Raw genomic sequence first — 57,671 nt, forward strand, 5'->3', positions numbered from 1 at the left:
ATTACTATGAATATTGCCTGTAATATCAGCGCCTTGAATAATTGATAAATTACTAGAGGATAGAACATTACCTTCAATTGTACCGCTACCATTGAGCGTAATATCACCAGAGTCGTTAACTGTATTAACAAAAGATTCTTCTGATGTATTTTTGTTACCATCAGCTAGTGTGTCGTTATAATCCCCTAAAGACGAATCATAGCTATCAATTAAGCCACTTCCACTAATTGCAACACCAGAACACCCTGTAATTCCATTAGAAAAAACTGAGGCACTGCTGGTCGTTCCGCCCCCACCAGCTACATATTCGAATATAGCTTGCATTTGGTTCTCACCTTCAAAGCGAGTACCTTCGCTAGAAATTAAAATATCGCCATTACTGTCAATCTCAATGGTTGCATTGTATATACTAGATTCAAGCGAACTTGTACCAGAAACTTCACTATTATGGGCTATTAAATCGTTAATATTTATAGTCGGATCTGCAAGCATTGCTGTTTCTAGTTTTTCAATACTTGAAAATACCCCTTTCTCAGACATCAACCTTGCGTTCAATTTTTTCTGAAAATTACCACTCAAGCGCTCCTGGATCACACTATCTCTAAGAGTACTAAGTACAACAATTGAAGCCATAGATGTTAAAATAAGTACAGTAACAAGTGTAAAACCAGATGTATTTTTCATTTATTGAAATGCCTTATTCATTACCATTTGCGACAAAGATATATCAATCACTAAGCTGTTATTGAATTGGCTTGGTAAGTTTGTAGGTTCTACAAGGACACTCACTACGTTGTTATCAATTACGTAGCTAATTGCATTAACACCTTTTAATATTTTTACTTTTCCATTCCCTACATCACAAAATAATGAGTCATCTTCATGGCTATATTTTTCGATAAATGGCGCACTAATAGTTAAGCCAGTACAAGCAGATGACCCCATCTCTTGCTCAACACTTAGAATATTATTTGTGTAAGTAGGGACTGAATTGGTTTGTTTTAGACTTCGTGTAAATACTTTACTGCTAAATCGGATTACATCTAATGCATTTTCTAAATCTTTTGCTGTGCTGGTACTGCTATTAATTGAAGAATAAGCCAGACTCACACCGCCTAATAGAAACATACCTGCAGCAAGTGCAACCATAAGCTCTATTAAAGTAAAGCCTTTATGTTTATTTATTAGATGTTTCATGGCGTGCAACCATCAGGTAGTGTTGGGAAGCTTCCTGTAATTACAACGCGATTTTCTAAGTTGTCAGTCAAACGCTTATCTTGCCAGGTTACTTCAACCGATAAATCATTTGAAAAGTTAGCAGGTAGAGTGAGTGTATATGCATCAATTTGTGGGGATAAATAATTTCTAAAGTCAGTATCGTTGTACAAACTTGGATCTGTTTGTTGTAGCTCGCATAAATGAGGCCAAATACGCTCTAAAACATTATTAGCCTCAATTATTGACACCGTATAATTAAAGCTGTTTGTAATATATTGCAATGATTTTAGTTGACCTGAAGCAAGCCCTAACAATGCAACCGTCGCGACAATTAAAGCAACCATAACTTCTAAAAGAGAAAACCCTTTGCTGTAATTTATTAGCATGTCTCTGGGGCCTCAACTAACCAACTTTGTCCACTTTGTAAAATACATAAAGTAAAGTCGCCAGTTGTACTGTCCTTATCGCTCACCAAGATTTGATACATTTGGCCTAATTCACCCGTACTTGAAATATTAATATTCTTTAAATCTACAGAAATGCTGCTATGTGTAGTTTCAAAAATATTTAACGTGGTTTGCGTCGAATTAATAGCAGTTTTTACTAGCCATTGTTTATTCAACGTTTTGATAGAAACACTTTGATCTCTTTTAATGGCTTCACTACGCGCAAATTTAAAAACACTGTGCAGTTGATTCGAATTTGTAACTAATCTATCCCGCTTTATAAAAGTAATAAACGAAGGAGTCGCAACTGCAGTTAAAATACCAATAATGGTCATCGTGATTAAAACTTCGAGTAAAGTAAAACCAAGGCTTTTTTTTACCAGCATTTAGATTTATCTGCTGACTTAGTACCATTTTGATTTACAGACAACTTGCCACACTCATCACTTTTCTGAGCACCTTTAGGTGTAACTTGTATTGTAAATTCAGACCCATTTGAAGCGCCTGTAGTTGCATCGGTTGTATAGCTAAAGGAGTAATAATCTGAGGTAGGAAAAGTAAATGTATTTGGGTAACCACCAACACGAGTGTATTGCCTTTCTAAAACAGCTGTTTGCTGTAGTAAAACCTGTTGGATATCAGCTCTTCGACTTTGTTGTATGTAACTCGTATAACTTGGAAGTGCAATTGCATATAAAATCCCGATAATAGCAATTACTATCATTAATTCAATAAGGGTAAAACCGTAAGGTATCCTTAATTGCTCCGTTTTCACTTATTTAATTTCCATTATTTATATCAAACATGTTTTATTTTTACGTAAAATAAAAAGTAATTTGGAGTTTTTTGAAGAATGTATAATAGCGACAAGTTACATCTTGTCAACAATATAACGTTAGAATATACAGAAGCATTTATTTAACTCCAGTTACGCACCAGATTAAATAAAAAAACGTTTGAGTGCACTAAAACAGTGCAAATAACGAATGTTTTAAATAACATAGTATTATAATTACCTTAATAGCTCACTGTTAATATACTAAGTTATTTTATATAATTAATAACTTATTTATTGTATATGTTTCTAAAATGTAACTAGGCTTTTATTCATCAGCCGTAACCTTCTATTTTTCTATTCGCTAGAAACAAACTTTTTCTTATGATATTTTCACGTAGCTAGTAAATTAATTAATCAAAAAGGAGCTTTTTACTTGAAACTTACGCCGCCCTAGGCAACCACTCCCTTTTTCATCAGCACGTTGCGTGCACCCTTAATCGCCATCTGCGCGAGAATCATTGTTATTTAAATAAAATACTCCCCTATACTTTGGGAAACTAACTAATTAGGTTTATTACATGTTTGATCACGTAAAAAGAGATTGGCTCTCTAATGTTCGTGGTGATGTGCTTGCTGGTATTGTTGTGGCGCTTGCCCTAATACCGGAAGCTATTGCCTTTTCTATTATTGCGGGTGTTGATCCTAAAGTGGGTTTATACGCCTCATTTTGTATTGCGGTTATTATTGCCTTTGTAGGCGGACGCCCTGGCATGATATCGGCTGCTACCGGTGCAATGGCGCTGTTAATGGTGACGCTGGTTAAAGATCATGGTCTGGAATACTTACTGGTTGCTACCTTACTTACTGGTGTACTACAAATATTTGCAGGCTTTTTAAAGCTCGGTGAATTAATGCGGTTTGTATCGCGTTCTGTTGTAACAGGGTTTGTAAATGCGCTGGCGATTTTAATATTTATGGCACAGTTACCTGAGCTTACCAATGTTACTTGGCATGTTTACGCCATGACTGCTGCAGGCTTAGGTATTATTTACTTATTCCCATACATTCCAACTATTGGCAAAATACTTCCCTCTCCTTTAGTGTGTATTGTTGTTATTACACTGGTTTCACTGTTTTTGGGTCTTGATATAAGAACCGTTGGCGACATGGGCGAACTGCCAGACACCCTACCTATATTTTTATGGCCCGATGTACCACTAACACTCGAAACACTGCAAATTGTTTTACCGTATTCAATTGGTCTTGCGGTTGTGGGCTTACTTGAATCAATGATGACCGCCACCATTGTTGATGACTTAACTGATACAACGAGCGATCGTAATAAAGAATGTAAGGGCCAAGGTATTGCTAATATTGGCGCAGGTTTATTTGGTGGTATGGCGGGTTGCGCCATGATTGGACAATCAATTATTAACGTTAAATCGGGCGGTCGTGGACGACTTTCAACCTTTATTGCCGGTTTATTTTTAATCATTATGGTGGTGTTTTTAGATGAGTGGCTGCGTTTAATTCCTATGGCGGCATTAGTTGCAGTAATGATTATGGTATCGATTGGTACGTTTTCGTGGGCATCAGTTAAAGATTTAAAAAAGAACCCGCTTTCGTCAAACGTAGTGATGATTTCCACCGTTATTGTAGTAGTTGCCACGCATAATCTAGCCATTGGCGTTTTAGTTGGCGTGTTGTTAGCTACGTTGTTTTTTGCAAACAAAATTGGTCGCTTTATGGTTGTTACAACTAAGCACGATGAAACTAAAAACCTAGTAACTTATGAAGTTGTAGGTCAGGTATTTTTTGCCTCAGCAGAGCAATTTATTGCTTCGTTCGATTTTAAAAGTGCGGTAACAAATGTTGTTATAGATTTAACCCATGCCCACTTTTGGGATATAACCGGTGTATCGTCACTCGATAAGGTGGTTATTAAATTTAGACGCGAAGGTGCAACAGTTAATATTGTTGGTATGAATAGCGCAACCGAAACAGTTGTTGATAAGTTTGGCGTACATAACGACCCTAAAGAAGTCGATAAACTACTTGGCGGTCATTAAGGAGAATGTAATGAAAAAAATAGTTACTTATGTAGATGGCTCTGCCATTACTAAAAATGTAACCGAAGCCGCTATCTGGGCTTCAAAAAAGCTAAATAAACCAATTAGCTTTGTGCATACGCTTGAAAAAACGCAGCAAACTAATATCGGCGACTACTCAGGCAGTATTGGACTTGGTGCACAATCAGCACTACTTGATGAAATGACCAAGCTTGACGAACAATGCTGTAAAGTAAGTCTAAAAATGGCTGACGAATTATTAAACTCAGTAAGTGAGCATGCTAAATCGGCAGGTATTACTAATTTTGAGTTAATTAAACGCCACGGTGATTTGCTCGATACCGTTATAGACTTTAAAAACGACACACGCCTTATTGTTATTGGGCAAAATGGTGCGGGGCATAGTAATAGTTTTGCGGTGCTGGGCTCACATATAGAAACCTTAGTACGCAATGCAACACAACCTATTTTGCTTATTCCTGAAACATTTAAACAGCCTACCTCATTTATGATTGCGTACGACGGTCGCGAAACAGCCGACAAAGCGCTAGAACAAGTGATTGATGGCGGTTTATTACATGGCTTACATTGTCATTTAGTGAGCATTAAAAACAACGAAAAAGATCTTGAAGAAAAGTTTATTAACGCGCAATACACACTCACCAGTATGGGTTATAAAGTGTCGGCAAGCTTTTTAGAGGGCAATATTTTCGACTCCCTAATGAAATACAAAGAGCAAAATAATGTAGAGCTAATTGTAATGGGTGCGTTTGGGCACTCTAAATTAAGGCAGTTTTTTGTGGGCAGTAACACCATTAAAATACTCGAGAACAGCGATGTGCCAGTTATTATATTAAAGTAAGTGGTTGTTTTAAGTAAGCGCAACTTTTAAGTAAGCAACTGTTTTAAATTATATTTTAATGACCCATTTTAAAAAGCCTAAATACACTTAACTGATTTTAGGTCTTTTTTGTTTTTGGCTTAGCTTCAAACTTTTCAAATAAAAACTGAATAAACGACGTAACCTTTTGAGCCACAAACTTTCTATGCGGATAAATAGCAAATAAACCAAACTCAAAGGTTTTATAACCTTGCATAACCTGTACAAGCTTGCCCGATGCAATATCATCTCTCACCACTATTTCAGGAATTAAGCCAATACCACCACCTGCTACAACCACCTCTTTTACAGCTTGCGGATTATTAACCGAAACACGCGAGTTTACGCTTGCCGTTAATGACTCACCACTAGGTGAAACTAGAGGCCAATGGCGACCTATTTTAAAGTTGCTATCAATCACCGTAGCATGTTGCTCAAGCTCGTCAACACTCGCTGGTGCGCCAAAGCGCTGAATATATTCAGCTGATGCACATAAAATTAAAGGGTAACTAGTAATTTGCCTCGCGATTAAATTAGAGTCAGACACACTGCCAATTCTTATTGCTAAATCAACCCCCTCTTCTAGCAAATCGATTGTTTTGTCTGAAAGCACTAAATCAATACTTAAATCAGGATAACGGCTCAGTAATTCAGGCATTAACGGCGCAAGGTTTGATTCACCAAACGACACCGGCGCACTCACCCGAAGTTTGCCGCTAGCAAGCGCTGTTTGACCCGATAAGTTATCGAGCATTTCACTGTAGCTTTCAATTACAGGCACTACGCTTGCGTAATAACTTTGCCCCGCTTCGGTAATCGAAATTCTGCGCGTGGAGCGGTTAAATAATCTAACCCCTAAGTCTTGCTCTACAATGCCCACGTATTTACTAACCAGCGCCTTTGAAAGCCCTAGCCTGTCGCCTGCGGCTGTAAAAGAGCCTGTTTCAACAACCGCTATGATTGTTTTAATGCCAATAATAGTATCCATGATTGTCAATATAGCATTGACATTTATTCCTTACTAGCTCGGTTTTTAAAAACTGATAATAGTGAAAGAATAGCGTTATTAAAAATCACTATTCAAATTAAAAAAACAGGACAACCCATGAGCAATCTAACGCTATACCGTTTTACTTTATCTGGTCATTCACATCGTGCAGAGTTATTTACATCGCTTTTAAAGCTTGATGTAAATATGGTTGATGTTGCACTGCAAAACGGCGCACAAAAACAAGCTGACTTTCTAAATATGAATATTTTTGGACAAGTCCCCGTACTTAAACATAACGATGACGTAATTAACGATTCAAACGCTATTTTGCTGTACTTAGCACAAAAGTTTGATGCTAACAGAACCTGGTATCCAGAAGATATAACTGTTCAAGCGCACATTCAGCGCTGGTTGAGCGTTGCTGCAGGGCTTGTGGCGTCAGGTCCGTGTTCGGCGCGTTTAGTTACTGTATTTGGCGCAGAGCTTGATCATCAAAACGCGATAAACATTGCCCACACATTATTTAAAACAATGGATGCGTATTTACAAAATCGCGAATACTTAGTAGGCACTCAGCCAACTATTGCCGACATTGCCAACTTTTCGTACATAGCACACGCACCGGAGGGCGGCGTATCGCTTGAGCAATACCCAAATATTTTAAGATGGTTAAGTAACGTTCGTAAACTTGATGGCTATATAGCAATGCCTGAAACAGAAGCGGGTTTACTAGCTTAGTTTTAAGTTTTTAATACTGTTTTATAAGAGGCTATTAAGCCTCTTTTTTTGTATAGGTTAACTCTTTCTTTAATGATATTTATGATTGCCAATAACTTACATTAATAATGTGTAGAGCCAGCTGCAAATGTATTTTGGTACGCTATATTCAAAATAAGCCTAATAAAACTTAGGAAATACTTTTCAGGACAACCTTGGTTTAGTATTATTTTAGTAGGCAATGGAAGTATAATTCTTATATCAGCTTTAAGTGAATCGTGTAATTGTTAGTCGATTAAGTAAATACGAATATACGTACATCTACAAGGAGTTCAATCTATCAACTGGGTCAAAATAGAAAAAGTATTTCGGTTGTTTTTCCCCGAATTTTCCAACAAGGTTACTTGGGCTGTCATTATTGCAGGACTTGGTTTAACCTCATCTTCAATTCTACAAAATATTTTAAATGAAATTTTCACAAAAGAATTTGATATTAGAATTATTGGAAATTATGATTCTCTAGTAGGGTTAGCACTTATCACTTTGGGATTAATTCATAATATACTTTTACAAAGAGAAAAAACAAAAATAGAAGTAAATGGAATATTTGATAATGAAATAGAGAAGAAAACATTATCACGAGAACATGATGTTAAGCTTTATCAAAAAATAACTAAAGGCTTCGAAGAATTCTATCTAACAGAATATATATCCTCGCTAACGAGCGATCATTCATATAGCAGGAGTGATAAAGTAAGATTGCAAGACTTTATCTATTATTCACAAGAAACTGAGTACGATTTTCTCAATGCAGAATTAAATGTAAAATTTACTGAATTTGGTCAATCCTTATCAAAAATCATGAACTGGACGGCACTCCATTTTTTCCATCACCCCTCACATGTCGCTATGGAAAATCAAATATATTGCCTTTATCCCGAGCTTAATCCTGATCGTGGTGGGGAAGAGGATAATATTGGGAAGTATAATAAGCATGCACTTGAAATCATAAATTTAACTGATGACCTGTTAGAAAAATATAAACTATTTCGTAGCTGCGTTAAACGCGAACTATACATATAAAAGGGTAAAATGGAGGTCTCTAACCTCCAGCACCCACCATATGCTTTTAAAGTTCAAGCTCTATATTGATAACTATAGCTCTAAATCAAGCTCCTCAACGCCTTTAGCCGGTACGGCGCAGCAAATTAGCGCCTGCCCTGCCTCTACTGGGTAGCTTACGTTATTGCGATACACTACAGCGCCTGCGTTTATTTTTACGGCGCAACTGCCGCAGCTGCCATTTCGACAGCCAAATTCAGGTTCTAAACCATGGGATTCGGCTACATTAAGTATAGTGTTATCGCCTTTATTCCAGCGCTGCTCAAAGCCCGATTTACTGAATTTAATTACAGTGTTATCTGCTTCTTCTACGCTCATCTCTTTGTTTTTATTAGGCGCTTCGTTTGTGTTAAGTACATTACGCTTAATAATGGAGGGTCCAAATGCTTCCGCAAATATATTTTTATCCTGCACACCGAGCAATAACAGTTCGTTATATACGTGCTGCATAAACGCTTCAGGTCCGCATAAAAAGAACTCGTAATCATCAAGTGGTAAATAGTACCTAAACACATCCGCATTTATGCGCCCTTTTAAATTAAAGCCATTGTCTTGCTTTTCATCAAGCTCAGGCTGCGATAAAAGTGAGTAGTAATCAATTGCCCCGCCACTCGTATCTGCAAGCGTTTTTAGCTCGTTATAAAACGCACGCTGCTGTTTATTTTTAGCACTGTGAAAAATATGCAAAGGGCGTGTATAGCGGGTTCTTAACCCTTCACTGGTAATGTGTTTAGCCATTGAGATCATAGGTGTAATACCTATTCCGCCACCAATGAGTACCGCAGGTTTGGTACTGGTTGGGTCAATAAAAAACTGCCCTTGTGGGTATTTAGCTAAAATAACGTCGCCTACTTTTACGTTATTATGAAAGTAGTTAGACACCTCGCCACTGAGTTCTTTTTTAATAGATAACCGATAAAATAGTTCATGAGGGCTTGATGACACGGTGTAGGTTCTAATAACAGGTTTGCTATTACTGTTATTGCTACTATTTTTACATGGTATTTGTACAGTTAAATGCTGCCCAGCTTTAAACGGTAATAAGGTTGTATTGTTATGCCCTTCTAAATAAAAGGAGGTAATTACATTACTTTCTTTAATTATTTTGGTTACTTTTAAAGGCTGCCAAGTATGTTTTAGTTTTTCGGCTTGTTTGTTTTTATCAGCCTCAAGCCACGTGCCCGTCATTTTAGTGTTAGGGGAATAAGCATCAAATTTAGCACTAAACGGGAGTAAATTTTTAAGCCACATTCCTTTAGTGAGGGTAAATTTCCAGCCTCGGTCTGCGCCAATAAAGCCTTCAAGTTCTGGGTGCCCGTCCCATAAAATTTCAACGCTGCCGGTAAGCATTAATACATTGCCGGTGTCAAAATCAGGAAATAACAAACCTGCTTTTGGGTTTAATAAAAAGTTACCCAAGGTATTAAAAAAATTGTTACCTGCGTAATCAGGAATCGTTAATGTGTTGCCTTCTCGCTTTACAAAGCCCGGCAACCCACCACGGTGAGAAACATCAACCCCTTCAATTTTCGGATTGTTTTTAGCGGTTATAAAACTCGAAACAAAAAATGTATCGGTGGTGTCAATTAACGCACTGGCTGCGTTATCAAGTGTATTAAATTCAACTTTTTGTACCACATTACTTTTAAGTAAAGGATCTCTATTAAACGTTAAGTCGCGCGTTTGAATATACTGTGGGCAATTTCCAAAGGATTGATCAACATTAAAACTCACCTGATTATCGTCAATTGCCTCACCTACGCGCACATTTAAACGGTTACGCCTACGCGTGCCCAGCTCAATGCCTAATAAACCAATTGGCGAGCCGACAATATTTAACGTGTTATGTAAGGGGTCGTTTTTATCAACCGCGTGCTTCATTAATAACGACGTAGGAGTTGGGGCGCTTAAAAAGCCTGACTGTCCTGAAACAATAGATACCCACGGATTAGCATTTTCATCAACACTGCCTGCAACCACAAATGGTAACTGCTCAAAAAATGCTTGATGCTGCTTTGGCATAAATGAGCGCACGGCACGTTTACCAAATGTTTCCATTATTTCTCGTTTACCTAGTTTGTCTTGTATTGCCAGCTCGCCTTCGTGAAAAGGTGAAGCATCTATTGAGTTTGTATTTATCATTTTGCTCGTAATTCGTGTGCGTATTTCATGGGATAAATTTAACTCAATACACAATGAATGATAATGGGTGTTTTATTGACTGATAATGCACAAAACAATGACAATACTTGCACCCTCTTAGTGCCAGGCGCGCACCAACATATAACAAAACAGGTTTTATCCTCACTCTAAAAATACATTAAATACTATTTAAACAATAACTTAAAAAACTGGCTGTATTTTTGCAAACATTCTATTAACAAGCCCGTTTTACTTACGGCAAAAATTTAGGTTGTTAACACAATAGCTATTAGCAACCATCGGCAAAGAAGCCCGCACACAGTTATGCATAATGCGTATTTGTGGCGGGCTTTTTTGTTAATTGTATTTAAACCGTCACTTTAAGGAATGCCCTATGCAAACCTCGCAAAAAATACTCATTATTGGTAATGGTATGGTCGGACACCACTTTGTTGAGCAAATGCGCCAAAGCGATGCCAACGCAGACATTACTGTACTTTGCGGAGAAGCAAATCTTGCATACGATCGCGTGTACTTATCAAGTGTATTTGATGGCAAAACAGCCGCCGATTTAGCACTTACCACCCACGACAACTACAAACAGCTTAATATTAATGTGCATACCAGCCAGTGGGTTGAAGGCATTGATAGATCAGCAAAAATAGTGACCACATTAACCGGTGAGCAATACCCATACGACAAACTGATACTCGCGACAGGTTCATTTCCGTTTGTGCCGCCTATAAAAGGTAACGACCAACCCCATTGTTTGGTGTATCGCACATTAGAAGATTTAGAACAAATAAAAGCCAGTGCCGCTGTAAGTAAAAGCGGTGTTGTTATTGGTGGTGGTTTGTTGGGGCTTGAAGCCGCAAACGCCATTAAGCAACTAGGGCTTGATACCCACGTAGTTGAATTTGCACCACAACTTATGGCTGTTCAACTTGATGGACAAGGCGGTACGCTACTAAAAAATAAAATAGAAAAACTCGGCGTAACGGTACACACATCAAAAGCAACCAGAGAAATAGTAAAAGGCGAAACCAGTCGCTTTAGATTAAATTTTTCGGACGAGTCATTTTTAGAAACAGACCTAATTTTGTTCTCTGCAGGTATTCGCCCGTATGACCAACTCGGCAAAATTGCTGATTTAGAGCTCGGTGAACGCGGCGGTATTATCATTAATAATCAATGCCAAACGTCAGATCCTGATATTTTAGCCATTGGTGAATGTGCCCTGTGGGACAAAAAACTATTTGGCTTAGTAGCACCGGGTTACAACATGGCACGCGTTGCAGCGAGTCAATTAAGTGGTGGCGAACTTGAGTTTTTAGGTGCCGATATGAGCACCAAACTTAAGTTATTAGGCGTAGAAGTAGGCTCAATTGGCGACGCTCATGCAAAAACGCCAGACTGTAAAGAACTTATATACCAAGACGCTATTCGCGGCTGTTATAAAAAAATCATACTAAGTGAAAAAGGCGACAAATTACTGGGCGCTGTACTTGTTGGCGATACCAGCGACTACGATACTTTATTGCAGTACATGCTTAACGACATGGACTTACCAGAAAACCCTGAGTGTTTAATTTTACCAGACAGCGGCGGCGCGCCGTCGCTATCGGGCAGTGCCCTACCCGACACCGCCACTATTTGTTCGTGTCACAATGTGAGTAAAGGCGACATTGTAGGTGCAATTGATGGCGGCTCATGCGATTTAGCCTCGGTAAAATCATGCACTAAAGCAGCAAGCGGCTGTGGTGGTTGTGCTGCGTTACTAAAATCAGTTGTTGATAACGAATTAGCAAGTCGCGGTGTTGAAGTTAACAACCATGTATGTGAGCACTTTGCGTATTCACGCCAAGAACTACTGCACATGGTAAAAGTAGAAAGCATTAAAAGCTTTGATGACTTACTAACTAAACACGGCAGCGGTCATGGCTGTGAAATATGTAAACCTGCCATTGGCTCTATTTTAGCCTCAACATGGAACGACTTTATTTTAGAACCCGCTCATGTTGGCTTACAAGACACTAACGATACGTACCTAGCAAACATGCAAAAAGATGGTTCGTACTCTGTGGTACCGCGTATTGCTGGCGGCGAAATAACCCCCGACAAACTCATTGTAATTGGACAAGTAGCAAAAGACTTTAACCTGTACTGCAAAGTCACTGGCGGTCAGCGTATTGATTTATTTGGTGCACGCTTAGAAGAGCTTCCTGTTATTTGGGAGAGACTTATAGAAGCTGGATTTGAGACCGGTCATGCTTATGGTAAGTCTCTTAGAACCGTTAAATCATGCGTGGGTAGTACGTGGTGTCGTTATGGTGTGCAAGACAGCGTTGGACACGCAATAGAAATAGAAAACCGCTATAAAGGACTGCGTGCGCCGCATAAATTTAAAATGGCGGTATCGGGTTGTACCCGCGAATGCGCCGAAGCACAAAGTAAAGATATTGGCATTATAGCCACCGAAAACGGCTGGAACTTATACGTGTGTGGTAATGGCGGTATGCGCCCTCGCCATGCTGATTTATTTGCGACCGATTTAGACACGCCAACACTTATTAAATACATTGACCGCGTAATTATGTTTTACATTAAAACAGCTGACAAATTACAACGTACGTCGGTATGGATGGAAAATCTTGAAGGCGGTTTAGACTACCTTAAAAGCGTAGTAATTGACGACAGCTTAGGCATTTGCGACGAGCTAGAAGCGCAAATGGAGTTAATTACACAAACCTATGCGTGTGAGTGGAAAAAAGCGATTGAAAGCCCAGATGCTGCCAAACGATTCCGCCAGTTTGTTAATAGCCCCGAAACCGACGACAACATTTTGTTTGTGCAAGAGCGTAACCAAATTCGCCCTGCTACAGAAGCCGAAAAACGTGAGCAACGTAATACACAAAACCGTATTCCAGTAATGGAAGTTGAAGAGGATCAAGCTGATGTCTTGGCATAATATTGGAACAATCGACAACCTAGTAGCTAATAGCGGCGTATGCGCATTAGTTAATAATCAGCAAGTGGCTATTTTTTATATTCCGCAAAATCCAACGGCTGTGTTTGCTATTAGCAACTACGACCCTATTGGCAAAGCCAATGTATTATCGCGTGGCATTATTGGCTCAATCGACAATAAATTAGTTGTCGCATCGCCTTTATATAAGCAACACTTTTGCCTAGAAACAGGCGAATGTTTAGAAGCAGAAGCAATACACTTACCGGTTTTTAATGCAAAAATTGAAGACGGCAGTGTATTTATAAGCTCTGAACCAAAAGTTACAACAGCTGTGGCTTAGGGGAATATTATGAGTGTACTGTCTTATTTTTCGGGTATTGAAAACGTGTGGCTAAATAAGCTTGTTACTAAGCTAACAAGCTCAAATGATCGCAGTGCTAAAAGCGGCAACGTTTATATAATTGGTGCGGGCCCAGGAGACGCAGAGCTAATTACGGTAAAAGCACAACGTTTAATTAATGCAGCCGATGTTGTTTTATACGACTGGTTAGTAAGCGATGATTTATTAAAAACGCTTCCTAAAAAAGCACAGCGAGTATTTGTAGGTAAACGTGCTGGTAAGCATTCGATGACCCAAGCTAACATTTGCGAGCTACTGGTTAAATACGCGCAACAAGGCTTAAACGTAGTGCGTTTAAAAGGCGGTGATCCGAGTATATTCGCACGTATTAACGAAGAAGCCGATGCACTTACCAAGCATAATATTAATTTTGCTATTGTTCCGGGTGTTACAACGGCTTGTGCTACTTCTGCTTATACGGGTATTCCGCTCACTGCGCGCGATGTAGCGCGTAGTGTTACATTTTTAACGGCGCAGTTTGCCGATCCTAACAAGCAACCTCATTGGCAAAATTACGCGTTTATGCCTGCAAACAACAACCCCACTTTAGTGGTTTATATGGGGCTTTCGCGCTTACAAACGCTAAGCAACGGTTTGCAATCAGTGGGCTGGCCAAGTAATACACCCATTGCACTAATAGAGAATGCCACTACCACTAAGCAAAAAGTAATTACTAGTACGCTTGAACTGATAGTAAATGAGCATGCTAAACACAACCTTCAAGGTCCTACCCTTATTATGATTGGTGAAGTAATAAATCATAAAATGGCAATTAGCCCTGAGTTATTAAACAGTATAAATGTTAACGCATGATACAAAATGAATAATGCACTTTTCGCGCTTACTACCTCCCCAGGAGTAGGCGCTTTTTTTGTTTTTAATTTGGGTTCAAGTTGTGTGCAATAACATGTTTAAATGCACCAAATAAGTTAAAAGTAATGGTAATTTAAATTATAGAAAAACAGTAGCAAACAAAAACAACACTTTAAGCAATTGTATTAGCTTGATTTTAAATTCAATGATGAAATTTATTAATGATTGGAACAGTGGTTGCACTTTAAAAACAAAAAAGTGTGGAATAATACCAATGGCGACAAGCAATCCTCTCACAAAACAGTTTTTATTAGCAGCAAAGTATCAAGAAATACACGCGCTAAAGCAATTACAAAACAGTTGTGCCTCGCTTACTAAATTAGGCGATTTTGTACATCAGTTACAAAAAGAACGCGCAATGAGTAATATATTTTTGGCCTCAAATCGAGAGCGATTTAAAACCCAATTACAAGAACAAATCCCTTTAAGCGACAGCGCACAAACTGCATTTTATGATTCTCTTAAACAAACATTTATAAACGACAACGCCGATACTGGCCATACTCGGTTATTTAATTTAATTACCTATAGCTTACAAGCACTCGATGCATTACCGGTATTGCGCAAGCAAATAGCACAACAAAACATTAGTGCGGTACATGCTACGCAGTCATTCACTCAGTTAATTGCTAGTTTACTCAATATTATTTTAGAGGCAGCTGATGGCGCAAGCGATCCCAAAATAACGCGCTTATTAGTCGCATTTTTTAATTTTATGCAAGGTAAAGAATACGCAGGACAAGAGCGTGCCTGTGGTGCACAAGCATTTGCAGCGAGTAAATTTACCACAGAACAAAAACAACAACTCGCGCATTTTGTACAAGAGCAAAACCACAGCTTTGACTTTTTTAATGAGTACGCCGATGCGCACCTTTTAAAATGTTTTGGCACACTAACAACGCATCAGGTTAATAATCAGGTAGAGCAACTTAGAAGTTTACTGCAAAAGCTCGATGACGAGAACGCTCAACCGCTCTCGCAACTAAGCGAAGTATGGTACGAAGTAACCACTACGCGCATAGATATAATGCACAAAATTGAACAAAATATAGCAGATCAGTTAATTGATACCGCAGCTATGCAAATAGCCTGTGCTCAACGTAGCTTAAATACAAATAAGCAGGTACTTAACAATATGGTAGAGCAACACATAGCCCCTACTTTTGGCCAATTAGCCGTTAAGCAACCAGAGCCAGAAGTAAGCCAAAACATAGCGGCCGATAAGCTCAATAGTAATAAAAGTATGTACGATTTAATTATCGAGCAAAGCCAGCATATTAAACAAATAAACCAAGCGTTACTTGACGCTAAAAAAGTAATTAGTGAGCAAAAGGTAATTCACCAAGCCAAGTACATACTTATTGAGCAGTTAAAGCTCACTGAAGAGCAAGCCCATAAACAGCTACAAAAACAAGCAATGGATACGCATAAAACCTTATTTAGCGTAGCGCAAACAATTATACAAATGAGCGATTAAATATGCTGTTTTTACTTGGGCGTATTGCTCTTTAGTAAGAACACTACCCTACATAATACTTATTTATTCAGTTATAAATTTCACGATCAGACTTAGTTTGACCTTATTAGAAAATAGATTCATAAGCTACTGACTATAATAAGGTAAGGCTTTAATTTGGCGTTAATTTATAAAGTGAATAATTCAACACATTCAAAATAATCAACTACAATAAGTTAATCATTTGTTGTATCTCATTTTAATGAGGCATATTTATTTAATACTGTTGTAGGAGTTTGAATGCCCAATGTAGAGAGTTATTTAGAAGGTGTATCATTAATAGATGAGCAGCAATTAACGACTTCTCTTGATAATGACATTCAAACAAGCTTAGAAAGCTTTGCTGAGCTAATTTTAAACATTTTTGATGCAAGCTCATCCTCTATTGTTGCTAACCTGCCTCAACGTGCTGTCGAGCTATATAAATCAGGTTCAAAAATAACAGTAGCTAAAGAGCAACTATCTGATGACGTTTTTAATGAATCGATTATCGAGCATGCTCCTAAAATATTTAGAGTGGTATCACCTATTATTTTGCCCTCAAACCTTAAATTTGGATGGTTTATATTTGACCGAGCAAGTGATTCACTACTTACCGAAAAAGAAAGATTAATCTTAAATAGTTTACAAAAAAACCTTGTTAATCAGTTAGTCCAACGTAAAAATTCATTAGATAAAATAAACAGTTTTAAGTTTCACTCAACAATTAGCGAGCTAAAAAAAGACGAAACTGAAAAAGATCGCCTAATCAAAAAATTACAAAAAATGAGCGATGAACTAGATGAATTTACCAGTATTGCTTCACACGATCTAAAGTCACCATTAAATGCTATAAAACGTTTATTAGAGTGGATTTATGATGACTGTAAAGATTTACTCCCTCAAGAGCACCTAGAAAACTTTCAGCTTGTGCTCAGCCGGGCTAATAGAATGCAAGTACTGCTAGAAGATTTACTAAGCTACTCGAGAATAAATAGCTGTGATTCAACTCATGCAAACATATCTTTAGAAAGTATTTACCAAGATATAGAACAAATTTTAGAAGTTCCACAAGCTGTCACTGTTGATATACACGCCAATAACGAAGTACTCGATATACCGCTGATCCCTTTTAAAATTGTTTTTCAAAATCTTATTAGTAATGCAATAAAACATAACAATAAAGAGCACCCGGTTATCGATATTTCACTTATCCCCTCTAATCAATATTACATTATTGAAATAACAGATAATGGCCCTGGAATTGACCCTAAATATTTTTCACTCATATTTAAGTTATTTCAGACATTGCAATCTCGAGATGATGTTGAAGGGAGCGGCATTGGACTCTGTATTGCCAATAAGCTCATTATTAATTATGGGGGCAAAATTGAAGTAGCCTCCGATGGGGAACTTGGCAGTACATTCACTATTTTTTGGCCCAAAGTTTAACTATGAAATTATCAATTATAAACGAGCATCATGTAGATGCTGCTCTTAGAAGGAACTTATGAATATTTTAATTGTTGATGATGACTTAGTTGATCGCAAATTAATTAAAAAAATGCTTATTTCTGATGGCTCTCATCATCATGACATTACCGAGGTAACGTGCGTATCCGAAGGCTTGAAAGCCATTGAAGACACGCACTTTGATATAATACTACTCGATTATAATATGCCTAAAGAAGATGGCATTGAAATGCTAATTGAAATGCGTGCAAAGCCTAAACTCGGTAACACCGCAATTATCATGATTAGCTCCTCAGAGAACTCAGCTTTGGCTATTGAGTGTATAGAAGCAGGCGCTCAAGACTTTTTACCAAAAGGTGATATAACGAGGGATAGTTTAAATAAAGCGCTTATATATGCCAAAAAACGCTTCGAGGCAGAACAACGTATGCACAACAGTTATCTTGCTGTAAAGCATATGGCAGAACGGGATCAGCTTACTGGTTTGTCTAATCGATATCATTTTGAAGAAATACTAAAAGTAATGATAGCTAACAATAAACGTGCTAAAAACTGCGTGGCGTTACTTGCTTTAGATTTAGATAACTTCAAAAATATTAATGATACGCTTGGGCATAGTGTCGGCGACGAAATTTTAATACAAACAGTAGAAAGGATTCATAGTTGCCTGAGGCAAAACGAAGGATTTGCACGCTTAGGAGGCGATGAATTTGCAGTTATAATAGGTGGAATTTGCAACATTAATCAAATAGGTATGATAGCAAATAGAATTTTAGCAGAAGTTTCTAAACCCTTTTTGCATGAAGGCAGAACTTTAAATTGCAGTGTTAGCATTGGAAGCGCCATATACCCAAATGATGCTACTGAATCTCATGAACTGCTAAAATGTGCTGATATTGCAATGTATCGCTCAAAGCAAAGTGGTAAAAGTAGAATAAGCTTTTACAAAGAGCAATATCAATATGAATTTAGTCGTCGGGTAGATATTCAAAATAGTATAAAAGAGCATATAGAGGAAAAAAACTTTAGGCTATTTTATCAACCTGTTTATTGTTCAAAAACACAAATAATGACAGGTGTCGAAGCCCTGATCCGTTGGCCAGATACAACCGTTAATTATACCCCCGATGAGTTTATTCCTATTGCTGAAGAGTGCCGATTAATAGCCCCCCTTGGAAAATGGATAATTGCGAGCGCTTTAAAGCAGTTATCTTTGTGGCAGAAAGACTATCAAACGCCGTTAACTCTATCTATTAATATTTCACCGATACAGCTGCAAAGAGAAGTTTTACAAACGTATCTATTAGAGACGGTCGAAAAATACAATTTAAAAACCAGTAGTATTATTCTGGAAATAACAGAAACAGCTTTTATGGAAAATAGTAAAGAAGTGATTGAGATATTAACTTCTTTGTCTAATAAAGGGTTTAGGATTGCTTTGGACGATTTTGGTATGGGTTATTCATCCATATCTCACCTTATTTCCTACCCTATTGATATAGTAAAATTAGACAAAAGCATGCAATCGTTAGGTGGAGAAAATAATAAGCGATTAAAAATAATCGAGAGCTTATCTTTAATGCTGAAGAAACTAGATTTTTCTGTGGTAGCTGAAGGAATCGAAACTGAAACCCAGCATCAGCTGTGTAAAAAATTAAATATAGACTACCTGCAAGGTTTTCTCTTTTCAAAGCCTATGCCTGTAAACGAAATTAATTTGCTGCTCGATGACTATAGTAAAAAAATAAGCCTTTAATAAATAGGTTATTTTGAACCTTTGTAAAATTGAAGCTTAAATCAAACACCTTTATAACCTTAAGCTAAAAACCTTTGGTTTGTGTCACATACTCAAACTAAAGGCTCTCAAATTGGCACAGCCTAGCGGGTTAAAACTTAAAACACATGCAAATCAGCTGTGTTTTTCCAAATGCTGACCGATGACAGCCAATACTTTTTCTTTTAACTCTGCTGCCTGAAAACTTCCTTTTACAAGGTAACCTTTAACAAAATCGTGTGACATTATAATCTTTTTTTCTTCTTCTCTTTCTGATGAGCTAAACATCATAACCACACACGAACTGATTTCTATCATCTTCCTCAGTTTAGAAAACTCTTCTAAAAACTGAAGACCATTGACTCTTGGCATATTGATGTCCAAAAATATGAGTATTGGAGGAAATCCATCAGGGTACTCTTTTCTGTTAGCTTCATAATTTTCTAGAAATTCTAATGCTTCCTGGCCATCTTTTTTTTCAAAAATTGTAAGATCTAATTCAGCCTCTTTAATTAATCTTTTAAGAATATACCGGTCAACTTCATTGTCATCGACAATTAATATAGGGGGTTTAATTTTTGTCATGTTAGCTTATCCATTGGTATTATTATTTTAAACGTCGTACCTTCATCAGAGCTTTGCAGTGATACTTCACCATTTAAATACTCAATATGTTTTTTAACCAGCGCCATCCCTAAACCAGAGCCTGTGCTCGTCTGTGCATGAAATCGCTTAAACATATCAAACACTTCACTTTGATGCTTTTGTGGTATTCCCATTCCGTTATCTGTAACAGTAATAAAAAACGTCTCTTGCTCATTAAAAATGTCACAGCGGACATAAGGCGAGTCTTTATTTCTGTCGTAATACTTCAACCCATTTGATATCAAATTTTCAATAATTTGAGCAAAACGCGCTTTTTCCGACTTTATAGGTACTGATAGATTAATTGTTGTTTCGAGCGCACAAGGATTATCTTTCATGAGCCAAGACAGTCGTTCTTTCATATCAATAATTAACTGATTAAAGTCAATTACATCTTTATCTTCATTACCAATTTCAGCTTTGGCTAACAATAAAATATCAACAACAAGTGTTTCTAACTTTTCCATTTGTTGATAAATAACCAGTGCATTTCGGCTTGCCTCCTCTGTGTCTCCCGCTTTTATATCTTCGATAACAAAATGCGCTAAGGATTTAGCCCCTGACAGCGGTGACTTCAGGTCATGGGAAGCCCGATAAGCAAACTGGGCAAGCTCATCATTTGCTTGCTGCAGGGAAGCTGTTTGGCTGTTTATAATCTCTTTGAGTTCAATACTGTTTTCAATATTTAAAAGATCATTTTTAATTCGCTGTCTGGCCGCGATAACGAGTGCTTTTAATTCACCCGACGTTTTTATATCAAGTTCATCGTCCAGATTAATATTGTTTTCGGGCTTACTTGATAAAAGTAGAGTTAGATTTCGAATAGAGCTCGATATTGTGCGAGAAAGATAACTTATAAAAAGAATATTAAAAAAAGATATGATTATAACAAGTGGAATTAACGTCATTAGTATAAACGATACTGTTTTTCTAATTGGTTCCTCAAACAGCTCCGTATTTTTATTAAAGCCACTTAGCGAAGTATTAAGATTTAGTAAAAAAGCGTCTCTACTAAGTTCCCCCTTTTTATACTGATTAACTGACAATAAGGCTTTATCAGCAATTTCAATATCGTTTTCACAGATTGTTAATGTATGATCTGTGTTAATAACTTTCATAACAGCATAATTTAACGGGTTTATTTGTTCAATACATTCAATAGGTTGCTGCCTAATTAACAATATATCCGACTCAATGGCATTTATATCTATGGGGATATCATTTTCTATTTTTTTAACTGACTTGGTAAGTTGATGTGTATACTTTAAATGAAGAAAGTTAAGTTGATGAAACTTAGCCCCTTTAGCTATTTCAAAAGCTGAGTAGACAGTAATACTTATCTCTGCTGCAGTTAATATTACAATAAGCATCAGTTTTCTTGAGATATTCATATACGACACCTATTTTAGCTACTAACCCAAAAATCTTTAAATAACACTATAATAATTATAGTATTTATAACCTTAGGTATAGCAGATTTTATCTTTTTTACTAGCTCCTCTATGAATAACAGTTGATATTTAGCTTTATTCACTTTTAATAAAAAGATCCTTTATTAGTTTTTTGCCACTATAAAGCAAACTTGGGTAATATTACGCCTCTAAAAGTACTGGTGCATTGGCAAATACACCAGTAGCTAAATACAAAACTTTGTTAAGTCATCCCATATTTAAAAAGTGTATTAACATGCAGCATTTTTTGAATGAAAAATATAGGCTCGTGTGTGGTCGTACACTAGGTTAAAAGTAAAAGCGTAAAGGGTTATAAAAAAAGTTACGCCGATATCCATTATTAATGCTTCCCATAAGCCTACGTTTAAAATGCTCGCCATTACGGGAATAGTAAAAACAAGTAACCCGCCTTGAAATAAAATCACGTGAAAAATACGGAATAATACAGAACGTTGCTCTTTTGCACCGGTAGCTACTTTGTCAAAAAACCAATTAAAAACAAAATTCCAACACATCGCAATCGTTGCAATTATAATCATAGTGCCTGATAAAGCCGATATTGCATGCTCTGTAAATACAGCCAAACCAATAATCGACAGCGTTACCGCTAATACTTCAAACAAAACAGCCTGAAACATCCTCTCTAGCGACCCCATTTTTGCATCCATAATTAACCCCTTTTACGCCAAATAATTAAAGAAAATAATAGTGACATAATTTAATTATTTGCAAAGTTAGTAGCCATCACCTTTAGTGATAAGATGAGCAAATAAGTACTCACCTTTAAGTTGAATGATATGTATAGTTTTGAGCAACTAAAAATTTTTGTAACCGTGGTAGAAACAGGATCTTTTTCGGCAACAGCCCGAAAGCTTAACCGTGCACAATCGGGAATTAGCCAAGCTATTTCTAATCTTGAAATAGCGATTAATCAAACATTATTTACGCGTAATAAAAATATACCCAGCTTAACGATCAGTGGTAAGGCATTGTTACCTGTTGCATACTCTATACTTCATCAGCAAAAGTATTTTGACCAAAAAGTGGATGCATTAGCAAAAAATTATGAGCATGAGGTAATTATAGCTATTGATGAAAGCCTAAATAATCAAGATATTTTAAAAGTGATTGCCCCACTTGCTGATCAGTTCCCGATTACTAATTTCGAAATAATATCGACAACAACTGACGATGTAGAAAACTTAGTAAAAATAGGAAAAGCACAAGTAGGTATCATTTATAGTGATGGGGAACTAAAAGTTGATATGGATTTTTTTCGATTAGGTCAAGCTCGATTTTTAACGATTTCATCACCAGAACACCCGCTTGCAAAGCAAAAGGCTGTAACAAGCAATGATTTAAAAGCCCATAGGCAATGTGTTCATCGCAGCCTTAGCCAAAAAGAGTTATGGTTTAGCTACGCAATTAGCTCTAGAATTTGGTACGCAAATACACATCAAACCCTTATCGACTTAGTAGTTCAGGGTATTGGTTGGGCGCTTGTACCCGAGTTTGCTATTAAGAGGTATATAAACCAAGCTGAAGTGGTAACGCTACCCGTTACTCATGAACAAGGCGGTTGGCTTACTCCTGTGGGATGCGTTGTTTCAAGAAGCCAATCAACAGGACCTGTTCTTCAAAGTTTAATAAATAGGTTGCAGCAACACTTTTTAAAGAGTGATAGCGCGGGAATAAAACAGTTTTAAACTGCTTTATTCACTTTTAATAGCAAGCTTCTTCTTTAGCTTTTCTTGCCACTCTACAGCAAGCTCTGGCAAAGTTAATGCTTCTAAAAGTATGTCTTCATAACCTACGTATTTTTTATCAAAAAATGCCTGGAACAGTTTTTTAACTGATATGTCGTGCGAGCCTTTCTTCTCGATAACAACACTATCACCCGTTTTTGCAACGCCCTGCTCTAGTACCCTAAAATATACGCCAGTGCAGTAATGCTGCGTAAACAATTTAAGGCTGTTTTTATTATTAAGGGCGATAGCTAATTTAAAACAAGGTACACGAGGCTGGCTTACTTCAAGTAATGCAGTACCAATTCGAATATGATCGCCTATGTGTATATTCACTTCATCAAGGTCAGAAATCGTGAAGTTTTCGCCAAAGGCACCTACTGCCAAATTATCATTCTCGAGGATTTGTTTCCAATACTCATAATGATTGTGCGAAAAAGCATATACCGCTTTATCTACCCCGCCGTGATTAACTAAATCAGCTTGCTCGTCACCTATAATGTTTAGTTTTTCAATAACAACAGGTTTGTTAGTTGGGGTTTTGAATATTCCCGTTTTCACCTCTTTACCATTATGAATAAGAGTTTTAATTTTAGAGATATTAGTCGAGATGATTTTCATTGCGATACCAACGGATGAGGAAGTAAAGATTAATTATGCAGGTTTTAAAATTATTATAAATAAATTTAAGCAAAAAAATGACCGCTCAAGACTAGGGCGTGTTTATCTTTGTGGATTGAAATTTATTCAATCTAGGGGCGATTAAATCGCAGCGCGAGGTTTGTAACCTAGTGGGCTAAGTAAAAACCGAGCAACAAAGAGTTAATCGTCCCTAGAAAGAACCCAGAGGGCAGCGCATGTTTGGTATTTATGCTGCGTTATCGCCCATTAATGGGGAATAACCACACTACATAGGCTCTGCCTTGCCTAAAAACCAAACAGTCTGCTGTAAATTCAACCACCAAAGTTCAACACGCCCTAAGCAGTCATTTCACAATATACAGTTTTTATTATTCTGCTTGTTTTAAAAAATACGTTTCGGCCAGTCCGTTATGTATTCCAGCTAAGTCTATTTGTATTTCATCGATAAAGTCATGCAACAGACCATTTTTAAGTACTCGTACGTCTTTATTTTCTAACTCAACAATTGCATCATCAATTGATTTAATAATTTCTGTTGAGTTTGGTAAAGGTAAAACCAATGCTTTTAATTCATTCATACAAAATAAAATAGATCGTGGGAATACTTTGCTGTGCATCACAAATTCTATTACATCTGCACGCTGTACTCTAACGCCCATTTCTTGGCGATACATTTGATAAGCACTTAACGAACGCAATAAACTGATCCACTGAATATTATCAAACGGCTTCACTTCTTCTTCATTAGTAATTAACGTAGCAGAGCGAATATCTAAAATTCGCGATGTCATATCTGCGCGCTCTATAATCGAACCAAAGCGGATAAAAACATAGCCCTGATCATGATTAATTGTGGCATCTAACGCCCCAAATATTTGATGGGCTGAATCTATAATCTTTTTTAAATAATCAAAACGTCCGCGCTTTGTTATCCCTTCTTTTTGATTATCTTTTACATAATAATAAAGAGAGTTAATTTCTTCCCATACATCTCGAGGTATTACATCGCGGATTGTACGTGCGCTTTCTCGTGCCGAGGTAATAGAGTTTAAAATTGACGAGCTGTTATCACTACCAACAAGTAAATACCTTAATGCTTTTTGTTCAGTAAAATCAGTATGGTTTTCTGAATACGCTTTACGCACACCAATAATATCAATTAATGGCTCCCAGCCGGTACATACGCCTTTGGGTAAGTCCATCATCAGTAAATTGTTAACGTTGATTAAACGAGCTACATTTTCCGCACGCTCAATGTATCTAGATACCCAATATAAAGTTTCGCCTACTCTTGATAACATATTATTTAGCCTCTTCGTCAACAATCCAAGTATCTTTACTGCCACCACCTTGTGATGAATTAACCACCAAAGAGCCTTTAACCATAGCAACACGCGTTAATCCACCAGTGGTAACTTGCGTATCTTTACCTGATGATAAAATAAACGGTCTTAAATCGGTATGTCGACCATCTGGTTTATTACCATCAAATGTTGGTACTGTTGATAAATCTAATGTTGGTTGAGCTACCCAGTTTCGTGGGTCCGCTTTAATTTGAGCAATACACGCTTCTTGTTCTTTTTTAGTCGATTTAGGACCAATTAATAATCCATATCCGCCAGATTCATTTGCTGGTTTAACAACAAGCTTATCGATATTTTTAATCACATGGTCGCATTCTTTCGGGTCTAAACATTTGAACGTTGGGACATTAGCAAGTTTAGCTTCCTCGCCTAAGTAGTACTTAATCATCTCAGGTACATAGGCGTAAACTACTTTGTCATCAGCAACACCTGCGCCTGGTGCATTAACCAAAGCAACATTACCTTTAGACCAAGCACGCATTAATCCAGGAACGCCAAGTTGGGATTCTGGTAAAAAGGCTTCTGGGTCTAAAAACAAATCATCTATACGACGATAAATAACATCAACTCGTTGTAGCCCTGTGATTGTTCTCATGTATACACAGTCATCTTTTTCAACAACTAAATCGCGCCCTTCTACCAGTTCGCAACCCATTTCTTGGGCAAGGTAACAATGTTCAAAATAAGCGGAGTTAAATACCCCAGGAGTAAGTACCACAACTTCTGGTTTATCTTGTGGACGAGGCGACATTGCCGCTAGCATATCAAACAGTTGTGAAGGGTAATCATCAACAGGTAAAATCGATACTTGCTCAAATAATTCAGGGAATACACGCTTCATTACAGATCGATTTTCAAGCATATAAGATACACCCGAAGGAACACGCAGGTTATCCTCAAGCACATACATTGTACCGCTACCATCGCGTACTAAATCTGAGCCACAAATATGCGCCCATATTTTATTTGGCGGGTTTATTCCCACGCATTGCTGGCGAAAGTTAACTGATTTTTCTAGTAACCCTTTTGGAAAAACACCATCTTTTATTATTTTTTGGTCGTGGTATAAATCATCTATAAAAAGGTTAAGCGCTTCAACACGTTGCTTTAAACCAACCTCTACGCTTTGCCATTCTTTTTTACCAATAGTTCGAGGAATAATATCAAACGGCCAGGCTCTATCTATCATATTACCTTCGTTGTAAACCGTGAAAGTAATACCCATTTCTTTAATAGCTAAATCAGCAACCGCTCTGGCTTTTACTAATTCTTCTGCTGATAAATTAGCAAAAAATTGTGCTAATTGTGTTCCATGCGATCTAACGTTTCCTTGTGCATCAATTAATTCATCAAAGAAACCTTTTGTTTGGTACGCTTTCCAATCAATTTTCATACACTCTTTCACCTTATCCATCATCATATATGACGTAGTTAAACTGCTATTCCATTCGAATCATATCAACCGCTACATCAAGCAATTGACTACCGCCACCAAATACCACTCCTTTTAAAGGAGTTACGTCAGAAAAGTCTCGCCCTACGGCTAGAGTAATATGCTGATCGCGTGGTAAAACATTATTTGTTGGATCAAAATCAACCCAACCAAAGTTTGGCACAAATACCGCAAACCATGCATGAGTTGCATCTGCACCTTCTAGCTTTTCTTCGCCTTCTGGCGGCATGGTTTCTATGTACCCACTTACGTATCGACCTGCTAACCCTACGCTGCGTAAGCATGCAAGCGCAAAGTGTGCAAAGTCTTGGCAAACGCCCCTTTTTTGTGCAAAAACAGTGCTCAAAGGCGTGCTAATTGTTGTAAAACCAGGATCATAATGAAATTCATGAAAAATCCGTGCCATTAAATCTTTGCATGCAGAAATTATATTTTTGTGTGCATCAAACGAAATTAATGCGTATTCCTTAATTCCTTTATCTATTGGAATAAGCTGTGAAGGTAGTACAAATTCAGACGTTTTTAATAATTCCGCTGTATTTGGTTCAACCAATAAATCACGTACTTTTCGCCAAGCAATATCAACGCTCTCTAAATTACTATTAGCGCCGACTAACAGTTCTACCTCGCTGATCATCGTTACTTTAAGTTTTTTATGCTGTATTGCTATTTCAAACGCTGTTACCTGATTATTAAAATAATCAGTAAATGTTTGTAAGTAAGTCGGTGTAGGTTCAATTTCTACACGGCTACTGTGGCATATTTGCCCGCGATTCGTTTTTGGCGTTAATCGCGCTTGGTTTTGACACAAACTAACAAAGTCTGAATAGTTGTATGTAGTCGAGTGCTTTATTTTATATTTCACGATTGAGCTTGCTCAATATTAGTCCAGTTCAATTTATTTGCCGTTTGGGTATGAGAAAAATACTGTAGTAATAATACATCACAAAATGTATCTAAGTTCATACGCGTATTATGGTTAAATTCGATTAACTGGTTACGTTGTCCATTTTCACTTTTTTGTAGGTAATCTTTCTCAGTTACATAACAACTTGTTTTAGAAAGTAAAATTGCTTTTTCGTGTGCCGCAATTACGCCTTGTCTGCGTTTTGTAGGTAAATGCTTACACAACTTATTAATTTCCTCTAACTGAAATAATAAAGAACGTGGGTATTCAGCATCTAAAAGTAATAGCTCAAGCCCTGTACCAATGGTTTGATACATTCTGTATCGGCGCTTATGCGTAACTAAACTAACTTGGCAACTTAGCACGGCTTCAAGTAAGCCAAGCTCTTCGGGCTCGTCTAACTCTTTGGTTAATAAAGCCGCACTTAATGATGTTATTTGTAAGCTACGCTCTACTCTTCTGCCCATTTCGAGTAAAAACCAGCCGTTACTATTTGGCATACAATCTGCAATCGAGCCATTAAAAGCCATAATTGAGCCTATAACTCTATCTAGGCTGCTTTGCATTGCACGCGTTGGAATATTAATATTTACATTTTTAAATACTTTAATTTGCTCATTAATATCATCAATTATTCGGCGGCTATCATGAGATAGTAATTCTTGAATTTGCACCGACGCATTTGCAATGTACTTTAATGTATTAATAATACTGCCAGCGCATTGCTCGTCTGCAAGGAGTTGAAAGGCAGTTTCTTTAGACAGATTTACATCAATTCCATCTAGTTTTAAATCAGGTTCTATATAGGGATAAACAATATATTGCGACCTAATGGCATTAGAAAGCCGTGCAACTATACTTTTTCGTATTGAATCTGGGTAAACAGAAAATTCGGTGTACTTGTCTATAAAAATACGCAATATACGTATGGTGTTTTCGCAGCGTTCTAAGTATCGACCCAACCAAAAAAGGTGCTCAGCCGTACGGCTCGAAATAACCCCTTCAAGTAGCGTTACATCCATTCTTTTTCTAATTGGCACCGGTGGATTATGCTCGCCTAAATCAACTCTATCGGCTGTATTTATCCATGTATCTTTGATCCAACCAGATATTCTCGGGTTGTTACTTTTTTCGTTCGAAAAACACAGTGCTGAAGGAAGTACTTCTACGCCATTTTCTGTGGTTAATGCATAACACCTAAACACCACTGGCTTGGAGATTAATTGTCCGTCATGCCAAAATGGTGCACTGCTGAAAGAAGGTTTTTCTTGGAAAAAGTAATTATCGGGTTCTTTACTAATAAGTAGCTTTATTTCTTGCTCGTCTAGCACTCCATCTAACTTGAGTGTAGGGTCTATAGCAGATAGTAGTTCGAGGTTATTCCAATCAACGGCTTGTGCTTCTTTTACACTTAAGTAATTTGGCTCACCTAACAACAGCGGTTGTTTTAAAATTTGCTGCGATAACTTTTCTAAGTTGCATTTTATTGAAGGTGACGAGAGCACACCGCTACCAAACGGGTTTAAAACCTTAACCGACCCTTGTCGTACCGATTGTAATAAGCCCGGAATACCATGAAGTGAATATTCAGTTTGCTCTAAAGAGTCAATACAACGATCAGAAACCCAGCGTAAAATGACATTAATTTTACCCAAGCCTTGTAACGATTTTAAACAAACGTCACCACCACGTACGGTTAAGTCGGCGCTTTGTACTAATGTGTAGCCAAAGTAGGTAGATAGGAATGCATGCTCGTTGTAGTTAGGGTCATCAATTCCTTGGGTTAGAATTACAATTCGTGGGTCATCCATGTAGTGGGTATATTCGTTAATACCCTCTTGGAATAGGTTTAAAAATTCTTTAATTTGCTGAACATTACATTCGGCAAATTCTTCAGCCATTACACGCCTTGCAATAATACGGCTTTTAATTAATAGCCCTAAGCCTAACGGGCACTGACAATGATCGCTTAATACTTTAAATTCGCCTGTTGGCGTGCGGTAAACATCTAATGCAGTAAAAAAAAGTGTTAATTCGTTACTAGGTAAGCTAAAACCTTCGCGTAAGTAATTAGGGTCTTGAAAAAGCTGCTTTGCAGGAATATGACCATCGACTAATAATGTTTGGTCACCGTAAATATCTTGCTGAATTTTATTTAATAAAAGGGTTCTTTGTTTTATTCCCTCTTCGAGCAATGCCCAATCAGCTTTAGATAACATAAATGGCAATGGGTCGAAGTGCCACTGCTTATTGCTTTCATTTTTAATATTGCCATTTTGTAGCAATTGGCTAATTTCTGTAGCGCGGCTACTAACATCATCTGCTGTTAGACTAGCTAAACGCTTAAATAAAGTATCCCAATGGTCTGGGTTTAAACCACTGTGGTTTGCTAGTTCATCATGTCCATGTGATTTATCAAGGTATAAAGACAACCACTCAGGCAATTCCGGCATCGCGTTATTGTTAATATACAAGCTGAAAGCGCTCCAATTTATAGTAAATAGCCGTGTTCATAATGATGCTTTAAAAATATTTAGTCATTCCACTTTAAATAATTTCAAAGTGGAATGACACAACTATCAATTATTATTTAAAGTTAGGCTGCCTGCGTAAATCCAAGGTATTTGGATAATCAGGATTACTACTTTCTTCATCAGGTACCACGTATTCACTTGCGCTTTGCGCCGATTGAAAACTATGCGTAACCGCCGATGGGCTCCAGCTTGGTTCTGCTGATGCAAGTAACGATGGTGTATGCCCATGCTCCCAAAATCTTGCAACCCTGCGCCCTTCAGCTTCAAATGCATTAACCGGTAGCGTTTCAGGATTACGACCCCCAGCATGGCTCACATGATATACAAAGCCTCCAACTGAACGACCTTCCCACGTATCGATTAAATCAAAAACTAATGGAGCATGTACGCCAATAGTTGGGTGAAGCGCTGTAGGTGGTTGCCAAGCTCGGTATCGTATACCCGCGACCATTTCATCTTTTGCTTTACCTTTAACCGGTTTAAGCGGCACTCTTCGACCATTACACGTTACAACATAGCGATCGCTCATTGTTCCTTGTACTTTTATTTGTACTCTTTCTAATGACGAATCTACATAGCGCGCCGTACCCGACGCACTTGCCTCTTCGCCTAGTACATGCCAAGGCTCGATTGCGGTTCTAAGCTCAAGTGTAACGTTATCAAGTTCTCGCGTTCCACATACCGGAAACCTAAATTCAAAAAATGGATTTAACCAACTTAACTGAAATTGAAAACCTGCTTGTTGTAAATCGCGGCTTACTTCAGCTAAATCGTTTTCTACATATTGTGGTAATAAAAACTTGTCGTGTAACTCTGTACCCCAACGTATTAATGGCTTGTGGTAAGGTTTTTTCCAAAACCAAGCAAGTAAAGTACGCAACAGTAGCATTTGCACTAAGCTCATTTGTGAATGTGGAGGCATTTCAAAGCCTCTAAATTCTACAATCCCTAAACGACCTGTGGCTGAGTCGGGTGAATAGAGCTTATCTATACAGAATTCTGCTCTGTGTGTATTACCCGTTAAATCCACTAATAAATTACGCAGTAACCTATCAACTAACCAAGGTTCAGGCACCTCACCTTCGGGCATATGCGAAAAGGCAATTTCTAGCTCGTATAAAACTTCATCACGGGCTTCATCCACTCGCGGCGCTTGGCTTGTAGGACCAATAAAAAGCCCCGAAAATAAATACGACAAACCAGGATGATGCTGCCAATAGGTAATAAAACTTCTTAAAATATCAGGTCTGCGTAAAAATGGGCTTTGCTCAGGTGTTTCGCCACCAAGCGTTACGTGGTTACCACCACCAGTACCAGTATGGCGACCATCTGCCATAAACTTATCGGTACCTAATCGGCATTCTTTTGCTAAACCATATAGCGTTGTAGTTCGACTGACTAATTGATCCCACGATGTTGAAGGATGAATATTTACTTCAATAACACCTGGATCTGGCGTTACAGCGTATTTTTCTACGCGGCTATCTTTAGGTGGGCTATAGCCTTCAATAACAAGCGGCATTTTAAGTTCTTTAGCCACACTCTCTATACTACTTATTAAACCCATGTAATGTTCAAAATGACTTGTTGGTGGCATAAATATATATAAACGCCCCTCTCTCACTTCCATTACAAGCGCAGTTTTAACCATTTCTTTACCAATAAAGCCCTTTTTAAGCTTTTTAGCTTTGGTAAAATTTTCTGGAATATCAAACGGGTCGCGGTCAATAATATTGCCGCTCCACTCAAGGCTGTCTAAAGGTAGGCGATAACCAAGTGGTGATTCACCCGGCAATAAAAAACAATGACCCCGTTTAAACTCCCACGTACACGACTGCCAACAGTTTTTACTATCGTTCCATTTTAAAGGTAAAACATAGCCAACAGGCTTTTCTATCCCTTTATCCATTTTGGCTAAAAAGCCTTTTCGGCTCATTGCATGGAGAAGTTCTGGTTGATCTGGTTTTATTTCGGTAGGTAATGAGGCTTCTTGCCACATGTGATATAAAATATCTTCATAAGCCGTAGTAAGTGCCTTGGTTTCAAGACCAAGTGAGTCACACAGTTTATCAGCAAACTTTTTAGTATCGGTATGATCAAATTTATAATCTTTATTAGGATCGGCTAATAGTGCAGCATCTTGCCATAAAGGCTCGCCGTCTTTGCGCCAATAGCACGCATATTGCCAACGTGGTAATGGCTCACCCGGATACCATTTACCTTGTCCGTAATGAGTAAAGCCACCTTTTGTGTATACTTTATTCATTTCTACAAATAAATTTTGAGCTAATATTCTTTTTTCTTTACCATCGGCATCAGTGTTCCACTGAGGATGTTCCATATCGTCAATAGAAATAAACGTAGGTTCGCCGCCCATGGTTAAATGTATGTTTTCTTCATTGTAAACATTATCAACGTGCTGACCTAAGCGATTAATTGCAGCCCACTGCGCCTCAGAATACGGCTTAGTAACACGTGGGTCTTCGTGTACACGCGTTACTTTATTATAAAAGCTAAACTCAGATTTACAGTCGTCTATACCGCCTGTTACCGGTGCTGCCGAGCTTGGCTCTGGCGTACACGCCAATGGAATATGACCTTCACCAGCAAATAAACCCGAGGTAGGATCAAGCCCTATCCAACCTGCACCCGGAATATACACCTCGGTCCATGCATGCAAATCGGTAAAGTCTTCTTCTGGACCGCTTGGGCCATCTAGTGATTTTTGATCTGAGGTTAGCTGTACTAGGTAACCCGATACAAATCGAGATGCCAACCCTAAATGACGAAACAATTGTACTAACAACCAAGCAGAATCACGACACGAACCTGTTTTTTTACTTATTGTTTCGTTTGCCGTTTGCACACCGGGTTCTAAACGAATGCCATAACCTACTAATTCATAAATAGCTTGATTAACAGCCACTAAAAAATCAACGCTTCTAAGCGGCTCTTTAGGATTTAAAGATTCAATTAATTCTTTAAATTTTGGACTGGCTTTACGTTTTTTTAAATAAGGAGTGAGTTCTGACTTTGAAATAGCATCGTAAACAAACGGGAAGTTTTCGGCGTAATCTTCTAAAAAGAAATCAAAAGGATTAATAACCGTTAGTTCGGCGACCAAATCAACTGTAAAACTAAATTCGGTAGTTGGCTTGTTAAACACCACCCTCGCTTGGTAATTACCAAAAGGGTCTTGTTGCCAATTTATATAGTGATCTTCTGGAACTATTTTTAAAGAATAACTTTTAATTTTTGTACGGCTATGTGGCGCTGGACGTAATCGGAATATATGCGGCCCCATATTAACTGACCGATCGTATTTATACTGAGTATGGTGCGAAATCCCAACTGTAATTGTCATCTATTAATTCCCCTTTAATAATGTATGGCCACAATATAACGCTGAAAATATTATTTGGACTAAATTCACTTGTGCAATTTTTATACCAAAAGACTTGCTTAAGTAGTACTGTTCATCCACTCGCGGCTCTTGCACAAAGCAACGTTATGCATAGAGGTTTTGACCTAATTAATAGGAAAAACACACCAATTCAATAAATAGTAAACTTAGTGTAATTTAAACCATCAATTTTAGATTTTTTAATGGTGCAGAAAATGCACCAAAATAGTGCTTTGAAATAACTTACAATTAAAGCTAATTAATTTAAAATATTGAAATAAAACAAATAAAGTTAATTTTTTAAAAGACTTACTCCGTTATTTATAACGCTAAACGGTTATAATTAAAAGTATTTATTTAGAGTTTAAAAATCATTAAAAATAATCATTAAATAGTAAGAAATAGTTCACAATAAAGCTGCTGTTAAAGTAAGTAACGGTGCTATACTAGATCGATTTTTAACCGCTTACGTTACAGTAAAACTAACAATCTCGATGACATAAAACAAGCAACTTTTAATACATAGATGCTTACTTTAAAGATTAGTTTTGCAGTGGTGTGTTTTAATTTCAAACAAAACAGAACACGTCCAATTTGAAAAACCAGCACACCTCACTAACCTGTTAATTTTTCATTATCATCAATGCTAAAGGTAATGCAGCCCTGGCGTATTTTCAGATTTTTTAAATCAACCCAATCTACCTAATAGGATATTTTCTTATGCAAAAGCTAACAGATGTCGGTGAAAACTTAGTTAATGGTATAGCATCTCGTTATAACCTCAGTCACGATGCAGTAATTCACATGTTAGTTAGCGTTAATAACGGCGGTTGCTCAATGGCACAGTTTAATTGCCCAGAACTTGGTGGTTCTGGTCAATGGATGCGTGGCGGAATGACAATGGTTGGCGACATGTTTAACAACGGTTTAAAATCAACCGTTGATAACTTGTGCAACGAACTTGCTAATATATTGAGCAATAACCAAATATTTCCGGTTATTCCTGCAGGAACGCCTGGCAGCAATCAATGGTGGCCAGGTAATCTAGGCAGCCCATTTAGCAGTGGTGCGCAAAATAATATTCGCTACGCTATATTCCCTAATCGCTTAGCCGTTGAATTAAATGGACAAGTGAGCGTATACGACACGTTAGATCATAATATTGGTGGTGTAAGCCAACAGCAAGGCAATAATACCTCTCTTACATTTAACAGTCAGTGGGGGACAATTAATGTAAATACCCTGCCATTAATTTCAGGGCAAACGCCAACGCCTCCAGAACCTCAAAAAGATTTTACGCAGCAAGTAACGCAGCCGAATTTTGCATCGTTAACACCAAACCAAGTTGAAGCACCGGCTAATAATACTGTGGGGCAATACTCGGTAGACGAAACACTTCAAATTATTGAAAAGTTAGCACAACTTCGCGACTCAAATGCGTTGAGTGATGATGAATTTAATATTAAAAAGTCTGAACTTTTAAAAAGGATTTAACCACTATCCTCCAATAGCATAGCGCTAAGTAAAAGTGGTTTATACGGTCTCTTTTTTATTCGGTAACATATGAAAACATTTAAATGTAATTGCACAGATCAACTTATTTTATTTTTTGAAAGCAGCCATTGTTTGGCTTGCGGTAGAACCGTGGGTATTGATGATGAGTTCGACCAAGTTGAACCCTATGAAATTGATGAGCAATCGGGGTTATTTTACAAAGCAGAAGCGCCTGAAGTTTTTTATAAAAAATGTGATAACAACGCTCAGTATCACGTATGCAATGGTATGGTTAATTTAGACACATTTATACCTGTTGCCGATAAAGACGAAGTGCTGTGTTTTTCGTGCCGCTTTAATGAAACTGTGCCCGATTTAAGTATTATTGAACATATTCCATTATGGAAAAAAATGGAGACAGCAAAACGTCGCGCTTTGTATACATTAAAATCATTATCACTCCCTTTAAATACAACGATTCAAGAACCTGAAAGCGGATTAAGCTTCGATTTTATAGCAGACCGTAACGTAAGCGATCACTTTGTAAGCCCTATTATAGGTCAGGACGTTGTATTTACAGGGCACGATTGCGGGCATATCACTATAAACCTAGCCGAGGCAGACGACGTAGCACGCTCACAAGCTAAAATAGCAATGGGCGAGCGTTATCGTACTTTACTTGGTCATTTTCGCCATGAACTTGGTCATTATTATTTTGATCAACTAATTGCAAATTCACCAAAAAAACATACTTTATGTAAGCAATATTTTGGTGATGACGAATTAGATTACCAGCAAGCGCTCGATACTCACTACAAGCAAGGTGCGCCAGCTAACTGGCATGAAACCTTTATTAGTGAATACGCTACTATGCACCCTTATGAAGACTGGGCAGAAACATGGGCGCATTACATGCATATTATCGATACGCTAGAAACAGCCAAAAACTTTTCAATTACAGGCTCAACAACAGGTAATGAGTTTGAATTAGATGAAGCAGACGAGCTTCGATTGCCACAAAGTGCTTATTACTTTAATTCACAAACATCGATTGATGCTATTTTAGATACTTGGATGGAATTTTCGATTATTCTAAATTCACTAAATCGCAGCATGGGACTTGCCGATGCCTACCCATTTGTACTAACTCAAGCGGTGCGAACTAAGTTATCTTTCATCCATCATGCCATTCATAACAGGCTAAATTTAATGCCTGATTTGAGCATTGGAAAAGTGTAATAAAATAAGCTCAGTCCAAAAAACATTTTAATAAAGAGCCATTTATTCTTGCTATGACTTTTCATGCATAGGTAGGTGGCTTTTTTATGATGAGAAAAAAGCCGTAAAAATAGTATATCCCCTACTTTCTCGCTGAAGCTTTGTTAGCTTGTCACAGCGAGGTTATTCTTAAGTCGACTTATGATTTTTTCTTGGTAAATACTAACTGTAGAAAACTTTTGTATTGAAACAAATAAGTCAGTTAGTTTTTCGTTTGATATATCAGAGATATTAATCCCTTTGTATATAATAGGTGCATTATTTTGTCTGGTTAGATTATTCGACAGTAAAATATTCAATTTTACTGTACGTGCTAACTCTTCTTGATATAGAAAAAATTCTCTTAAATGTGTGCTAACAATATTGGCTGGTTTTGATCTGTCGATCATTAAAATTTCGTCAATTAGTCGATTTAACCTGCTGCGAGACTCTATTGCTTCGTCGAGAATATCTAACCAATTCAGCTTTGTATTTGATAGTAAAGATAAAAAATATACCGTACGTGCTTTATTGTAATTAATAAAACCAGGCCACATAACATCTTCGCTAGATACTTTAAGTGCTTTATCGAACTGCTCAGCGGCAGATTTAAGATACATACTTACTTCTTCAAGTATTGATGGCTCTATGGTATTAATATTTTTTTGAGCCAGCTCTAAACCATCAATCGACAAAATATCTACAGAGTTCATATTTAGCGACTCTCGTAATAAATGCATGCCTTTTTTGTTGTAATACAAACCTAGGTAATTATGGTAAATGGTTTTTGTCACTGGATTACGAAGAATTGGACCTCTCACATGAAGTAAGTCTGCATGAATATTAAAATTATCATCAGCTACAAAACTTTGGTAAGAAACAACAGCTTTAAATAGCTTTATTGTTTCAGTTATTTGAATTGAATTACCTTTACTCACCGAGTGCAATATTTCACAGCGCCTATCAACTTCTGACAAAATTGTATCCATACGCTTTTTATAAAGTACTTTGTTAGTTTCTGATGCATTAAAAACAGCTGGAAATAAAACAATTAGGTCGATTATATATTGCAGGGTATCGGCAAAAAGAACGGCGGTTTCTGACTCTTTTTTTAATTTATGCTCAATAGAGTCAAAAATTTCTTTCTCTAATGTATTTTCATCTTGGGACTTAAACTGATTAATTAACTCTGGAAGTGAGGTTACGTAATTTTCATTATCTAAAATGTTACCTTCCATTTTGCTAATATTATTTACACTATCAATTGATGTATATGTTCTAACAGTAATAAATAAAGCTAATACGGCTATACAAAAGCTTACTGTTGATATGGTAAAGCTTAGTAAATCTTTACCTTCTTTTAAATCATATACCCATACAGCAAGAAAAGCTGAAAGTAGAACAAGTAATAATATTGTAAAATATAACATTTTTGATGTGCGCATATGTCTTCCAAACTTGGGTCGAGCTAACAATCTAATATTGCTGATTTATAACACGAAAAACGCAGACTTCACACGCAAACTGAGAGCTATATAACCTCTGTAGAGCACAAGTAATGAAATATCTGCATCACTTTTCCCATTTACCCAGCGCTTGTTTGTCGCTTTGTTTAAACTCAACCCAATTTGATGAGTCTTTAAAGTGCTCTTTCTTCCAAAACGTGGCGTGGTTTTTTAAATAATCCATTATAAATTGTGCGCCTTCGAACGCGGCTTGGCGATGGCGGCAAGTTACGCCTACAAATACAATTTGCTCGCCAAGTGCTAAGTAACCAACGCGGTGAATAATGCATATTCTCGCTAGTTGCCAGCGAGTTTGTGCTTGCTCTGCAATAGATTGAAGGAGTTGCTCGGTCATACCAGGGTAGTGTTCAAGCTCAAGTGCAGTAACGTTATCGCCACTGCTGAACTCTCTTACCAAACCTGTAAAGGTGACAACGGCGCCATCGCTTTTATTATTACTACAAAGCGTATTGTGCTCGTCACCTACATTAAAATCATCGGTTTGTACTTGAATATGTATGCTCATTAGCCACCTGTAACCGGCGGAAAAAAGGCAAGCTCATCCCCTGCTTTCACTATTTCGTCGCTTGATGACATAGTTTGATTAAGCGCTGCAAGTAGCTCACGCTCCTCCAGCCACGGTTGCCAATGCGGGTATTGGCTAACTAATCTTAATTTAAGCTCTGAAATAGTAAGCGGCTGCGTAATCTCAAGGCTTAATTTACTGCACTTTAACCGCTCTTTTAGTTGCCCAAAAAACAACAACTCTACTTTTTGGGCGCTAGATATTGCATCGTTTGGATTAATCTCGCTGCCAACTGCCATTTTTGCCCCCAGCTTTTTGAGTAACGCGCATGCCGCTAATTTCCATTAGTGGGTCGGCTGCTTTACACATATCAAACAAAGTAAGGCTAGCCACAGATACCGCTGTTAACGCTTCCATTTCTACGCCAGTTTTACCGGCAAGTTTGCAGTAGCTGGTTATTTTAATTTGGCTGTTTGCTTCATCAAGTTCAAAATCAACAGCTACTTTAGTAAGTGCAAGCGGATGACAAAGCGGGATTAAATCAGCGCACTTTTTAGCGCCTTGAATACCCGCAATACGTGCCACGCCTAACACATCGCCCTTTTTGTTTTGATTAAGCATTACTTGTTCAAAGGCAAGCTTGCTCATGCTAATAAAGGCTTCAGCTGAGGCATCGCGCAGGGTTACGTCTTTGAGCGATACATCAACCATATTAGCTTGGCCGTTTTCGTCTACGTGGCTTAGCATACTATTGCTCACGCGATTCACACTTTTTACCAATGGTAATGTGCGGTACAAAGTTACACGGTTTATGCATTGAGTTAAGTTGATCTTTTATAATGCCTGTCCACGCTGTTTTACATGCGCCTGTAGAGCCTGGCATACAAAAAATAACGGTGTTGTTAGCAAGTCCTGCAAGTGCACGAGATTGAATAGTTGAGTTACCAATTTCACCGTACGATATATGTCTAAATAGCTCACCAAAGCCGTCTACGCTTTTATCAAACAGCGGCGCAAATGCCTCAGGTGTTGAATCACGTTCGGTAAATCCTGTACCACCAGTCACTAAAATAGCGTGAATGGTGTCGTCGGCTATCCACTGCGATGCAATAGCGCGCATTTGGTAAACATCATCTTTTACAATTTCTTTATCCGCTAAGTGATGACCCGCCTCAGTTAGCGCTTTAATTAAGTAATGACCAGAAGTATCGGTAATCGCATCGCGCGTGTCGCTTACTGTAAGTACGGCAATGTTTAAAGGTATTTGTGTATCGCTTGTGTGGCTCATAATGTTCTTCTCAATTGGTTAATGCTTAGGTCAAAATGCTCATTTACAGCTTTAAATTGCGCCGGTGTATTGGTGTTTATTAATGCATGCGCTTTATTACATAAAAGCGTTTGCACACCAATGCTTTGGGTAAACTGTTTTATTGATTTATGACTGTTTGCGTTTGTGAGTATGTGTTTTAAATGATTTTTTACACTGCTTGTATTACGAATATACAGCGGTAGCGGTTCATTTTCAAAGTGCCAAGCATGTATTTGTGACTGATTTAATTGATTGCTCACACTTTGTACGTTATTTGACTGAGAAGCCAGCACTATTGTGCTTAACAAACTACTTGTGAGTAGTGGCATATCTACCGCAGTAATAAGTAAATCGTGCTCGGTGGCTATTAATGTTGAGTAAATTCCGCCAAGGGGTCCACTATTTGGGTATATATCTTTAACGTACTTTTCTGAGGGATAATCGCTCGGCGAATAATGGCTCGATGACTTGACTGGATTTGTAACGTTGCGGCTTATTAGTATATTTTTAGCGCCTGCCTCTTTTAATAAATCACACGCATTGTGCAATAGCGTTTTATTTTTTAAAACTAAATCGGCTTTGTCTGTGCCCATTCTTGATGACTTACCACCAGCAAGTACAACGCCTGTAAAATCTCGCTTAACTTTTATATTAGCTTTTATATGAGTATTCACATCAGCTCCCATATTAGCCGCCTAACATGGCTAAGTGAGTTGTCGCACCTGTTAGACGCTTATCTAGCTCATGGCTTATTTCTTTATTGCCCATAGCAGCTTGAATTGCCTTTACGGTCGCTGCAGTATCGTCCTCGTTTAGCAGTTCGCGTAAATCTATACCTTGTTCGGCAAACAAGCATAAGTGTAATTTACCCAGCGCCGACACCCTTAAGCGATTACAACTTTTACAAAAGTCTTTACTGTACGGCATTATTAAACCAATACGACCATCGTAATCAGGATGACAAAATTCCTCAGCGGGTCCATTTAATTTCCCTCTAACGACTTGTAACCAGCCTTGGTCGAGTAATTGGGCTTTAACCGTTTGCCCACTTAAGTGGTTTTCTTCAAAAAAGGTTGCGCCGTCACCGGTTTCCATTAATTCTATAAAGCGCACTGTAACTTTGTGGTGTTTTACCCACGCTAAAAAATCCTTTAATTGGTTTTTATTAAACTGCTTGGCAAGCACTGCATTTATTTTTATGTCTTTTATGCCCAGCTCTACCGCGCGCTCAATCCCTTTTAAAATAAGGTTAAGTTTGTCGTGCCCTGTTATGAGTTTAAACATACTCGGATTTAAACTATCAATACTGACATTAAGCGCATCAAGCCCTGCTTCAGCAAATTCATCAATCTTCTTTAATAAATTAAATCCGTTGGTAGTAATGGCTACTTTTTCTATGCCGCGCGTGTTTTTACAGAGTTTTATAATATCGGTTACGTCGTTTCGTAAGCATGGTTCGCCACCTGTAATACGCACTTTTTTAGTACCTAGTTCTGCAAACGCATTTACCAACGTGCTAATTTCATTTTTATTTAAAAAATTACGCGGCGTATCGCACTGATACCCGTTTGGTAAACAATAACTACAACTAAAATTACATACATCGGTTATTGAGAGACGCAAATAGTTAAACTGCCGACCAAATTGATCATTAAGCATATGCTTCCTTTTTTCTTTACATTACAACCGCAACATCAATGCTGCTAGAACCTGCTTTGTAATGTTGTTTTATTAATTGGCTTAATTGTGTTTTACACGAACCGCAATTCGTTCCACATTTAAGTTCAGACCCCAATTGCTCGACTGTGTTTGCACCGTTTTTAATGGCGTTTATAATTGGCTGCTCTCTTACTTTAAAGCAGCTACAAACTTGTGCACCTTGGGTAAATTCTTCATCGGGAGTTGCATAAAGCAAAGACTGTAACTGTGTAAAAGTCAGTAATGGCTCTGCAAATAAATGGTTTATCCACTCAAGTGATATTTCTTTTTGCTCGTTAGAAATAACACCAACAAACGCTAATTGATCGTTTTGGATACACTGCACATGCATGGCTTTTGCCGTATTCATAGCCGACCACTGCCCTTGTAAACCGATTAAGGTTTGGCAGTAATACAGTAAATCACTTTGTGGTTCATTAAGCGCCAATTGGTAATTAAAGCAATTACTTGCATTAACTTTGAGCCAAAAATCGCTGTCTATAACAAGTTCATTTTTAGCAAACAGCTGCATATATTGCACAAAGGGTGCTTTAACTATATTAACAGCGCCGTGTTTGCACTCAGCCTGACCAGATATCGGATCAACTACCGATTGATACAGCCCACTTACTGTAGCGGATGATGCAAATTGCTTGTTCCAATGAATAGGCATAAAGCATTCACCTTTTCGCACGGCATCGGTTACTTTTGCATGCGCGGTAACCTGCCCTGTTTGGGCAATTGCACTTATTAAATCGTTTTGTTTAATTGCTAATTTATTGGCATCAAGCGGATTAATTTCAATGTACGGGCGTGTAATATGCGATGAAAGCGCAGTGCTTTTACCGGTGCGACTCATGGTATGCCATTGGTCGCGTATACGCCCTGAGTTCATTACAAACGGATAATCGCTTGATGTTTTTTGCACCGGTAATTGCGGCGTTATAGGTATAAAGCGCGCTTTTTTATCAGCGGTGCTAAATTGGTTATTTGTAAAAACCTGACCATTTTTATAAGGCTGATTTTTAACAACAGGCCACATAATGGGTTTTAAATTATCATACTGATTTTGTGTGAGCCCAACTAAACCAGAGAGATTTAATAATCGGCTGCCGTTATTTTCAAAGTCGGTTAATTGTGCCCATTCTTCAAAAATGCCACTTGGGTCTGTAAAGTCAAACCCTTCAAAGCCCATTTTTTTAGCAACACTGCACATAATTTGCCAATCGTTTTTAGCTCCCGAATAAGGCGCTACTAACGGGCGCTGCCTTGATATTCTGCGCTCTGAGTTAGTTACTGTGCCGTTTTTTTCACCCCATCCGGTTGATGGAAAAGCAACATCGGAAAATTTTAACGTATCACTTTTTGCAATACAGTCGGATACAACCACCAGCTCGCAGGTCTCTAATGCCTTTTTAATAGCGGCGTTATTGGGCAAGCTCACCATTGGGTTTGTTGCCATTATCCACACTGCTTTTATTTTGCCTGCGGCTATTTCATCAAACATATCGATGGCATTGCTGCCTGCTTTTTTAGCGATCGTTGGCGAGAGCCAAAAACGTTGTACAAGTGATTGATGCGCTTCGTTTTCAATATCTAAATGTGCCGCTAACTGATTAGCCAAACCACCTACTTCGCGCCCGCCCATCGCATTGGGTTGCCCAGTAATCGAAAACGGACCACTGCCTGGCTTAAGTAATTTACCTGAGGCTAAATGCGCATTAATAATAGCGTTGCATTTATCTACACCCGAGCTTGACTGATTTATACCCATTGAATAAAAGCTAATCGCACTTGGGCTTTTAGCAAATAGCGCATAAAACTCAGTTACTTGCTCAATTGCTATATCGCAAAAGTCGCTAACGGCCTCACAGCTCCACTTTTGTGCCTCTTGCAATGCGCTTTCAAAGCCGTTTGTGTGCTGAGCAATAAATTGCGTGTCGAGGTGGTTATACTCATTTAAATAATTAAGTAAGCCGTTATAAAGTGCGGCGTCACTGCCTGGTTTTATATTTAAAAATGTGTCGGCAAGCTCAGCTGTGTCGGTTTTACGCGGATCAATAACCACTAGTTTCATATTGGGGTTAAGCTGCTTTGCACGCTCCATTCGCTGATACAAAACCGGATGAGTCCACGCTGCATTAGAGCCAATTAAAATAAGTAACTCAGTTTGCTCTAAATCCTCGTAGGTACACGGCACTACGTCTTCACCAAAAGCGCGTTTATAACCTGCCACAGCAGACGACATACACAGGCGCGAATTTGTATCAATATTGCCTGAGCCTATGTAGCCTTTCATTAATTTATTCGCGATGTAGTAATCTTCAGTAAGTAACTGCCCCGATACATAAAAAGCCACCGCATCAGGTCCGTGCTTTTGTATTATGTCGTTAAATTTCTTGGCAACATGGTCGGTGGCTTCATCCCACGTAACAGCTTGATTATTAATAAGAGGCGACGTTAAGCGATTATCACTGCCTGTGGTGTCGAGCAAATGCGTGCCTTTTACACATAAACGACCAAAGTTTGCGGGGTGCTCACGCATGCCTTCAAGCTTGGTTGGCACATTATTAAAAAGTGAAATATCAACCCCACACCCTACACCACAGTAAGCACATGTTGTTTGTTTTAAACTCGTTTTATTTATAGTTGGTGACGTATTTGCGGTTGCCATACTGCTCTCTTTTAATGTGCTTTAATTTATGCGGGCTGTTTTACAGGCTCATTAAGCGTAACTACGTTAACAGTGTTACTTGCTTTAGCGAGTGCGCTGCTTATTACGTTTTGAACGAGTTTTTCACAACCTCCACAGCCTGTACTGGCTTTGGTGCTTTGCTGCACACTTGCCAAATCTATGCAGCCGTTAGCGACTGTTTGTTCAATGGTGTGTTTAGTTACTTTATGACAAGCGCAAATAATAGCGTCATCAGGCAAGTCGTCGGCGCTTAGCTCTGCTATTTCGCCAGCAAGGGGCATAATGAGCGCTTCGGGCGCAGTGGTAAGTTCAATGTCGTTTAAATGATATTGTAGTAAATTATCGTAATCGCTGGTATCGCCAACAAGTACTGCGCCAATCAGCTTATTACTTTGTGAATTAGTGACTACTTTTTTATAAATGCCATTGGGTTGATCTTCAAAATAATAGCTTATTGCACCTTCACTGCGTGCATGTGCATCGCCAATAGAGCCTACTTCAACACCCATTAATTTAAGCTTTGTGCTCATATCGGCACCGCTAAATTCATCGGCTTTATTGTCTAAGCCAGTACTTTGCAAAGTACCTTGCTGGGTCTGTTGTAAAATATGCCCAACTGCTATTTTAGCCATAGCGTAACCGGGTGCCACTAAGCCAAAAATAAAATTATTCCACAGTGCACATTCGCCAATAGCGTATATGTTTTTGTCGCTCGTTTGGCAGTGGTTATTAATTACAATACCGCCGCGCTCACCTAACTCTAAATTAAACTCGCGGGCTAAATTATCATAAGGGCGAATACCCGCCGAAAATACAATCATGTCGGTTTCAAGGGTTTTACCACCTTTAAAACACATTTTGTAACGGCAACTTTCACCTTCTACTATTTCCTCAGTTGCTACCGATGTATGCACAGTAACGCCTAAATCTGTAATTTTGTTTTTTAGTAACCGACCGCCCCCCGCATCAACTTGTACGCCCATAAGTTGCGGTGCAAATTCTATTACGTGAGTCTGTAAACCCAATTGCTTTAATGCGTTTGCAGCCTCAAGACCCAGTAAACCGCCACCAATTACCACGCCTACTTTACTACCGTGGGCTGAGTTTTTTATTGCGTGTAAATCGTTAATGGTCCGATAAACAAGGCAATGCTCACGATCTTTACCCGGTATAGGAGGTACAAATGGAAATGAACCTGTAGCAAGCACAAGCTTGTCGTATTCAAACGACTCCCCTTTAGCGGTCGTTACAGTTTGCGCATCACGATTTATGTCAACCACTTTAGAATGAGTATGAAAGCGTACTTGCCAATCGTCATAGGTTTTATTGCATGTAAGTGCGAGGTCGTCTGCGGTTTTACCTTTAAAAAAAGACGATAATTGCACGCGGTCATACGCTAAACGGTCTTCACCGCTTAATACCGTAATTTCAAATTGCTCATCAGCTTGATTTTGAGAAACCAGCTGCTGCACAAAATGGTGCCCCACCATTCCGTTTCCTACTACTACAACACGCTGCTTACTTAGCATTTACTCACCTTAAAATGATATCTACTTTAGTAATTGACTAAAATTGAAATCGAATGATTTGTTATAGGATTGTTATAGCAATATGTAAGCCAAATATATAAGCATTTAAAATCAGTAAGTTGCCTACATTGGTGCAGAAGTAAAAAGCATAAAGCCCCACAAGATGGTGCAATTGCACCATCTTGTGTCGCTATAAATTACAAGAGGATATTAGAAGATAAAGAGGATTAAAATTTAGCGCTCATCCATACCCACAATTTTTGAGTATCGACTTTATTAGCAGCGGTATCGCCCGCTGAGTAATCAGCATATTTAACACCCACTGCGTATTGTTTATTAATAGGTTTAACGTATTGTACGTTTAGTTCAGTACCTAAATCGTCAACCCCATTTGATTGCTCATTAGCATCAAAACTGTGATAAGCCACCAGCCATTTTCCGTCAAACGCTTTACCATTTAAGCTTATGTAAGTGTCGTCCAAGCCTTGAGTGGGTGTATTTAAAAACGTATCTGCCCAACCATTAAATTTATGTAACGTGGCAAGTGGTGTTGCAAACCCGTAATCGCCATTGTCAGAGCCTAGTGACTCTATGCCGACTTTTAATGTTACTGTTTTTATACCCAAACCATTTAAATCAACAGCGCCTTCAAGTGCATAGTAATCGGCATCAAAATCACTCACGCTTGTTGACGCAGACTGCGTTGCATACTCCGCTTTGTAATAAAATTTTATGTCGTTTAGGGTTTTATTACCGTTAAAAGAGACGCCATAAGTGTCTAAACTGTCGTCTTGTAGTGCATCGTCACTTAATAAGTAACTGTATAAAACCACTTTACCGTAGTCTGTTTTAAAGCTTGCATTAATAAGATGATCGGACGATTTAATGTCTTTATCGTCAGCAAATATGCGGTTACGCTTATTTAAATAACTGTATTGTAAATCTATGTTATTAAATGCGTAATTAATGGTTGCTGCATCAAAGGTTTGTCTATCTTGGCGCCAACCTACGTGCCCAACAAAACGCTGCCCATCAAGGGCTATTACTTGGCGCCCTACTTTTAGCGATAAACCATCGCGGGTATATTTAACAAAACCTTGGTCAATTTCAGTGTTTTCTGGGTCTGCAATAACAGAATAATTAGTATTTTTCCCCACCGTATTGTTGTAATCATCTACGCCCAATAGGCTGCGAATGTCTTCTACTTCAATAAGGGCTGAAAAACCATTAACCTCATCTGTTTGATGCGTTAAGCGGGTTCTAAGTGTTAAGCCACTTGCATCTTTTAGAGCATTGTTTTGATCAACGCTTTCAAAACGCAGTCTAAAATCAAGATCAGTTTGCGAAGCTTGGCTTATTGAAGGCGCAGTGAAGCAACCCAGTATAAAAATAATAGGTAAGTTGTTCTTATAGTTAAGCATTTTGGTTCTCTAAGTTTTAATTATTAATACACATACCAAAGCAATAAATAAACACAGCGAAATACATTTCCACACCATAACTGGATCGCGTTTCATTATTGAACTTTTATTAGCGGTACTTTCTAAATAAGGATTAGGTTTGTTGATATCGTTTATAAACTCAGAAAAAGCTTGGTATCTGAGCTCTGGTTTAGGGGCAAGCGCTTTCATAAGGGCTTGATCTAACCAAAACGGAATATCGGCTCTGTATTTACGAATACTTGTGTAGTGCCAATGGCTGTAATCTTTTGGCGCTACGTGGTTAAGTGGCAGTGGTTTGTAAGGTAATTTTGAGCACAATAACTCGTATGCAATAACGCCAAGTGAAAACAAATCACTTTTAAAATCGGCGTGCATAGTAATCAGTGTTTCGGGTGCGGTGTAATCGGCTGTGCCTTGCGGGCAATCATCCGCAATTTGTTTAACCGACTCGTCCATAGCTGCAACACTTACTGTGCCGTAATCTATTAGCGTTACTTTTCCGTGCGCATCTATCATTACATTATCGAGTTTTAAATCGCGATGTACCATATCGAGTCGTTGAAACGCCCTTAGTGCATGTACTATTTGTTCAATAATACTGCGTACTTGAGTTATTTCTGGGTGCGGCACGTCGTGCTTCCAATCACTGAGTGTTTGCCCGTCCATGTACTCACAAATATGATACAAAAAACGACTTTGCGATTGCGTACTCAGTACTTTCATCACGTTTAAATGGTTTATACGTTGCCCTACCCAACCTTCTCTTATAAAGCCTTGAAGGTAGTGCACATCGTCTTCAAAATTAACCGAAGGTGCTTTTAAAACCACTGGCGGTATATCGGGCGCTTGTTGCACTAAATAAATATGCGAGCGACTACTGGCATGCAATTTACGAATAACCGTGTAGTCATCAATTTTTTGTCCAACATTAAGCGCAGGTGGAATTTTTCGTCGTGTTAGCGAATGATAAAGCTCATCTAACTTTTGCTCGGCAATATTTTCTACTTTTACAAGCAAACAACTTACGTTGTCGTCACTACCTCGCGCTAATGCAAGTTCGGTAATTGCTTTAGCTGCATTTTCTAAATTAGTGTGATCTAAATTAACGTGTTCATTAATTAATTTAGCTATATCGCTGTTTGGGAGCACATCGTGTACGCCATCACAGGTTAATATATAAATATCGTCTGCTTTTAGGTCAACTTCGTAAACATCTATTTCTTGATGAAGTTGTGCGCCAAGTGCACGCGTTAGCGTATCGTTTACTTTGTGATCCCGTGTTATTGCCTCTATTTTATTTTCTCGCAAGCAAGTAATACGCGTATCACCTAAGTGAAATATATAACCCGTTGCCGACTTTAAAATAAGTGCTGTAAAAGTCGTCATCCAATCGGCTTGGCGCTGACCAAGGTGATTGTAATTAACTGATTGCGAATAAAGCCACTGATTTAAACTTGCTAACACCTTCGACACTGACTTTTTAACCGCCCAACTTTCGGGGGTATTTAAATACTCATTTATAAAATGAGTAACCGAAAGTTGAGACGCTTGTTTCGCATTTTTTGCTGATGAACACCCATCGGCTAAGCAGGCTATAACGCCTTTAGACTCTTTTTCTTGCGCTTTGGTATTAAGAGCAGCAAACGCATCTTGGTTTTCTGCTTTTAACCCTTTAGCGCTGTGGCCGCCAAATGAAACGTTGAGTTCATTTTTTAACGCTTTAGCGTGGTGTGTTTCATCAAACATAGTCAATAATGCCTTAAGTCACTGAAATAAGTTCAACGGTGCCGTCTTCATTTACTTCGGTAATGTGTCCGTCTGGTTCTTTCATAAAAAACAGTGCGCCTAAGCCAAGTAATGCACTACCCGCAATAATGAAAAAGAAGGTTTGATAATCAACAAGTGATAATGCCGTTAAGTACACTACTGCACCAACATTACCGTAAGCACCTGTCATTCCAGCTATTTGCCCAGTTAAACGACGCTTAATTAGTGGTACTGCGGCAAATACAGCGCCTTCACCAGCTTGCACAAAGAACGAACATGCCATAGCTGCAACAACTGCAAGCCATAAAGGCCACGATGCATCAACTAAGCCCATTACAAAATAACCAACAGCAAGACCCATCGTAAGTACAATAAGTGTTATACGACGACCTAATTTATCTGAAATCCAACCGCCACCAGGGCGAGATGCTAAGTTCATAAATGCGTAAGCAGAGGCTAAAATACCCGCGTACACCATATCAAGCGCAAACACATCCATAAAAAACAGCGGTAACATAGAGACAACCGCAAGCTCAGAACCAAAAGTTGTAAAATATAAAATATTTAAAACAGCCACTTGCTTAAACTCATAACGATGCGACTCGGGTACAGGCTCTTTAAAAATATGACCATTTACGTCAAAGGTTTTATACACTTCGTAAATATAAAGTAGGACTAAAAAAGCATACACAGCAAGTACAAAATTAGCCGAAATTAGGTTAGCACCGGTTGGCGAAAGCTTCCAAGTAAGTAATGCTAATGCGCCGTACATAGGAATTTTCATAATAAGCAGTAATACAAAGTCGCCTTTACTGGTAACTTCCATTGCGCCTACTTTTTTAGGTTTAAAGTATGTACCGCCTTTTGGCGTATCGGTTACATTTAAGTACCAAATAACACCAAATATAACGCTTAATACACCGGTTAAACCTACTGCATAACGCCAGCCATCTTCGCCGCCAAACATTAGTGCAATAATTGGCAATAACATAGCCGCTGCTGCTGAACCAAAGTTACCCCAACCGCCATAAATACCTTCCGCTATACCCAACTCATTAGCAGGAAACCATTCACTCACCATTCGAATGCCCACAACAAAGCCAGCACCAATAAAGCCTAAAGCAAAACGCGCTATTGCGGCTTGCTCAAATGTGGTTGCCATAGCAAACATAAAACATGGAATACTACAGCTAATAAGTAGTGCCGCATAAACAATACGGGGACCAAATTTATCGGTTAGCATACCCACCACAACACGCGCTGGAATAGTTAACGCTACATTTAAAATTAGTAATGTTTTAACTTGTGCCATGGTGATCCCAAGTGAACCCGCTATGGCACCTAATAAAGGAGCATGGTTAAACCATACAAAAAATGACACAAAAAAGACCATCCAACTTAGATGCAATACTTTCATTTTTCCGCTAAACGATATTAGGTTAAACCCTGAACTCGGTTGCATGTTTATTTTCCTCGTAAACGTATTATTGTTTTATTAATGCCCCACCCTTTTATATGAGTAGCAGCCCAATGTTTGTTAAATTTAAGTTAACCCGATATAGCAATTACTGAGCCACTAATTAAAAGCCATAAATTTCATATGGTTACATGCAACAGTTGTTTTTATACGTTATAGTTGCACTATATGAGTGAAGGGCTCTGGGTTGTTAGAGTGCAAATAAAAAGCGTTACTACTTGCTCTTGGATTTAACAACTTGGTATTGTTCAAAAAAAGGTTGAGATTTTGAAAATGCAAAAAACACCGCTAACTTACCAGCAGCAACTGCGCTATTCTCGGCACATTATGCTGCCGCAGCTTGATATAGACGGACAAGAGCAACTATGGCAATCGCATGCTTTAATTATTGGTGTGGGTGGGCTTGGGTGTGCGGTAGGTCAATACTTAGCGGCATCTGGCGTTGGGACGCTTACCTTAGTTGATAACGATGAAATAGACGTGACCAACCTGCAAAGACAAATACTGTATAAAGAAAGTGATATTGGTAGCTCAAAATGCAGTGCTGCTAAAAAACAGCTTAACGCGCTTAATAGTGAAATAGACATAAACACTATTGAGGCATTTTTTGATGTAAGTACCTCTACAGAACAATTATTTAATAACATTGATATAGTGATTGATTGCTCAGATAACCTAGCAACGCGCAATGCACTTAATAGCGCCTGTTTTAAGGCTAAAGTTCCGCTAGTGTCAGGCTCTGCAATACGTATGGAAGGACAAGTCGCGTGTTTTACTATGGATGAAAACAGCCATTGTTATGGTTGTTTATCGCAATTTTTTAGTGAACAAACACAAAGCTGCTCTGAATCCGGCGTACTTTCCCCTATTGTGGGGCTAATAGGCAGCATTCAGGCTACTGAAGCGCTAAAAATGCTTGCTGGTTTGCCAAGTGGTTTAAGCGAGCACTTATTGCTGGTGGATGGTTTAAGCATGGAGTTTAATCGTTTTAAAATAGCTAAAAACAGTCAATGTGCGGTGTGCAGCATTTAGTTATTCTAGATTACTGATTGTTGTATAAAGCACATCGCCCACTTTAAAGTCGTTTTTGTCCCACACTCGTCTTGATACCAAACAATACAATGTTTGCCCATCTACATTAAGCGTTAACTGCCACTTATTATTAATAAGCTCAGCCTGAGTTAATACCGACCTTAAAACATTGCTATGCGTTGTTTGCTCAGGCTTTAACGCACTAAACGACATTTGCTCACTTTCTATAATTAGCTTATTACTGCTATCTACAAGTGCAGGAAGCACAAAAAGCGGCTGCTCACTTTGCTGTAATTGTAGTTGATATAGCCCGTAGTCTTCATCAAATTTAACCACGTCGTAATTAATTAAGCTCAGCGGTGTTTGTCTATCGTTTGCATAAATAGCCTTTGCAACGTGTGCACTTGCACCTTGGTTTATCACCTTACCTTTATCAAGCTGAATAAGGGTATCGCAGCAAAATAGCAGCTCTTTTAATGAGTGACTTACTATTATAAATTTAATATTAAACTTAACTGCAAACTCGCTAAGTTTAGTGAGTGTTTTAAAACGCAATGACCAATCAAGCGCGCTAAAAGGCTCATCAAGCATTATAAATTTTTGACCGGCAAGCAAAGTGCGCGCAAATACTACACGTTGGCGTTCGCCACCCGATAAGCTTTGTACATCACGGTTTAGTAAGTCTTGTAATTCAAGTGTTTTAACAACGTATTCTAGCGTTAAGCTTGTTTGCTTATTCCCGCAGTGTTTTTGTGTAAACGCTAAATTACCTGCCACATCTAAATGAGGAAACAACGGGCACGATTGCAACTGAAGCGTAATACCGCGTTTATCGCTTGGCAACTCATGCACTGGCTGATTGTTTACATAAACACTTTTTGCAGGCTCTAAACCGCTAATACAACGCAGTAATGTTGACTTACCCGAACCGGAAGGTCCGTAAACACCCAATACATTAAACGACTCAAGCTCAAGGTTTATATCTAAATCAAAATTATTGAGTGCTTTAAAAAGGCTTAACTTAATCATGTTATTGCTTAACCCCTACAATGCTTTTATTAAACTTAAATAACAGCACTAAACAGGCAAACGAAATAGCCAGTAAAATAAGTGAAAGCTGATGCGCCGCCGTATAATTTAACGATTCAACATGGTCATAAAGCGCAATAGACACCACCTGTGTTTGCCCCTGAATATTACCGCCAATCATTAATACCAAACCAAACTCACCCAATGTATGCGCAAAGCCTAAAGCAAATGCGCTACCAATACTGGGTTTTAAAAGCGGAATAATTAAATGCACAAAGCGTTTAAACGGGCTTAATCCAAGCGCAATGGCTGCTTCGTTATAGGTTTGATTAATATGCTTAAACCCAGCCACAAGCGGCTGCATTACAAAAGGCAGCGAATAAAAAAGCGAGCCAATAACCACGCCCTGAAAACTAAACGCCAGCTGTGTACCGGTTAGCCAAAACCAAAACAGCCCAAAAGCGTGATCAGGCGAAAATAAAACAAGTAAGTAAAACCCTAATAACGTAGGCGGCAGCACTAAAGGCATTGCAATTAATGCCTCTAAAAATGGTTTAAATTTACCGTTATAGCCAGCGAGCTTGTAAGCCACCGGAATACAAAAAACAAGAAGGAGTACTGCGGTTATAAAGGCAAGTTTTATAGTTAACCACAGCGCGGTTAAATCACTTTGAAGCATTGTTGTCCTTTATTCTGTAACCTAATTCAATTAACTGCTGCTGCGTAGCCTCTGCCATTAAAAATTGCATGAGTTGCTTAGCGCTAGCACGCTTTTTAGTCGAGCTAATAATAACGCCTTGTTGAATTATATCGGGATATTGATTTGTAGGCAGCACGGTGTAATCTAAATATTTTTGATCTTGCGTGTTACTGTAAGCCGCCTTCAGTGATGAAACAGCCACCAGCCCTACTCCTACATTACCGCTTTCAACAAACTGAAACGCATGCGTTATGTTATTACCGTACACATAATTTACTGGCTTTTTAAAATGGTTATTCGCGTAGTGCTCTGAGGCACGCCCGTATGGTGAAAAGCGCGGATTAGCAATGGCTACTTTATCATTTACTTGTTCAGCTTTGGGTTGCCACAAAGCAAGTTCGCCTAACGCGTAAGTGATTAAACTGCTTTGCTCGGCATAACCTTCTTTAATAAGCGATTGCGGTCGAAAATCGTCGGCCGATAAAAACACATCAAATGGTGCGCCATGCACTATTTGCGAATATAAAACACCGCTAGAAGCGGCTGATATTTTCACGTCAACATTAGGTAATGGGGATTTTTTTAGTAGGGTTTGCAATACAGTTTTAAAATTACTCGCTACGGCTACTTGCAGCGTTTCTTTTGCGTTTACGCCGCACGAAAGCATGCATGCGATAAGCAAAAAATAACCCAACCATGTATTGTAAAGCTTTGACATTATAAGTATTGTTTCAAAATAAAATGATTTAAGTAAGCAATATATATGAACGATGTTTGCAATGCACCCGGTTTATTGCCAATTGAAACTGCAATACAAAATATACTTGGCTCAATAACGCCAGTTAAAGACGTTGAAACCATCACTATAATGCAAAGCGTTGATCGCGTTTTAGCAAGCGATGTTAAATCAACTATAAACGTACCAGCTCATGATAACTCCGCAATGGATGGCTATGCGCTATGTATTTCAGATAAAAGCTTAACCTATACACAAATAGGCAGCGTGTTTGCGGGTCAAGTTTTTGAAGAAACGCTTACCCCAGGGCAATGCGTAAGAATAATGACCGGCGCCGCAATTCCACCCGGCGCTAACGGCGTTGTAATGCAAGAAAACGCCTCGGTTGATGGCGATAAAATTACGTTTACTGCGCAACCAGAGCTAAATGAAAACGTGCGTTTTGCTGGCGAAGATATTGCAATCGACGATGTTATTTTAAAAGCAGGCGATAAATTAAAAGCCGTTGATGTGGGGTTACTTGCATCTTTAGGAATTGCCAATATAGACGTGGTAAGAACCCTAAAAATAGCCGTGCTTTCTACTGGCGATGAGCTAATTGAACCTGGTCAGCCTCTTAAGCAAGGCGCTATTTTTGAAAGCAACCGCGCTGTTATTATTAGTGCGCTGCAACAAAAAAATATAGACGTGATTGATTTAGGAATTATTCCTGATGACAAAGAACTCATTACTAATGCATTTTTGAAAGCGAACGAACTTGCCGATGCCGTAATAAGCTCAGGCGGTGTATCGGTTGGTGAAGCCGACTTTACTAAAGAAGTGCTCAACGAAATTGGCGAAATTCACTTTTGGAAAATAGCCATGAAACCAGGCAAACCTTTTGCCTTTGGTAAACTAAGTAACAGTTACTTTTTTGGCTTGCCAGGTAACCCTGTGTCGGCTGCTGTTACGTTTAATCAGTTAGTAGAGCCGGCACTGCAAAAGCTGTCGGGTCTTGGTGAAGTAAACCCTAAAATGCGTTTTAACGCTGTTACTACATCCGTTATTAAAAAGCGCCCTGGCAGAGCTGACTTTCAGCGCGGTACAGCAACAATTAACGAGCAAGGTGACTTAGTCGTTGCCCCGTTTAATAAACAGGGCTCGGGTGTACTTTCGTCGCTTAGTAAAGCTAACTGCTTAATTGTAGTGCCAGCACAAAGCGGCAATATCGAAAAAGGCGCAACAGTAAGTATTGAGTTGCTATAAAGCCTAAAATGCTACAGCTAACTGTATAATTTAGCTGTAGCGCTATGTAGACCTTAAAATATTTTTATATTTAATGTTTGAATTAAACAATTTAACTTTTCGCTATGTCCTACAAACTCTTCTTTGCTTAATCTATTAACACACTTTAGCGCATTTTTAGTCGCAAAGTATCTATCATAACTTAGGCTTCTTTCGCATTTAACACTATACGTTGAGGGCCAAGAACCACCAGCACCCGTTGCTATGCCAACAACGTTACATGTAGCATCTATATACTGCTCCCATGCTTTTATTTGTGCTTTAACTGCATCTACTTGGTAATCGTCATTTAGTTGTGGGTAGATTTCATCCATCATTTTACTGATTTTAGTTTTGTATCTATTGCCCTCTAAATTATAAGTATTGCCCGTGTGCATTGCACCGCCTTCAGGCCAACCATCAGCACTTTGCGCAAGTGCCCCAAATGATGAAATAGCAAAAGCAAACCCAATAATAATTTTATTCATTTTAAATCCTTTTAATAGTTACCAGATACCTGTAAAAAAACGCCTATAAAAAATGCCGCTAAGCTTAACTGAGCGGCATTTTATTATTCAATAAGCTTTTAAAGAGGTCTATTTAAAAACCAAATATTTTTAAATCAAAAAACTTAGTCGCCACTGTATTTATAAATATCACAGCTAGAATGACAGGAATAAACGTTGAAAGTGAAAAGTTAACGTACTTTTCCATCAAGCTTCCCGCATAATTAGGCGAACCTAAGCTTAGCTCTTGTGTTAAGCGTGCTTTTTTCCAGCGGTACATTACAAACAAACACACCATTAAGCCATTAAGCGGTAAAATTGTGTCGTAAAATACATCAACAATAATATCAAAAAAGCTCTTATTAACGCCGCCATAACTGGTGAACGAAGTAAGGCTGTCAATCATACCAAACGACATTGTACATAAAATAGTAAGTACACCGGTTGAAAGTGTAAGGATGCCCAATGCTTTTTTACGGCTAATACCTTTACGGTCACTTAGTGTTGCTGTCGGTACTTCTACTATTGAAACAAGTGAAGTAATCGCTGCAAAAAATACTAATAAGAAGAATGAGAACGCAACAATAGACGCACCTACATAACCAATATCATTTTGCAGTGCTAATAATATTTTAGGTAGGTATACAAAAATCATTGATACAGACGAGTCAGAAAGTGCTGATGGGTCTGTGTTTGGATCAAAGCTAAATATAGCGGGCAACACCATTAGGCCCGCTACAAACGCAACGAGTGAGTCTGTAATAGCGACCATTTTCGCGCTACTTACAATGTCATCCTTTTTAGAAATATACGACGCGTAAGTCATTAATATACCCATACCCAGCGATAGCGAGAAAAACGCTTGGCTTAATGCGCCATTAAGTACACTTGCACTCATCTTAGAAAAATCAGGAATAATGTAGTATTTAACACCGGCCATTGCGTTATCAAGCGTTAATACATAAGTAACTAAAGCAAGTAGCATGAAAAGTAAGGCTGGCATTAAAAATTTAGCGGCTTTTTCTATGCCTTGTTTAACACCCCCTAATAAAATTAAGTTAACAATAATAACCACAACGGCCATATAACCAAACACAGTGTAACTATTAATAAAAACACCAAAGTGGCCAGGATCTGCAAGTAAATCTAAATTACCGAGGCCTGTTTGCGTTAAGTAACCAAAAATCCAAACCGTAATTACCATATAAAACACAGCAATCATAAATGGTGTAAGCACCGCTAAAAAACCTGCTAGCTTCCATTTTTTATCGTTATTAGATAATAGCTTGTACGAACCAAGTGGATCTTTTTGAGCGTTACGACCCATTGCCATTTCAGCCATCATGACTGGTAAACAAATGAACACGACAAATAAAGCGTAAATTAATAAGAATGCGCCACCACCATTTTTGGTAGCAGAAACCGGAAAACCAACTAAATTACCAATACCAACAGCCGAACCTGCCGCTGCCATTATGAATCCGAGACGGGAACTAAATCGTTCTCTATTTTCGCTCATGCATAAAACCTTTTTATTATTTTGTATATTTCAGCGACTCTACCAGTGTTACACAGATATTTTCAAGCAATTACAGCTTAAAAATAAAATCGAAGTGTAAACCTGTGTAAATACGCTTTTAATTCACCAATTTTCAACGCTGTGGTAGTATTGCGTTAATCAAATTTAACAATTTTTATGAGATTCCTTATGTTGTACATGATTCACTCAACAGACGTTGAAAACAGCTTAGAGCTTAGAAAAGCAGCACGCCCGGCACATTTAGCACGCCTTAGTGAGCTTGATTCACAAAACCGTTTATTAACTGCGGGTCCGTTTCCGGCAGTCGATAGTGAAGATCCTCAAGAAGCAGGTTTTACCGGTTCATTAGTTGTTGCTGAGTTTGAGTCAATAGAAGCAGCTCGAGAGTGGGCAGCAGCTGACCCTTACGTTGCCGCTGGCATCTATGAAAATACAATTGTTAAACCTTTCAAAAAAGTGTTCCCTGCTTAAAAGTGTATTAAACCCTAAGAGCGTGTGTTGCACTGTAATTCAGGGTTTGTTCACAAGATTTTAATTAAAATTACTGAGATAAAAGCGAATTTAGCGTTTTTACTTGAATTTTAGTAACTTAGTTAATTAAACTAAGTGGGTCTGGTCTAGGAGTTTTCCATTATGCGCGTATTATTAAGCCTCGGTTTTATTGCTTGTGTTAGCT

The 57,671-nt window shown here is 38.3% G+C and carries 50 protein-coding genes (2 of these 50 cut by a window edge); 17 read left to right on the top strand and 33 right to left on the bottom strand.

The window, feature by feature from the left end:
• The 5 genes in view from P20429_RS05325 to P20429_RS05305 are tightly spaced (each overlapping or abutting the next) and all read right to left on the bottom strand, a layout consistent with a single transcriptional unit that may run on beyond the window.
• Window positions 1-684: the 5' portion of a PilX N-terminal domain-containing pilus assembly protein gene (locus tag P20429_RS05325; RefSeq protein ID WP_007585187.1), read on the bottom strand. The gene continues 1,239 nt to the left of window position 1, outside the view; only the first 684 of its 1,923 coding nucleotides appear in the window; it begins with the start codon at window positions 682-684; its stop codon lies off the left edge, out of view.
• Window positions 685-1,197, bottom strand: a complete 513-nt coding sequence (locus tag P20429_RS05320) for a PilW family protein (protein WP_007585188.1) — start codon at window positions 1,195-1,197, stop codon at window positions 685-687.
• Window positions 1,194-1,604 carry a prepilin-type N-terminal cleavage/methylation domain-containing protein gene (locus tag P20429_RS05315; RefSeq protein WP_007585189.1) on the bottom strand — a complete coding sequence of 137 codons (411 nt, stop codon included), beginning with the start codon at window positions 1,602-1,604 and terminating at the stop codon, window positions 1,194-1,196. Before P20429_RS05315 ends, P20429_RS05320 begins: the two co-directional genes overlap by 4 nt.
• Complete coding sequence (locus tag P20429_RS05310) at window positions 1,598-2,050, bottom strand: prepilin-type N-terminal cleavage/methylation domain-containing protein (protein ID WP_007585191.1); 453 nt, start codon at window positions 2,048-2,050, stop codon at window positions 1,598-1,600. The genes P20429_RS05315 and P20429_RS05310 overlap by 7 nt, the downstream gene beginning before the upstream one ends.
• Window positions 2,041-2,439 (bottom strand): type IV pilin protein, encoded by a 399-nt coding sequence (locus P20429_RS05305; protein ID WP_007585193.1) that lies wholly within the window; start codon window positions 2,437-2,439, stop codon window positions 2,041-2,043. Before P20429_RS05305 ends, P20429_RS05310 begins: the two co-directional genes overlap by 10 nt.
• A 581-nt stretch (window positions 2,440-3,020) precedes the next feature.
• On the opposite strand from P20429_RS05305, the gene P20429_RS05300 reads away from it, so the two are divergent.
• Window positions 3,021-4,511 carry a SulP family inorganic anion transporter gene (locus tag P20429_RS05300; protein ID WP_007585195.1) on the top strand — a complete coding sequence of 497 codons (1,491 nt, stop codon included), beginning with the start codon at window positions 3,021-3,023 and terminating at the stop codon, window positions 4,509-4,511.
• Window positions 4,512-4,521: 10 nt separating this feature from the next.
• On the top strand, window positions 4,522-5,373 hold the full coding sequence (locus P20429_RS05295) for a universal stress protein (protein WP_007585197.1): 852 nt from the start codon (window positions 4,522-4,524) through the stop codon (window positions 5,371-5,373).
• A gap of 97 nt (window positions 5,374-5,470) precedes the next feature.
• Here P20429_RS05295 and P20429_RS05290 read toward each other — a convergent pair whose 3' ends face one another.
• The gene (locus P20429_RS05290; protein ID WP_007585198.1) at window positions 5,471-6,379 is read right to left on the bottom strand and encodes a LysR family transcriptional regulator; all 909 of its coding nucleotides are present in this window, start codon (window positions 6,377-6,379) and stop codon (window positions 5,471-5,473) included.
• Window positions 6,380-6,496: 117 nt separating this feature from the next.
• On the opposite strand from P20429_RS05290, the gene P20429_RS05285 reads away from it, so the two are divergent.
• Window positions 6,497-7,120: a glutathione S-transferase gene (locus P20429_RS05285; RefSeq protein ID WP_007585199.1), complete on the top strand. Its 624-nt coding sequence runs from the start codon at window positions 6,497-6,499 to the stop codon at window positions 7,118-7,120.
• Window positions 7,121-7,471: 351 nt separating this feature from the next.
• Window positions 7,472-8,182: a hypothetical protein gene (locus P20429_RS05280; RefSeq protein WP_007585202.1), complete on the top strand. Its 711-nt coding sequence runs from the start codon at window positions 7,472-7,474 to the stop codon at window positions 8,180-8,182.
• A gap of 72 nt (window positions 8,183-8,254) precedes the next feature.
• Here P20429_RS05280 and P20429_RS05275 read toward each other — a convergent pair whose 3' ends face one another.
• A complete protein-coding gene (locus tag P20429_RS05275) occupies window positions 8,255-10,363 on the bottom strand; it encodes a pyridoxamine 5'-phosphate oxidase family protein (RefSeq protein ID WP_007585203.1) in 2,109 nt (702 codons plus the stop codon).
• 394 nt (window positions 10,364-10,757) lie between these two features.
• On the opposite strand from P20429_RS05275, the gene nirB reads away from it, so the two are divergent.
• The 6 genes from nirB (at window position 10,758) to P20429_RS05245 (ending at window position 19,328) form a co-directional block, all read left to right on the top strand.
• The gene (gene nirB, locus P20429_RS05270) at window positions 10,758-13,331 is read left to right on the top strand and encodes a nitrite reductase large subunit NirB (protein WP_007585205.1); all 2,574 of its coding nucleotides are present in this window, start codon (window positions 10,758-10,760) and stop codon (window positions 13,329-13,331) included.
• Window positions 13,318-13,671, top strand: a complete 354-nt coding sequence (gene nirD / locus P20429_RS05265; protein WP_002959861.1) for a nitrite reductase small subunit NirD — start codon at window positions 13,318-13,320, stop codon at window positions 13,669-13,671. Before nirB ends, nirD begins: the two co-directional genes overlap by 14 nt.
• A gap of 9 nt (window positions 13,672-13,680) precedes the next feature.
• Complete coding sequence (gene cobA / locus P20429_RS05260; RefSeq protein ID WP_007585208.1) at window positions 13,681-14,544, top strand: uroporphyrinogen-III C-methyltransferase; 864 nt, start codon at window positions 13,681-13,683, stop codon at window positions 14,542-14,544.
• Window positions 14,545-14,818: 274 nt separating this feature from the next.
• A complete protein-coding gene (locus tag P20429_RS05255; protein WP_007585210.1) occupies window positions 14,819-16,081 on the top strand; it encodes a nitrate regulatory protein in 1,263 nt (420 codons plus the stop codon).
• A 279-nt stretch (window positions 16,082-16,360) separates the two neighbouring features.
• Window positions 16,361-17,551, top strand: coding sequence for an ATP-binding protein (locus P20429_RS05250; protein WP_007585211.1), 1,191 nt, complete (start codon window positions 16,361-16,363; stop codon window positions 17,549-17,551).
• A 58-nt stretch (window positions 17,552-17,609) separates the two neighbouring features.
• The gene (locus P20429_RS05245; RefSeq protein WP_007585212.1) at window positions 17,610-19,328 is read left to right on the top strand and encodes a GGDEF domain-containing response regulator; all 1,719 of its coding nucleotides are present in this window, start codon (window positions 17,610-17,612) and stop codon (window positions 19,326-19,328) included.
• Between the two features lie 153 nt (window positions 19,329-19,481).
• On the opposite strand, the gene P20429_RS19785 is transcribed toward P20429_RS05245, so the two are convergent.
• From P20429_RS19785 to P20429_RS05235, 3 genes are all read right to left on the bottom strand, one after another.
• Window positions 19,482-19,931, bottom strand: coding sequence for a response regulator (locus tag P20429_RS19785; RefSeq protein ID WP_033027013.1), 450 nt, complete (start codon window positions 19,929-19,931; stop codon window positions 19,482-19,484).
• A complete protein-coding gene (locus P20429_RS05240) occupies window positions 19,928-21,382 on the bottom strand; it encodes an ATP-binding protein (protein ID WP_007585214.1) in 1,455 nt (484 codons plus the stop codon). Before P20429_RS05240 ends, P20429_RS19785 begins: the two co-directional genes overlap by 4 nt.
• A gap of 290 nt (window positions 21,383-21,672) precedes the next feature.
• Complete coding sequence (locus tag P20429_RS05235; RefSeq protein ID WP_007585216.1) at window positions 21,673-22,110, bottom strand: PACE efflux transporter; 438 nt, start codon at window positions 22,108-22,110, stop codon at window positions 21,673-21,675.
• A gap of 129 nt (window positions 22,111-22,239) precedes the next feature.
• Here P20429_RS05235 and P20429_RS05230 point away from each other — a divergent pair, with 129 nt between their 5' ends.
• On the top strand, window positions 22,240-23,148 hold the full coding sequence (locus P20429_RS05230; RefSeq protein ID WP_007585218.1) for a LysR family transcriptional regulator: 909 nt from the start codon (window positions 22,240-22,242) through the stop codon (window positions 23,146-23,148).
• Between the two features lie 6 nt (window positions 23,149-23,154).
• Here P20429_RS05230 and P20429_RS05225 read toward each other — a convergent pair whose 3' ends face one another.
• The 6 genes from P20429_RS05225 to P20429_RS05200 form a co-directional block, all read right to left on the bottom strand.
• A complete protein-coding gene (locus P20429_RS05225) occupies window positions 23,155-23,808 on the bottom strand; it encodes an MOSC domain-containing protein (RefSeq protein ID WP_007585220.1) in 654 nt (217 codons plus the stop codon).
• 389 nt (window positions 23,809-24,197) lie between these two features.
• The gene (locus tag P20429_RS05220; RefSeq protein WP_007585221.1) at window positions 24,198-25,130 is read right to left on the bottom strand and encodes an alpha-E domain-containing protein; all 933 of its coding nucleotides are present in this window, start codon (window positions 25,128-25,130) and stop codon (window positions 24,198-24,200) included.
• 1 nt (window position 25,131) lies between these two features.
• Window positions 25,132-26,586 carry a circularly permuted type 2 ATP-grasp protein gene (locus tag P20429_RS05215; RefSeq protein ID WP_007585223.1) on the bottom strand — a complete coding sequence of 485 codons (1,455 nt, stop codon included), beginning with the start codon at window positions 26,584-26,586 and terminating at the stop codon, window positions 25,132-25,134.
• Window positions 26,587-26,632: 46 nt separating this feature from the next.
• Entirely contained in the window at window positions 26,633-27,511 is an 879-nt protein-coding gene (locus P20429_RS05210) for a transglutaminase family protein (RefSeq protein ID WP_007585224.1), read from the bottom strand.
• Window positions 27,508-30,027, bottom strand: a complete 2,520-nt coding sequence (locus P20429_RS05205) for a circularly permuted type 2 ATP-grasp protein (RefSeq protein ID WP_007585225.1) — start codon at window positions 30,025-30,027, stop codon at window positions 27,508-27,510. The genes P20429_RS05210 and P20429_RS05205 overlap by 4 nt, the downstream gene beginning before the upstream one ends.
• Window positions 30,028-30,139: 112 nt before the next feature.
• Window positions 30,140-33,451, bottom strand: a complete 3,312-nt coding sequence (locus tag P20429_RS05200) for a DUF2126 domain-containing protein (RefSeq protein WP_024611322.1) — start codon at window positions 33,449-33,451, stop codon at window positions 30,140-30,142.
• Between the two features lie 759 nt (window positions 33,452-34,210).
• Between P20429_RS05200 and P20429_RS05195 the strand changes: the two genes are divergently transcribed.
• Both P20429_RS05195 and P20429_RS05190 read left to right on the top strand, forming a co-directional pair.
• Complete coding sequence (locus tag P20429_RS05195; protein WP_007585227.1) at window positions 34,211-34,984, top strand: SHOCT domain-containing protein; 774 nt, start codon at window positions 34,211-34,213, stop codon at window positions 34,982-34,984.
• A gap of 69 nt (window positions 34,985-35,053) precedes the next feature.
• A complete protein-coding gene (locus P20429_RS05190; RefSeq protein ID WP_007585229.1) occupies window positions 35,054-36,223 on the top strand; it encodes a putative zinc-binding metallopeptidase in 1,170 nt (389 codons plus the stop codon).
• Window positions 36,224-36,366: 143 nt separating this feature from the next.
• Here the strand turns inward: P20429_RS05190 and P20429_RS05185 are convergent, their stop codons facing one another.
• The 12 genes from P20429_RS05185 to P20429_RS05130 form a co-directional block, all read right to left on the bottom strand.
• Window positions 36,367-37,686: a hypothetical protein gene (locus P20429_RS05185; protein ID WP_007585234.1), complete on the bottom strand. Its 1,320-nt coding sequence runs from the start codon at window positions 37,684-37,686 to the stop codon at window positions 36,367-36,369.
• A 127-nt stretch (window positions 37,687-37,813) separates the two neighbouring features.
• A complete protein-coding gene (gene moaE, locus P20429_RS05180) occupies window positions 37,814-38,272 on the bottom strand; it encodes a molybdopterin synthase catalytic subunit MoaE (protein WP_007585235.1) in 459 nt (152 codons plus the stop codon).
• On the bottom strand, window positions 38,272-38,571 hold the full coding sequence (locus P20429_RS05175) for a MoaD/ThiS family protein (protein ID WP_007585236.1): 300 nt from the start codon (window positions 38,569-38,571) through the stop codon (window positions 38,272-38,274). The genes moaE and P20429_RS05175 overlap by 1 nt, the downstream gene beginning before the upstream one ends.
• Window positions 38,549-39,019: a cyclic pyranopterin monophosphate synthase MoaC gene (gene moaC / locus P20429_RS05170; protein ID WP_007585237.1), complete on the bottom strand. Its 471-nt coding sequence runs from the start codon at window positions 39,017-39,019 to the stop codon at window positions 38,549-38,551. Before moaC ends, P20429_RS05175 begins: the two co-directional genes overlap by 23 nt.
• Before the next feature lies 1 nt (window position 39,020).
• Window positions 39,021-39,560: a molybdenum cofactor biosynthesis protein B gene (moaB, locus tag P20429_RS05165; protein ID WP_007585240.1), complete on the bottom strand. Its 540-nt coding sequence runs from the start codon at window positions 39,558-39,560 to the stop codon at window positions 39,021-39,023.
• A complete protein-coding gene (locus P20429_RS05160; protein ID WP_007585244.1) occupies window positions 39,557-40,267 on the bottom strand; it encodes a molybdenum cofactor guanylyltransferase in 711 nt (236 codons plus the stop codon). Before P20429_RS05160 ends, moaB begins: the two co-directional genes overlap by 4 nt.
• A 1-nt stretch (window position 40,268) precedes the next feature.
• A complete protein-coding gene (gene moaA / locus P20429_RS05155) occupies window positions 40,269-41,240 on the bottom strand; it encodes a GTP 3',8-cyclase MoaA (protein WP_007585246.1) in 972 nt (323 codons plus the stop codon).
• Window positions 41,241-41,256: 16 nt separating this feature from the next.
• Window positions 41,257-43,953, bottom strand: a complete 2,697-nt coding sequence (locus tag P20429_RS05150; RefSeq protein WP_007585248.1) for a nitrate reductase — start codon at window positions 43,951-43,953, stop codon at window positions 41,257-41,259.
• 26 nt (window positions 43,954-43,979) lie between these two features.
• Window positions 43,980-45,503: an FAD-dependent oxidoreductase gene (locus tag P20429_RS05145; RefSeq protein ID WP_007585254.1), complete on the bottom strand. Its 1,524-nt coding sequence runs from the start codon at window positions 45,501-45,503 to the stop codon at window positions 43,980-43,982.
• 227 nt (window positions 45,504-45,730) lie between these two features.
• A complete protein-coding gene (locus P20429_RS05140) occupies window positions 45,731-46,924 on the bottom strand; it encodes an alginate export family protein (RefSeq protein ID WP_007585256.1) in 1,194 nt (397 codons plus the stop codon).
• Window positions 46,925-46,933: 9 nt separating this feature from the next.
• Window positions 46,934-48,691, bottom strand: coding sequence for a bifunctional protein-serine/threonine kinase/phosphatase (locus P20429_RS05135; RefSeq protein ID WP_007585258.1), 1,758 nt, complete (start codon window positions 48,689-48,691; stop codon window positions 46,934-46,936).
• A 13-nt stretch (window positions 48,692-48,704) separates the two neighbouring features.
• Window positions 48,705-50,174, bottom strand: a complete 1,470-nt coding sequence (locus tag P20429_RS05130; protein ID WP_007585259.1) for a NarK family nitrate/nitrite MFS transporter — start codon at window positions 50,172-50,174, stop codon at window positions 48,705-48,707.
• A 288-nt stretch (window positions 50,175-50,462) separates the two neighbouring features.
• Here P20429_RS05130 and moeB point away from each other — a divergent pair, with 288 nt between their 5' ends.
• Window positions 50,463-51,221 (top strand): molybdopterin-synthase adenylyltransferase MoeB, encoded by a 759-nt coding sequence (gene moeB / locus P20429_RS05125; RefSeq protein WP_033027021.1) that lies wholly within the window; start codon window positions 50,463-50,465, stop codon window positions 51,219-51,221.
• On the opposite strand, the gene P20429_RS05120 is transcribed toward moeB, so the two are convergent.
• Genes P20429_RS05120 through modA form a run of 3 tightly spaced genes read right to left on the bottom strand, consistent with a single transcriptional unit; the run spans window position 51,222 to window position 53,668 of the window.
• On the bottom strand, window positions 51,222-52,250 hold the full coding sequence (locus P20429_RS05120) for an ATP-binding cassette domain-containing protein (protein WP_007585261.1): 1,029 nt from the start codon (window positions 52,248-52,250) through the stop codon (window positions 51,222-51,224).
• 1 nt (window position 52,251) lies between these two features.
• Window positions 52,252-52,929: a molybdate ABC transporter permease subunit gene (modB, locus tag P20429_RS05115; protein ID WP_007585262.1), complete on the bottom strand. Its 678-nt coding sequence runs from the start codon at window positions 52,927-52,929 to the stop codon at window positions 52,252-52,254.
• A complete protein-coding gene (modA, locus tag P20429_RS05110; protein WP_193371821.1) occupies window positions 52,916-53,668 on the bottom strand; it encodes a molybdate ABC transporter substrate-binding protein in 753 nt (250 codons plus the stop codon). The genes modB and modA overlap by 14 nt, the downstream gene beginning before the upstream one ends.
• A gap of 45 nt (window positions 53,669-53,713) precedes the next feature.
• On the opposite strand from modA, the gene glp reads away from it, so the two are divergent.
• Complete coding sequence (glp, locus tag P20429_RS05105) at window positions 53,714-54,931, top strand: gephyrin-like molybdotransferase Glp (RefSeq protein WP_007585266.1); 1,218 nt, start codon at window positions 53,714-53,716, stop codon at window positions 54,929-54,931.
• Window positions 54,932-54,984: 53 nt separating this feature from the next.
• Here the strand turns inward: glp and P20429_RS05100 are convergent, their stop codons facing one another.
• Window positions 54,985-55,437 carry a DUF1311 domain-containing protein gene (locus P20429_RS05100; protein WP_007585268.1) on the bottom strand — a complete coding sequence of 151 codons (453 nt, stop codon included), beginning with the start codon at window positions 55,435-55,437 and terminating at the stop codon, window positions 54,985-54,987.
• Window positions 55,438-55,549: 112 nt separating this feature from the next.
• Window positions 55,550-56,974, bottom strand: a complete 1,425-nt coding sequence (locus P20429_RS05095; protein ID WP_010552537.1) for a sodium-dependent transporter — start codon at window positions 56,972-56,974, stop codon at window positions 55,550-55,552.
• A gap of 189 nt (window positions 56,975-57,163) precedes the next feature.
• Here P20429_RS05095 and P20429_RS05090 point away from each other — a divergent pair, with 189 nt between their 5' ends.
• Window positions 57,164-57,466, top strand: coding sequence for a YciI family protein (locus tag P20429_RS05090; protein ID WP_010552536.1), 303 nt, complete (start codon window positions 57,164-57,166; stop codon window positions 57,464-57,466).
• Window positions 57,467-57,628: 162 nt separating this feature from the next.
• Window positions 57,629-57,671, top strand: the 5' portion of a protein-coding gene (locus P20429_RS05085) for a PepSY domain-containing protein (protein ID WP_002959808.1). It continues 215 nt past the right edge of the window; the window shows 43 of its 258 coding nt (coding positions 1-43); its start codon is at window positions 57,629-57,631; its stop codon lies off the right edge, out of view.

The organism is Pseudoalteromonas sp. BSi20429, assembly GCF_000238895.1.
Lineage (GTDB): Bacteria > Pseudomonadota > Gammaproteobacteria > Enterobacterales > Alteromonadaceae > Pseudoalteromonas > Pseudoalteromonas arctica.

Excerpts from the sequence above, each read along its gene's own strand:
- moeB (WP_033027021.1), top strand. The coding sequence starts at position 50,463 with ATGCAAAAAACACCGCTAACTTACCAGCAGCAACTGCGCTATTCTCGG.
- P20429_RS05135 (WP_007585258.1), bottom strand. The coding sequence starts at position 48,691 with ATGTTTGATGAAACACACCACGCTAAAGCGTTAAAAAATGAACTCAAC.
- P20429_RS05185 (WP_007585234.1), bottom strand. The coding sequence starts at position 37,686 with ATGCGCACATCAAAAATGTTATATTTTACAATATTATTACTTGTTCTA.
- P20429_RS05320 (WP_007585188.1), bottom strand. The coding sequence starts at position 1,197 with ATGAAACATCTAATAAATAAACATAAAGGCTTTACTTTAATAGAGCTT.
- modA (WP_193371821.1), bottom strand. The coding sequence starts at position 53,668 with ATGTCAAAGCTTTACAATACATGGTTGGGTTATTTTTTGCTTATCGCA.
- P20429_RS19785 (WP_033027013.1), bottom strand. The coding sequence starts at position 19,931 with ATGACAAAAATTAAACCCCCTATATTAATTGTCGATGACAATGAAGTT.
- P20429_RS05275 (WP_007585203.1), bottom strand. The coding sequence starts at position 10,363 with ATGATAAATACAAACTCAATAGATGCTTCACCTTTTCACGAAGGCGAG.
- P20429_RS05250 (WP_007585211.1), top strand. The coding sequence starts at position 16,361 with ATGCCCAATGTAGAGAGTTATTTAGAAGGTGTATCATTAATAGATGAG.
- P20429_RS05200 (WP_024611322.1), bottom strand. The coding sequence starts at position 33,451 with ATGACAATTACAGTTGGGATTTCGCACCATACTCAGTATAAATACGAT.
- P20429_RS05295 (WP_007585197.1), top strand. The coding sequence starts at position 4,522 with ATGAAAAAAATAGTTACTTATGTAGATGGCTCTGCCATTACTAAAAAT.
- P20429_RS05160 (WP_007585244.1), bottom strand. The coding sequence starts at position 40,267 with ATGGGAGCTGATGTGAATACTCATATAAAAGCTAATATAAAAGTTAAG.
- P20429_RS05285 (WP_007585199.1), top strand. The coding sequence starts at position 6,497 with ATGAGCAATCTAACGCTATACCGTTTTACTTTATCTGGTCATTCACAT.
- cobA (WP_007585208.1), top strand. The coding sequence starts at position 13,681 with ATGAGTGTACTGTCTTATTTTTCGGGTATTGAAAACGTGTGGCTAAAT.
- P20429_RS05290 (WP_007585198.1), bottom strand. The coding sequence starts at position 6,379 with ATGGATACTATTATTGGCATTAAAACAATCATAGCGGTTGTTGAAACA.
- P20429_RS05090 (WP_010552536.1), top strand. The coding sequence starts at position 57,164 with ATGTTGTACATGATTCACTCAACAGACGTTGAAAACAGCTTAGAGCTT.
- P20429_RS05245 (WP_007585212.1), top strand. The coding sequence starts at position 17,610 with ATGAATATTTTAATTGTTGATGATGACTTAGTTGATCGCAAATTAATT.
- P20429_RS05310 (WP_007585191.1), bottom strand. The coding sequence starts at position 2,050 with ATGCTGGTAAAAAAAAGCCTTGGTTTTACTTTACTCGAAGTTTTAATC.
- nirB (WP_007585205.1), top strand. The coding sequence starts at position 10,758 with ATGCAAACCTCGCAAAAAATACTCATTATTGGTAATGGTATGGTCGGA.
- P20429_RS05220 (WP_007585221.1), bottom strand. The coding sequence starts at position 25,130 with ATGTTATCAAGAGTAGGCGAAACTTTATATTGGGTATCTAGATACATT.
- glp (WP_007585266.1), top strand. The coding sequence starts at position 53,714 with ATGAACGATGTTTGCAATGCACCCGGTTTATTGCCAATTGAAACTGCA.
- moaE (WP_007585235.1), bottom strand. The coding sequence starts at position 38,272 with ATGAGCATACATATTCAAGTACAAACCGATGATTTTAATGTAGGTGAC.
- P20429_RS05300 (WP_007585195.1), top strand. The coding sequence starts at position 3,021 with ATGTTTGATCACGTAAAAAGAGATTGGCTCTCTAATGTTCGTGGTGAT.
- P20429_RS05130 (WP_007585259.1), bottom strand. The coding sequence starts at position 50,174 with ATGCAACCGAGTTCAGGGTTTAACCTAATATCGTTTAGCGGAAAAATG.
- P20429_RS05255 (WP_007585210.1), top strand. The coding sequence starts at position 14,819 with ATGGCGACAAGCAATCCTCTCACAAAACAGTTTTTATTAGCAGCAAAG.
- P20429_RS05190 (WP_007585229.1), top strand. The coding sequence starts at position 35,054 with ATGAAAACATTTAAATGTAATTGCACAGATCAACTTATTTTATTTTTT.
- P20429_RS05140 (WP_007585256.1), bottom strand. The coding sequence starts at position 46,924 with ATGCTTAACTATAAGAACAACTTACCTATTATTTTTATACTGGGTTGC.
- P20429_RS05195 (WP_007585227.1), top strand. The coding sequence starts at position 34,211 with ATGCAAAAGCTAACAGATGTCGGTGAAAACTTAGTTAATGGTATAGCA.
- P20429_RS05240 (WP_007585214.1), bottom strand. The coding sequence starts at position 21,382 with ATGAATATCTCAAGAAAACTGATGCTTATTGTAATATTAACTGCAGCA.
- P20429_RS05175 (WP_007585236.1), bottom strand. The coding sequence starts at position 38,571 with ATGGCAGTTGGCAGCGAGATTAATCCAAACGATGCAATATCTAGCGCC.
- moaC (WP_007585237.1), bottom strand. The coding sequence starts at position 39,019 with ATGCTAAGCCACGTAGACGAAAACGGCCAAGCTAATATGGTTGATGTA.
- P20429_RS05215 (WP_007585223.1), bottom strand. The coding sequence starts at position 26,586 with ATGAAAATTGATTGGAAAGCGTACCAAACAAAAGGTTTCTTTGATGAA.
- P20429_RS05120 (WP_007585261.1), bottom strand. The coding sequence starts at position 52,250 with ATGATTAAGTTAAGCCTTTTTAAAGCACTCAATAATTTTGATTTAGAT.
- P20429_RS05150 (WP_007585248.1), bottom strand. The coding sequence starts at position 43,953 with ATGGCAACCGCAAATACGTCACCAACTATAAATAAAACGAGTTTAAAA.
- P20429_RS05095 (WP_010552537.1), bottom strand. The coding sequence starts at position 56,974 with ATGAGCGAAAATAGAGAACGATTTAGTTCCCGTCTCGGATTCATAATG.
- moaA (WP_007585246.1), bottom strand. The coding sequence starts at position 41,240 with ATGCTTAATGATCAATTTGGTCGGCAGTTTAACTATTTGCGTCTCTCA.
- P20429_RS05145 (WP_007585254.1), bottom strand. The coding sequence starts at position 45,503 with ATGCTAAGTAAGCAGCGTGTTGTAGTAGTAGGAAACGGAATGGTGGGG.
- P20429_RS05230 (WP_007585218.1), top strand. The coding sequence starts at position 22,240 with ATGTATAGTTTTGAGCAACTAAAAATTTTTGTAACCGTGGTAGAAACA.
- P20429_RS05225 (WP_007585220.1), bottom strand. The coding sequence starts at position 23,808 with ATGAAAATCATCTCGACTAATATCTCTAAAATTAAAACTCTTATTCAT.
- P20429_RS05100 (WP_007585268.1), bottom strand. The coding sequence starts at position 55,437 with ATGAATAAAATTATTATTGGGTTTGCTTTTGCTATTTCATCATTTGGG.
- P20429_RS05235 (WP_007585216.1), bottom strand. The coding sequence starts at position 22,110 with ATGGATGCAAAAATGGGGTCGCTAGAGAGGATGTTTCAGGCTGTTTTG.
- nirD (WP_002959861.1), top strand. The coding sequence starts at position 13,318 with ATGTCTTGGCATAATATTGGAACAATCGACAACCTAGTAGCTAATAGC.
- P20429_RS05315 (WP_007585189.1), bottom strand. The coding sequence starts at position 1,604 with ATGCTAATAAATTACAGCAAAGGGTTTTCTCTTTTAGAAGTTATGGTT.
- modB (WP_007585262.1), bottom strand. The coding sequence starts at position 52,929 with ATGCTTCAAAGTGATTTAACCGCGCTGTGGTTAACTATAAAACTTGCC.
- moaB (WP_007585240.1), bottom strand. The coding sequence starts at position 39,560 with ATGAGCCACACAAGCGATACACAAATACCTTTAAACATTGCCGTACTT.